This is a genomic window from Stenotrophomonas sp. STEN031, assembly GCF_056759975.1.
Map to the genome: position 1 here is coordinate 115,344 of NZ_JBRREA010000004.1, position 55,339 is coordinate 170,682.

At 64.6% G+C, this 55,339-nt stretch carries 54 protein-coding genes, 1 pseudogene and 1 riboswitch (2 of these 56 only partly in view); of the genes and pseudogenes, 24 read left to right on the top strand and 31 right to left on the bottom strand.

Going from position 1 to position 55,339, the window contains the following annotated elements:
- A protein-coding gene (pbpC, locus tag ACVOLQ_RS02960) for a penicillin-binding protein 1C (RefSeq protein ID WP_481527049.1) crosses the window boundary here: on the top strand, nt 1-333 show its 3' end. Its footprint begins 2,010 nt before the window's first position; only the last 333 of its 2,343 coding nucleotides appear in the window; its start codon lies off the left edge, out of view; it ends in the stop codon at nt 331-333.
- Nucleotides 334-586: 253 nt separating this feature from the next.
- Here the strand turns inward: pbpC and ACVOLQ_RS02965 are convergent, their stop codons facing one another.
- Both ACVOLQ_RS02965 and ACVOLQ_RS02970 read right to left on the bottom strand, forming a co-directional pair.
- A complete protein-coding gene (locus tag ACVOLQ_RS02965) occupies nt 587-1,162 on the bottom strand; it encodes a ferritin-like domain-containing protein (RefSeq protein ID WP_481527011.1) in 576 nt (191 codons plus the stop codon).
- Between the two features lie 26 nt (nt 1,163-1,188).
- Nucleotides 1,189-1,671 carry a peroxiredoxin gene (locus ACVOLQ_RS02970; RefSeq protein ID WP_313172953.1) on the bottom strand — a complete coding sequence of 161 codons (483 nt, stop codon included), beginning with the start codon at nt 1,669-1,671 and terminating at the stop codon, nt 1,189-1,191.
- Nucleotides 1,672-1,827: 156 nt separating this feature from the next.
- Here ACVOLQ_RS02970 and ACVOLQ_RS02975 point away from each other — a divergent pair, with 156 nt between their 5' ends.
- Nucleotides 1,828-2,265, top strand: a complete 438-nt coding sequence (locus tag ACVOLQ_RS02975) for an Hsp20/alpha crystallin family protein (RefSeq protein WP_481527012.1) — start codon at nt 1,828-1,830, stop codon at nt 2,263-2,265.
- A gap of 126 nt (nt 2,266-2,391) precedes the next feature.
- Nucleotides 2,392-3,291, top strand: a complete 900-nt coding sequence (locus ACVOLQ_RS02980; protein ID WP_312370804.1) for a DnaJ C-terminal domain-containing protein — start codon at nt 2,392-2,394, stop codon at nt 3,289-3,291.
- 298 nt (nt 3,292-3,589) lie between these two features.
- On the opposite strand, the gene pilH is transcribed toward ACVOLQ_RS02980, so the two are convergent.
- Both pilH and ACVOLQ_RS02990 read right to left on the bottom strand, forming a co-directional pair.
- A complete protein-coding gene (gene pilH / locus ACVOLQ_RS02985; RefSeq protein ID WP_481527013.1) occupies nt 3,590-3,973 on the bottom strand; it encodes a twitching motility response regulator PilH in 384 nt (127 codons plus the stop codon).
- Nucleotides 3,974-4,064: 91 nt separating this feature from the next.
- A complete protein-coding gene (locus tag ACVOLQ_RS02990; protein WP_313493635.1) occupies nt 4,065-5,060 on the bottom strand; it encodes a YhdH/YhfP family quinone oxidoreductase in 996 nt (331 codons plus the stop codon).
- Nucleotides 5,061-5,356: 296 nt separating this feature from the next.
- Between ACVOLQ_RS02990 and hflK the strand changes: the two genes are divergently transcribed.
- The 4 genes from hflK (at nt 5,357) to ACVOLQ_RS03010 (ending at nt 9,202) form a co-directional block, all read left to right on the top strand.
- Complete coding sequence (gene hflK, locus ACVOLQ_RS02995) at nt 5,357-6,463, top strand: FtsH protease activity modulator HflK (protein ID WP_481527014.1); 1,107 nt, start codon at nt 5,357-5,359, stop codon at nt 6,461-6,463.
- The gene (hflC, locus tag ACVOLQ_RS03000) at nt 6,460-7,323 is read left to right on the top strand and encodes a protease modulator HflC (protein WP_282265868.1); all 864 of its coding nucleotides are present in this window, start codon (nt 6,460-6,462) and stop codon (nt 7,321-7,323) included. The genes hflK and hflC overlap by 4 nt, the downstream gene beginning before the upstream one ends.
- Before the next feature lie 155 nt (nt 7,324-7,478).
- Entirely contained in the window at nt 7,479-7,664 is a 186-nt protein-coding gene (locus tag ACVOLQ_RS03005) for a DUF2065 domain-containing protein (protein ID WP_481527015.1), read from the top strand.
- Nucleotides 7,665-7,909: 245 nt separating this feature from the next.
- Nucleotides 7,910-9,202 carry an adenylosuccinate synthase gene (locus tag ACVOLQ_RS03010; RefSeq protein ID WP_312918213.1) on the top strand — a complete coding sequence of 431 codons (1,293 nt, stop codon included), beginning with the start codon at nt 7,910-7,912 and terminating at the stop codon, nt 9,200-9,202.
- A gap of 287 nt (nt 9,203-9,489) precedes the next feature.
- Here ACVOLQ_RS03010 and ACVOLQ_RS03015 read toward each other — a convergent pair whose 3' ends face one another.
- Nucleotides 9,490-9,900 (bottom strand): hypothetical protein, encoded by a 411-nt coding sequence (locus tag ACVOLQ_RS03015; protein ID WP_481527016.1) that lies wholly within the window; start codon nt 9,898-9,900, stop codon nt 9,490-9,492.
- A 169-nt stretch (nt 9,901-10,069) separates the two neighbouring features.
- Here ACVOLQ_RS03015 and ACVOLQ_RS03020 point away from each other — a divergent pair, with 169 nt between their 5' ends.
- Both ACVOLQ_RS03020 and ACVOLQ_RS03025 read left to right on the top strand, forming a co-directional pair.
- Nucleotides 10,070-10,801, top strand: coding sequence for an AraC family transcriptional regulator (locus tag ACVOLQ_RS03020; RefSeq protein ID WP_313493631.1), 732 nt, complete (start codon nt 10,070-10,072; stop codon nt 10,799-10,801).
- Between the two features lie 81 nt (nt 10,802-10,882).
- Nucleotides 10,883-13,546: a M1 family metallopeptidase gene (locus ACVOLQ_RS03025; RefSeq protein ID WP_481527017.1), complete on the top strand. Its 2,664-nt coding sequence runs from the start codon at nt 10,883-10,885 to the stop codon at nt 13,544-13,546.
- 368 nt (nt 13,547-13,914) lie between these two features.
- Here the strand turns inward: ACVOLQ_RS03025 and gcvP are convergent, their stop codons facing one another.
- Nucleotides 13,915-16,779, bottom strand: coding sequence for an aminomethyl-transferring glycine dehydrogenase (gcvP, locus tag ACVOLQ_RS03030; RefSeq protein ID WP_481527018.1), 2,865 nt, complete (start codon nt 16,777-16,779; stop codon nt 13,915-13,917).
- 112 nt (nt 16,780-16,891) lie between these two features.
- A riboswitch (glycine riboswitch) is annotated at nt 16,892-17,000 on the bottom strand.
- Between the two features lie 346 nt (nt 17,001-17,346).
- Here gcvP and ACVOLQ_RS03035 point away from each other — a divergent pair.
- The 6 genes from ACVOLQ_RS03035 to ACVOLQ_RS03060 all read left to right on the top strand — a co-directional run bounded on the left by ACVOLQ_RS03035 (nt 17,347) and on the right by ACVOLQ_RS03060 (nt 24,463).
- Nucleotides 17,347-18,567 (top strand): multidrug effflux MFS transporter, encoded by a 1,221-nt coding sequence (locus tag ACVOLQ_RS03035; protein ID WP_481527019.1) that lies wholly within the window; start codon nt 17,347-17,349, stop codon nt 18,565-18,567.
- Between the two features lie 79 nt (nt 18,568-18,646).
- Nucleotides 18,647-19,063, top strand: a complete 417-nt coding sequence (locus tag ACVOLQ_RS03040) for a hypothetical protein (protein ID WP_313172964.1) — start codon at nt 18,647-18,649, stop codon at nt 19,061-19,063.
- Nucleotides 19,064-19,703: 640 nt separating this feature from the next.
- Complete coding sequence (locus ACVOLQ_RS03045; protein WP_313172965.1) at nt 19,704-20,384, top strand: vWA domain-containing protein; 681 nt, start codon at nt 19,704-19,706, stop codon at nt 20,382-20,384.
- Between the two features lie 2 nt (nt 20,385-20,386).
- Nucleotides 20,387-21,142 (top strand): PP2C family serine/threonine-protein phosphatase, encoded by a 756-nt coding sequence (locus ACVOLQ_RS03050; RefSeq protein ID WP_481527050.1) that lies wholly within the window; start codon nt 20,387-20,389, stop codon nt 21,140-21,142.
- A gap of 4 nt (nt 21,143-21,146) precedes the next feature.
- Nucleotides 21,147-22,547: a hypothetical protein gene (locus ACVOLQ_RS03055; protein WP_481527020.1), complete on the top strand. Its 1,401-nt coding sequence runs from the start codon at nt 21,147-21,149 to the stop codon at nt 22,545-22,547.
- Nucleotides 22,544-24,463, top strand: a complete 1,920-nt coding sequence (locus ACVOLQ_RS03060; protein WP_481527021.1) for an energy transducer TonB family protein — start codon at nt 22,544-22,546, stop codon at nt 24,461-24,463. The genes ACVOLQ_RS03055 and ACVOLQ_RS03060 overlap by 4 nt, the downstream gene beginning before the upstream one ends.
- Nucleotides 24,464-24,582: 119 nt before the next feature.
- On the opposite strand, the gene ACVOLQ_RS03065 is transcribed toward ACVOLQ_RS03060, so the two are convergent.
- From ACVOLQ_RS03065 to ACVOLQ_RS03095, 7 genes are all read right to left on the bottom strand, one after another.
- Nucleotides 24,583-24,975: a hypothetical protein gene (locus ACVOLQ_RS03065; protein ID WP_481527022.1), complete on the bottom strand. Its 393-nt coding sequence runs from the start codon at nt 24,973-24,975 to the stop codon at nt 24,583-24,585.
- Nucleotides 24,976-25,032: 57 nt separating this feature from the next.
- Nucleotides 25,033-26,259: a hypothetical protein gene (locus ACVOLQ_RS03070; RefSeq protein WP_481527023.1), complete on the bottom strand. Its 1,227-nt coding sequence runs from the start codon at nt 26,257-26,259 to the stop codon at nt 25,033-25,035.
- Nucleotides 26,260-26,542: 283 nt separating this feature from the next.
- On the bottom strand, nt 26,543-28,558 hold the full coding sequence (locus tag ACVOLQ_RS03075; protein WP_481527024.1) for a M2 family metallopeptidase: 2,016 nt from the start codon (nt 28,556-28,558) through the stop codon (nt 26,543-26,545).
- A 68-nt stretch (nt 28,559-28,626) separates the two neighbouring features.
- The gene (locus ACVOLQ_RS03080) at nt 28,627-29,061 is read right to left on the bottom strand and encodes an EamA family transporter (protein ID WP_481527025.1); all 435 of its coding nucleotides are present in this window, start codon (nt 29,059-29,061) and stop codon (nt 28,627-28,629) included.
- Nucleotides 29,062-29,300: 239 nt separating this feature from the next.
- On the bottom strand, nt 29,301-30,956 hold the full coding sequence (locus tag ACVOLQ_RS03085) for a phosphoethanolamine transferase (protein WP_481527026.1): 1,656 nt from the start codon (nt 30,954-30,956) through the stop codon (nt 29,301-29,303).
- A complete protein-coding gene (locus ACVOLQ_RS03090) occupies nt 30,953-31,729 on the bottom strand; it encodes a phosphatase PAP2 family protein (RefSeq protein ID WP_481527027.1) in 777 nt (258 codons plus the stop codon). Before ACVOLQ_RS03090 ends, ACVOLQ_RS03085 begins: the two co-directional genes overlap by 4 nt.
- Nucleotides 31,730-31,945: 216 nt before the next feature.
- On the bottom strand, nt 31,946-33,676 hold the full coding sequence (locus ACVOLQ_RS03095; RefSeq protein WP_481527028.1) for an ArnT family glycosyltransferase: 1,731 nt from the start codon (nt 33,674-33,676) through the stop codon (nt 31,946-31,948).
- 167 nt (nt 33,677-33,843) lie between these two features.
- Between ACVOLQ_RS03095 and ACVOLQ_RS03100 the strand changes: the two genes are divergently transcribed.
- Both ACVOLQ_RS03100 and ACVOLQ_RS03105 read left to right on the top strand, forming a co-directional pair.
- Nucleotides 33,844-34,536 carry a response regulator transcription factor gene (locus ACVOLQ_RS03100; RefSeq protein WP_481527029.1) on the top strand — a complete coding sequence of 231 codons (693 nt, stop codon included), beginning with the start codon at nt 33,844-33,846 and terminating at the stop codon, nt 34,534-34,536.
- The gene (locus ACVOLQ_RS03105) at nt 34,533-35,813 is read left to right on the top strand and encodes a sensor histidine kinase (protein WP_481527030.1); all 1,281 of its coding nucleotides are present in this window, start codon (nt 34,533-34,535) and stop codon (nt 35,811-35,813) included. Before ACVOLQ_RS03100 ends, ACVOLQ_RS03105 begins: the two co-directional genes overlap by 4 nt.
- A gap of 86 nt (nt 35,814-35,899) precedes the next feature.
- On the opposite strand, the gene ACVOLQ_RS03110 is transcribed toward ACVOLQ_RS03105, so the two are convergent.
- Genes ACVOLQ_RS03110 through ACVOLQ_RS03130 form a run of 5 tightly spaced genes read right to left on the bottom strand, consistent with a single transcriptional unit; the run spans nt 35,900 to nt 38,902 of the window.
- A complete protein-coding gene (locus ACVOLQ_RS03110) occupies nt 35,900-36,388 on the bottom strand; it encodes a hypothetical protein (protein WP_481527031.1) in 489 nt (162 codons plus the stop codon).
- Nucleotides 36,389-36,428: 40 nt separating this feature from the next.
- Complete coding sequence (minE, locus tag ACVOLQ_RS03115; RefSeq protein WP_282271139.1) at nt 36,429-36,680, bottom strand: cell division topological specificity factor MinE; 252 nt, start codon at nt 36,678-36,680, stop codon at nt 36,429-36,431.
- Nucleotides 36,681-36,682: 2 nt separating this feature from the next.
- Entirely contained in the window at nt 36,683-37,492 is an 810-nt protein-coding gene (gene minD, locus ACVOLQ_RS03120; protein ID WP_313172976.1) for a septum site-determining protein MinD, read from the bottom strand.
- A 32-nt stretch (nt 37,493-37,524) separates the two neighbouring features.
- The gene (minC, locus tag ACVOLQ_RS03125) at nt 37,525-38,310 is read right to left on the bottom strand and encodes a septum site-determining protein MinC (protein ID WP_481527032.1); all 786 of its coding nucleotides are present in this window, start codon (nt 38,308-38,310) and stop codon (nt 37,525-37,527) included.
- A 1-nt stretch (nt 38,311) separates the two neighbouring features.
- A complete protein-coding gene (locus ACVOLQ_RS03130; protein ID WP_303747064.1) occupies nt 38,312-38,902 on the bottom strand; it encodes a GNAT family N-acetyltransferase in 591 nt (196 codons plus the stop codon).
- A 149-nt stretch (nt 38,903-39,051) separates the two neighbouring features.
- Between ACVOLQ_RS03130 and ACVOLQ_RS03135 the strand changes: the two genes are divergently transcribed.
- From ACVOLQ_RS03135 to ACVOLQ_RS03155, 5 genes are all read left to right on the top strand, one after another.
- The gene (locus ACVOLQ_RS03135; RefSeq protein ID WP_313172978.1) at nt 39,052-40,251 is read left to right on the top strand and encodes a sensor histidine kinase; all 1,200 of its coding nucleotides are present in this window, start codon (nt 39,052-39,054) and stop codon (nt 40,249-40,251) included.
- Complete coding sequence (locus tag ACVOLQ_RS03140; protein WP_313172979.1) at nt 40,251-40,892, top strand: response regulator; 642 nt, start codon at nt 40,251-40,253, stop codon at nt 40,890-40,892. Before ACVOLQ_RS03135 ends, ACVOLQ_RS03140 begins: the two co-directional genes overlap by 1 nt.
- A gap of 343 nt (nt 40,893-41,235) precedes the next feature.
- The gene (locus tag ACVOLQ_RS03145) at nt 41,236-42,387 is read left to right on the top strand and encodes a polyketide cyclase (protein WP_313493607.1); all 1,152 of its coding nucleotides are present in this window, start codon (nt 41,236-41,238) and stop codon (nt 42,385-42,387) included.
- Between the two features lie 99 nt (nt 42,388-42,486).
- Nucleotides 42,487-42,858 (top strand): DUF423 domain-containing protein, encoded by a 372-nt coding sequence (locus tag ACVOLQ_RS03150; protein WP_313172981.1) that lies wholly within the window; start codon nt 42,487-42,489, stop codon nt 42,856-42,858.
- A gap of 3 nt (nt 42,859-42,861) precedes the next feature.
- The gene (locus ACVOLQ_RS03155; RefSeq protein ID WP_313172982.1) at nt 42,862-43,536 is read left to right on the top strand and encodes a DNA-3-methyladenine glycosylase family protein; all 675 of its coding nucleotides are present in this window, start codon (nt 42,862-42,864) and stop codon (nt 43,534-43,536) included.
- Nucleotides 43,537-43,719: 183 nt separating this feature from the next.
- Here the strand turns inward: ACVOLQ_RS03155 and ACVOLQ_RS03160 are convergent, their stop codons facing one another.
- The 7 genes from ACVOLQ_RS03160 to ACVOLQ_RS03190 are packed head-to-tail and all read right to left on the bottom strand — an operon-like array spanning nt 43,720 to nt 47,955.
- On the bottom strand, nt 43,720-44,532 hold the full coding sequence (locus ACVOLQ_RS03160; RefSeq protein ID WP_481527033.1) for a M15 family metallopeptidase: 813 nt from the start codon (nt 44,530-44,532) through the stop codon (nt 43,720-43,722).
- 9 nt (nt 44,533-44,541) lie between these two features.
- Complete coding sequence (locus ACVOLQ_RS03165) at nt 44,542-45,117, bottom strand: PH domain-containing protein (RefSeq protein WP_481527034.1); 576 nt, start codon at nt 45,115-45,117, stop codon at nt 44,542-44,544.
- Nucleotides 45,114-46,412, bottom strand: coding sequence for an alpha/beta hydrolase (locus ACVOLQ_RS03170; protein ID WP_481527035.1), 1,299 nt, complete (start codon nt 46,410-46,412; stop codon nt 45,114-45,116). Before ACVOLQ_RS03170 ends, ACVOLQ_RS03165 begins: the two co-directional genes overlap by 4 nt.
- Nucleotides 46,412-46,594: a DUF4177 domain-containing protein gene (locus ACVOLQ_RS03175; protein ID WP_313172986.1), complete on the bottom strand. Its 183-nt coding sequence runs from the start codon at nt 46,592-46,594 to the stop codon at nt 46,412-46,414. Before ACVOLQ_RS03175 ends, ACVOLQ_RS03170 begins: the two co-directional genes overlap by 1 nt.
- A complete protein-coding gene (locus tag ACVOLQ_RS03180; protein ID WP_293711405.1) occupies nt 46,591-46,770 on the bottom strand; it encodes a type II toxin-antitoxin system antitoxin in 180 nt (59 codons plus the stop codon). Before ACVOLQ_RS03180 ends, ACVOLQ_RS03175 begins: the two co-directional genes overlap by 4 nt.
- A complete protein-coding gene (locus ACVOLQ_RS03185) occupies nt 46,767-47,051 on the bottom strand; it encodes a hypothetical protein (RefSeq protein WP_313172987.1) in 285 nt (94 codons plus the stop codon). Before ACVOLQ_RS03185 ends, ACVOLQ_RS03180 begins: the two co-directional genes overlap by 4 nt.
- A gap of 22 nt (nt 47,052-47,073) precedes the next feature.
- Nucleotides 47,074-47,955 (bottom strand): SPFH domain-containing protein, encoded by an 882-nt coding sequence (locus ACVOLQ_RS03190; RefSeq protein ID WP_313172988.1) that lies wholly within the window; start codon nt 47,953-47,955, stop codon nt 47,074-47,076.
- Between the two features lie 264 nt (nt 47,956-48,219).
- Between ACVOLQ_RS03190 and purT the strand changes: the two genes are divergently transcribed.
- A complete protein-coding gene (purT, locus tag ACVOLQ_RS03195; RefSeq protein ID WP_481527036.1) occupies nt 48,220-49,404 on the top strand; it encodes a formate-dependent phosphoribosylglycinamide formyltransferase in 1,185 nt (394 codons plus the stop codon).
- 251 nt (nt 49,405-49,655) lie between these two features.
- Here purT and ACVOLQ_RS03200 read toward each other — a convergent pair whose 3' ends face one another.
- The 3 genes from ACVOLQ_RS03200 to ACVOLQ_RS03210 all read right to left on the bottom strand — a co-directional run bounded on the left by ACVOLQ_RS03200 (nt 49,656) and on the right by ACVOLQ_RS03210 (nt 52,213).
- Entirely contained in the window at nt 49,656-50,828 is a 1,173-nt protein-coding gene (locus ACVOLQ_RS03200) for an endonuclease/exonuclease/phosphatase family protein (RefSeq protein WP_481527051.1), read from the bottom strand.
- 116 nt (nt 50,829-50,944) lie between these two features.
- A complete protein-coding gene (locus ACVOLQ_RS03205) occupies nt 50,945-51,331 on the bottom strand; it encodes a hypothetical protein (protein WP_313172991.1) in 387 nt (128 codons plus the stop codon).
- Nucleotides 51,332-51,451: 120 nt separating this feature from the next.
- A complete protein-coding gene (locus ACVOLQ_RS03210) occupies nt 51,452-52,213 on the bottom strand; it encodes an arginyltransferase (protein ID WP_481527037.1) in 762 nt (253 codons plus the stop codon).
- 150 nt (nt 52,214-52,363) lie between these two features.
- Here ACVOLQ_RS03210 and ACVOLQ_RS03215 point away from each other — a divergent pair, with 150 nt between their 5' ends.
- The gene (locus ACVOLQ_RS03215) at nt 52,364-52,948 is read left to right on the top strand and encodes an EF-hand domain-containing protein (RefSeq protein ID WP_481527038.1); all 585 of its coding nucleotides are present in this window, start codon (nt 52,364-52,366) and stop codon (nt 52,946-52,948) included.
- A gap of 64 nt (nt 52,949-53,012) precedes the next feature.
- Here the strand turns inward: ACVOLQ_RS03215 and ACVOLQ_RS03220 are convergent, their stop codons facing one another.
- The 3 genes and pseudogenes from ACVOLQ_RS03220 to tesB all read right to left on the bottom strand — a co-directional run.
- Complete coding sequence (locus ACVOLQ_RS03220; RefSeq protein ID WP_481527039.1) at nt 53,013-54,227, bottom strand: RNA polymerase sigma factor; 1,215 nt, start codon at nt 54,225-54,227, stop codon at nt 53,013-53,015.
- A gap of 145 nt (nt 54,228-54,372) precedes the next feature.
- Nucleotides 54,373-54,849: pseudogene (locus ACVOLQ_RS03225) on the bottom strand (pathogenicity-like protein); the annotation flags it as partial.
- Nucleotides 54,850-54,852: 3 nt separating this feature from the next.
- Nucleotides 54,853-55,339 carry the 3' portion of an acyl-CoA thioesterase II gene (gene tesB, locus ACVOLQ_RS03230; protein WP_282271430.1) on the bottom strand. Its footprint extends 410 nt past the window's final position, so only the last 487 of its 897 coding nucleotides appear in the window; its start codon lies off the right edge, out of view; it ends in the stop codon at nt 54,853-54,855.

Genomic DNA, 55,339 nt, shown 5'->3' on the forward strand with positions numbered 1-55,339 from the left:
AGCGTCGCCCAGCGGCAGGCACAGACGCTGCCGCCGTTGGCTGCGGACTGTGCCGACGATGGCCGGCAGTCGGACGGTGTGCTGCATATCGAAGGCCTCAATGACCTGGCCACGTTGGCCCGCCCGCCGGGCGCGCAGCACGGCCCGCGCCTGCAGTTGCGGGCGCTGGGCAGCGAGGCGACGATCGAATGGCTGCTGGATGGCCGCTGGATTGCCCAGACCCAGGGCACGCGCGGCTTCACCCGTGATTTCAACGACGCCGGCGAACACACGCTGACCGCGCTGGCCGCCGACGGTGCCTGGACCCGCGTGCGCTTCCGCGTGGTGAACTAGAAAACCGGTAGTGCCGAGCTATGCTCGGCAGAGGCTTTCCAGGCAATGCCCGTAGTGCCGAGCCATGCTCGGCAAGGGGCTTTCCAAACAATGCCTGCACGACCACCTAAGCCATGAAGCCGACACCTGCGAAACCCGCTGCGCATCTGCAATCGGATTGATTGTCAGCTTCGTGGCTCGCGCCGCTCCCATAAGGTTGGGATTGCCGGTAACGCCCGTGCCGAGCATGGCTCGGCACTACATGAGGGCGGGCTTACTCGCCTATCCAGCCTTCCAGCATGTCCGCGAAATCGTCGGCGTGGTCTTCTTCCTGCGCCAGGATCTGCTCGAGGATGCGCTTGGTGGTGGTGTCCTTGTCACCGACGAAGTTGATCATCTCGCGGTAACTGTCGATGGCGATGCGCTCGGCGATCAGGTTCTCGCGCACCATGTCGCGCAGGTTGCCGCCTTCCTTGTACTCGGCATGGGCGCGCGCGGTAAGGGTGTCCGGATTCAGATCCGGCTCGCCCCCCAGTTGCACGATGCGCTCGGACAACAGCGCCGCATGCGCCTGTTCCTGCTGCGCATGCTCCATGAACTCGGCCTTCACCGCATCGGCCAGCATGCCCTTGGCCATGTAGTAATGGCGGTAGTAGCGCAGCACGCATACCCACTCTGTGGCCAGCGCATCGTTGAGCAGCTTGATCACCGCCGTGCGGTTGGCGGTGTAGGTGGGCGTCACCGCACCGTCCTCGATGCTCTTGCGTGCGTTGGCACGCAAGGTCTTGCGATCGGTGATACCTGCCAACTGCGTGGTTTTTGCGGATTTGGCGGCGGGCTGCTTGCTCATGGCTGGCCTTTCCTTCTGTTGCGCCCCTATGCGGGCAGATGGGCGAGCACGTGCTCGGCCCCGGATACCTCGAATTGCCCCGGCTGTTCGATGTAGGCGGCACGCACCACGCCGTCTTCCACATACAGTGCGAAGCGTCGCGAACGCAGGCCCATGCCTGAACTGCTGGCGTCCATCTCCAGGCCCAGCGCGCGGGTGAAATCACCATTGCCGTCGGACAGCATCTGCAGCCCGTCCGGCACCGACTGGCTCTTGGCCCAGGCCTGCATCACGAACGGATCGTTCACCGCCATGCAGAACACCTCGATACCGCGCTTGCGGAAGTCCTCGAAGTGCTCCACGTAGCCGGGCAGATGCCGGGCCGAACAGGTCGGGGTGAAGGCGCCCGGCACGGCGAACAGCACGACCTTGCGGCCGTCGAACAGTGCATGGGTGTCGATCGTTTCCAGGCCTTCGCGTAGACGCTTGAGGGTTACTTCCGGAATGCGATCGCCGACGTTGATGGACATTGGGTGGGGCTCCTAGGCTGAATTTGAGTTTAAAGAGGCGGTGGAAGCACCGCGTCAACAGCTTGAAAAGACGGTCTTCACACAATACGTCCTTGGCATGGGAAAGGCAGTGCCATTCCGGCGTGCCAGTCCCTTCCTATCTTGCAGGAGGACATCATGAGCATCGTACGTTACCGCCAGTGGCCGACCCAGTCCGAGATTCATCAGTTGTTGTCGCCGCTGCTCGAAACCGTCACCAGCAACACCGCGTCGGCATGGCTGCCTGCCGTCGATATCCGCGAGGAAGCCAACCGTTTCGTGGTGATGGCCGATCTGCCCGGTGTTGATCCCGCCAGCATCGATGTGCAGATGGAAAAGGGCGTACTCACCATCAGTGGCCAGCGCAGCTCGCCTGAACTGGCCGAAGGCCAGCGCCTGACCCGCAGTGAGCGTGGCCAGGGCAGTTTCAACCGTCGCTTCGTGCTGCCGGACAGCGCCGATGCCGAGGGCATTGTCGCCAATAGCCACAACGGCGTGCTGGAGGTGCGTATACCCAAGCGCAGCGAGGCGGCTCCCCGCCGCATCCAGGTGGTGCAGGGCCAGCCCAGCGCCTGAGCGGCGTGAGCGAACTTCCACCTGCGCAGTGGCCGTGGCCCGGTAGAATGGGGCCACGGCGCCTGCCGATTGCACGATGGCCCGTTGCCGCAAGGTGTCGGGCCAGTTTTTTTCAGAGGTGTATGGATGGAATTCAAGGATTACTACGCCACGCTCGGGGTTGAGCCCAGCGCCGGTGATGCCGAAATCAAGACCGCTTACCGTCGGCTGGCGCGCAAGTACCATCCGGACGTAAGCAAGGAAGCCGGCGCCGAGGAGAAATTCAAGGCGGTCAACGAGGCCTATGAGGCGCTGCGCGATCCGCAGAAGCGCCAGGCGTATGACCAGCTGCGCGCGCAGGGCTACCGCCCCGGCGAGGAGTTCCACGCGCCGCCGAACTTTGGCGGCGGCCAGGGCTTCGATTTCGAAGAGGTGTTCGGCGGCGGTGGTGCCGGCGGCGGCTTCAGCGATTTCTTCGAAAGCCTGTTTGCGCGCCAGCGTGGCGGCGCCGGTGCCGGTGGTCGGCGACCGGGCCCGGGCTTTGGCGGCGCCGGCCCGCAGCCGATGCGTGACACCCGCGCCAAGCTGTCCGTGCCGCTGGAGGCTGCCTACAACGGCGACAGCCTGCGCATCACCGTGGATGGGCGCCAGCTCGACGTGCGCGTCCCCAAGGGGATCCGCCCCGGCCAGGTGATCCGCCTGGGCGGGCAGGGCAGCGGCGGCGGCAACCTGATGCTGGAGGTGGAATACGCCTCGCACCCGCAGTTCGAGGTGGACGGCCGCAATATCCTCTACACCTTGCAGGTCACCCCCTGGCAGGCGGCGCTGGGCACCAGCATCAGCGTGCCTACCCTGGGCGGTGCGGTGGAGTTGAAGGTGCCGGCCGACTCGGACAGTGGCCGCAAGCTGCGCCTGCGTGGCCGTGGCCTGCCGGGCAAGCCTGACGGCGACCAGATCGTGGAGTTGGAGGTGGTGGCGCCAGTAGCGGGCAACGAGGCCCAGCGCAAGGCGTACAAGGACCTGGCCAAGGCGTTTGGCGAGGACTGATTGCGGCTTTGTTTACGCTGCTGCTGTCGGAGAGAAGCGGGCTTTGCCCGCTTTTCTTTTTTCTTTGGTTTATATCTTTAGCTAGAAGCTTGCCCTCACCCCAACCCCTCTCCCGCGCGCGGGAAAGGGGCTAGTGCATTACGAGCGCAGGCAATCCGAGCCCCTCTCCCGCCTGCGGGAGAGGGGTTGGGGTGAGGGCAAGCTTCTAGCAAGCAAACCCAAAACAAACCCCAACCACCAAAAACAAGAAAGGCGGGCAAAGCCCGCCTTCCCAAACGCTTTCCCCAAGAAAGCAGCTTCACCCAACCGGCGGTGCCTCGGCACTGAACACCTGCGCGATCACCGCCGACAAGTCCTCCTCGGTGAACGGCTTGGTGATGTAAGCCTTGGCCCCCTGGCGCATGCCCCACAAGCGATCAGTGTCCTGATCCTTGGTGGTCACCAGGATCACCGGGATGTGCTGGGTGGTGGCCTCGCGCTTGAGCGTGCGGGTGGCCTGGAAACCGTTGAGGTTGGGCATCACCACGTCCATCAACACCAGGTCCGGCAGCACCTGCTTGGCAGCCTCTACCCCGGAGGCGCCATCAGTTGCGGTGAAGATTTCATGCCCCAGTTTTTCAACGATGCGTTGAATGCCCATCAACTGCGATGGTGAGTCATCGACAATCAGGATACGCGCCATGTTTTTCCCCAAGTAGTGCCGGCAGTGTAGTGCCGGCCTGCTCCCGGCGTGAAGCCGCGCGTTCCACGCCGGGGTTGTGCTGTGACTTGCGTCAATCAATTCTTACGACGGTGCGGCCGAAGGATTTGCCGTCCAGCATGGTCGAAAATACCCCCGGCAGTTCGTCCAGCGCCACTTCACGGGTACAGATGCGGTCCAGGTGACGCGGCTTCCAGTCGCTGCCCAGGCGCTGCCAGACCTGCTCGCGGATGTCGCGGGCGGTGCCGGCCGAGGCCACGCCCAGCAGCGATACGCCACGGATGATGAAGGGCATCACCGTCATGTCCAGCGCGCCGGACGCGGCCAGGCCGGCCGAAGCGACATTGCCATAGGGCGCGGTCTGCGCCAGCAGGCTGGTCAGCATGCTGCCGCCGACGTTGTCCAGGCCGCCGCCAAAGCGGGCCGATTCCATCGGCCGGGTGGTGGCCAGGGCATCGCGGCCCAGTACCTGGCTGGCGCCGATGGCGGTCAGGTAGTCCGCGGCCTCGGCCTTGCCGCTGATGGCATGCACCTCGAAACCGGCGCGGCTGAAGATGTCCACTGCCAGCGAGCCGACCCCGCCGGTGGCGCCGGTGACGGCGAGCGGTCCATGGGCTGGCGTTTGCCGGTTGTCGGTCATGCGCAGCAGCGCCAGCGCGGCGGTGAAGCCGGCCGTGCCCAGCACCATGGCCTCGCGCAGGCTCAATGCCGCCGGCAAAGGGATCACCCACTTGGACTCCAGCCGCACATACTGGCTGTAGCCACCGTCGCGGGTCTCGCTCAGGCCGCAGCCGGTGGTCAGTACCTGGTCGCCCTCGCGGAAGGCCGGGTCGGTCGAGGCCACCACCTCGCCGGCCACGTCGATGCCGCCCACCAGCGGGAAGCGGCGCAGAATCTTGCCCTTGCCGGTGCCGGCCAGCGCGTCCTTGTAGTTCACCGAGGACCAGCGGGCGCGGATGACCACCTCGCCGGGGCTGAGCTGGTCCAGGCCCAGCGACTCCAGCCCGCTGCGGTAGCCGGCGTCGTCGTTGTGGATGCGGAAGGCGGTGAACGGGGCGGTGTGGGACATCGGTAGGCCTGCGTCGGAACGGGGGAGTGCAACCATAACGGTTGTGAAAAGGCCGGTCTGCCCCTATTCCTAGTCTTGGCGGGCCCGTTCCGGGGTCGAATGGATATTGCGGGACCGGGCTTCGGCCAGGGGGGGGCCGGGGATCATCCACCTTGGGGGAAGATCGGCGGGCAAACCCTGTCGGTTCAGCTAGCCCCGAACCTGTTCAGAGTCTGCCTTGTTAGAATCGGGATTCGATAGATGGTCAGGTCCTCGGCGGGAGCCCCCGCAGCCTGGCCCTTACAGATGGAGCATGCATGGCCTGGAATACACCCGGCGGCAACAGCGGTGGTGGTGCGGACAACAACCGCGCGCCGCGTACGCCACGTGGCGGCAATGGCGGAGGTTGGGGTGGTGGACTGCCTGGACCGCTGCGCGACCTGTTTGATGGCGGTATCTGGCGCTGGGTGCTGGTCGCGTTGGCTCTGCTGTTGTTGTTCTCCAGCTTCCAGCTGATCGGTGAACAGCAGCGCGGTGTGGTCCTGCGTTTCGGCGAGTACTCGCGCATCCTGCAGCCGGGCCCCAACTTCAAGCTGCCGTGGCCGCTGGAGTCGGTGGTCAAGGTCAATGCGACCCAGATCAAGACCTTCAGCAGCAACGTGCCGGTGCTGACCCGTGACGAGAACATCGTCAACGTATCGGTCAACGTGCAGTACCGCGTGGACGACCCGCGCGAGTACCTGTTTGGTACGGTCGATGCCGACCAGATGCTGGAACAGTCCGCGCAGAGCGCCGTGCGTGAACAGGTTGGCCGCGCCGACCTGAATACCGTGCTGAACAACCGTGGTCCACTGGCCGTGGTTGCCGAGCAGCGCCTGCAGGCCTCGCTGAAGACCTACAAGACCGGTCTCAGCGTGACCGGCCTGACCCTGCCTGACGCGCGTCCGCCGGAAGAAGTGAAGCCGGCCTTCGACGAGGTCAACGGCGCCCAGCAGGTCAAGGAACGCCTGATCAACGAAGCCCAGGCTTACGCCGCCAAGGTGGTGCCGGAAGCGCGCGGCCAGGCCTCGCGTGCCCGTACCACCGCCGAAGGCTACAAGCAGGCCATCGTCGCCCGCGCCGAAGGTGACGCCCGTCGCTTCACCCTGTTGCAGGGCGAGTACAAGAACGCGCCGGAAGTCACCCGCAAGCGCCTGTGGCTGGAAACCGTGCAGGAAGTGCTGGCCGAGAACCGCAAGGTCATCGGTGGCGACGGCCGCCAGCTGATCTACGTGCCGATGCCGGCCGACGCCGGCAAGGCCTCGGCTGCCCCGCAGCTGACCCCGGAAATGGTGGCACCGGCCTTGCCGGCGGCGACCGACAGCATTCGCAACGCGGACCGTTCGGTCTCGCGCTCGGCATCGCGTGAGGAGGCCGGCCGATGAAAAACTCAGTCGTTATCGGCGTACTCGTCGCGGTGTTGCTGGGCCTGTTGGGCTCGGTCTATGTGGTGCGCGAAGACCAGACCGCCATGGTGCTCAACCTGGGCAAGGTGGTGCGTGCCGACATCAAGCCGGGCCTGCACTTCAAGGTGCCGCTGGTGGAAACCGTGCGCGTGTTCGACCGTCGCTTCCAGGTGCTGGACACCGCCCCGGCGCGTTATTTCACCGCCGAACAGAAGGACGTCAGCGTCGACTTCTTCGCCATTGGCAGGATCTCCGACGTTCGCGCCTACTACCGCGCCACCGGCGGCGACAGCAAGATCGTCAACGCCCGCCTTGCGCCGATCATCACCGACTCGCTGCGTAACCAGATCAACTCGCGCACCTTGCAGGCCTTGGTGTCCGGTGACCGTGGCGAGCTGATTGCCGGCCAGCTGAAGTCGATCAACGAGGCGATTGCTGCCTTGGGCATGGAGATCATCGACCTGCGCATCAAGCAGATCGACCTGCCGACCGACAGCCAGGTCATCGCCGACGTCTACGAGCGCATGCGCGCGCAGCGCAAGCAGGAGGCCGCCAAGCTGCGCGCCGAGGGCGAGGAGCAGTCGCTGACCATCCGTGCCCAGGCCGACCGCGAAAGCACCGTGATCGTGGCCGAAGCCGAGCGCGATGCGCAGCAGCTGCGCGGTGAGGGCGACGCCCAGGCCGCCTCGATCTACGGCAAGGCCGGCTCGGCCGACCCGTCGTTCTACGCCTTCTACCGCAGCCTGGAGGCCTACCGTGCCTCGATGACCGACGGCAACGGCGTGATCGTGCTCGACAAGAACGACCCGTTCCTGCAGTACATGAAGAGCGATCGCTGATCGCTTGACCTTTAGCCCCTCTCCCGCCGGGAGAGGGGTTGGGGTGAGGGTAAGGGGCGGGATGCCCCTGATGTCCCTCATTCGGTGGGTTCGCCCGCACCCTCATCCGCCCTACGGGCACCTTCTCCCGGGGGAGAAGGCAATGGCTATAGCGCATGCAAGACCTCTATTCCGCCCTCTGCCTCGTGGCCATCATCGAAGGCCTGTTCCTGTTCGTCGCGCCGCTGGCGTGGAAGCGGATGGCCGCACAGATGCTGGAGCAACCTGCTGCATCCCTGCGCGCAATGGGCGCAGCGGCGCTGTTCGTTGGCCTGGCCGTCCTCTGGTGGGTCCGCCACTGAACCAAACCCCGACGGCCATACCATCCTGAAGCCGTGGGGGTGGTAGCTGCCATGCAAAACCCGGATAATCCAGAAAAGCCGGTCGGGCGAGCTCCTTCAAGAGCATCCCCGTTCGGCTTTTTCCGTGTATGACCCTGGTGTTTGCCGGAGGCTCCCCGATGGGGTTTCCACCAAGGCTGACCATGGGCGGTACACGGCCCCGTCCGCGGCCCCGATGGCCGCAGCAAACTCAGGAGTTACCCGTCATGGGTCAATCAGTTGTCGTTCTCGGCGCCCAGTGGGGCGATGAAGGCAAGGGCAAGATCGTCGATCTGCTGACCGAGGAAATCGGCGCAGTGGTTCGTTTCCAGGGTGGTCACAACGCCGGCCATACCCTGGTCATCAACGGCAAGAAGACCGTCCTGCACCTGATTCCGTCCGGCATCCTGCGCGATGACGCGCTGTGCCTGATCGGCAATGGCGTGGTGATTTCCCCGGCCGCGCTGCGCAAGGAAATCGAAGAGCTGGAAACGGCTGGCGTGGAAGTGCGTTCACGCCTGAAGATCTCGCCGGCTGCGCCGCTGATCATGCCGTACCACATCGCCCTGGATCAGGCGCGTGAGAAGGCTGCTGGCGGCAAGGCCATCGGCACCACCGGTCGCGGCATCGGCCCGGCCTATGAAGACAAGGTGGCACGTCGCGGCATCCGCATCGCCGACTTGCATTACCCGGAACAGCTGGCTGAAAAGCTGCGTGCCGCGCTGGATTACCACAACTTCGTGCTGACCAAGTACCTGGGCGTGGAGCCGGTGGATTTCGACACCGTGTACCAGGAAGCACTGGCCTTCGGCGAATACGTCGAGCCGATGAAGTCCGACGTCGCCGGCATCTGCCATGACCTGCGCAAGCAGGGCAAGCGCGTGCTGTTCGAAGGCGCCCAGGGCGCGCTGCTGGACATCGACCACGGCACCTACCCGTACGTCACCAGTTCCAACACCACCGTCGGTGGTGCACTGGCCGGTACCGGCGTGGGCGCTGACTCGATCGATTACGTGCTGGGCATTGCCAAGGCCTATGCCACCCGCGTTGGTGGCGGCCCGTTCCCGACCGAACTGGACGACGAAATCGGCCAGGGCATCCGTGACCGTGGCGCCGAGTACGGCGCATCGACCGGCCGCCCGCGCCGCTGCGGCTGGATGGATATCGTCGCGCTCAAGCGCGCCGTGGCCATCAACGGCATCTCCGGCCTGTGCATCACCAAGCTCGACGTGCTCGACGGCATGGAAAAGCTGAAGGTCTGCATTGCCTATGAATACCGTGGCAAGCGTTCGGAATACGCACCGCTGGATGCGCAGGGCTGGGAAGAGTGCACCCCGGTGTACCTGGAGTTCCCGGGCTGGAGCGAGAACACCCACGGCATCACCGAGTGGGACCAGCTGCCGCCGGCCGCACGCGCCTACCTGCGTTCGCTGGAAGAACTGGCTGGCTGCCCGATCTCGATCGTCTCGACCGGTCCGGACCGTGACCACACCATGATCCTGCAGGATCCGTGGGGCTGATAGCGGCACCGTGATGCAACAGGCAACGCCCCGCGAAAGCGGGGCGTTGTCGTTCTGGGCTCGGAGACCCGCTTCAGCGTAGTGCCGACCCATGGTCGGCAACGAGGGGCACCGGGAATGCCCCAGCCGAGCATGGCTCGGCACTACCCTCCGGCTTTGCGATGGTTGGTAGCAGGTCGGCTTCACTGTAGTGCCGACCCATGGTCGGCAGCGAGCGGTAGCGGGAAGGCCCCGGCCGAGCATGGCTCGGCACTACAAAGGCCTTGGCAGCGTCGGAAAGCCCGCCGTCAGGGCTGATCGAGCGGGATGCCGTTGAGCTGCCGTTCGACGATCTCCAGGATGGTCGCAATGCTGACGCCGAACGAGCCCGCGTTGCCGGCACCAAAGGCCTCGCGCCATTGCCCATAGCCCTGCAGGTACGCCGGATCCGGGTCGCGTCGGCCGATCAGCTGCAGTTGACTGCGGGCCAGGGTCTGCTCGGTCACCGGGGCATGCGCCAGCTGGGTCATGAGGCCCTCGGCCAAGCGGGGGTTCCGGATCTGCAGCGCGTCCAGGGTGACATGGTAGATATTGCCGCCGCCCAAGGGATGCTGGTCAATGCGGTTGATCAGCAGGGTGGGGCGCTCGCCGTCATGACGGCCCTGGCAGGCCCACAGCTGGCCAACTGCATACTGATTGGGGGGAATGACTTGGCTCATCGGGGCAGGATCCGGGTGCAGGTGTGCCCGATGATGCAGGCAATGCAAACCCGGGACTTTTCTTCATTTGGCGGAAGCGTTCTTGGCCAGGTACTTATGGCCAGCGCTGTAGCCCCCACGGCTGGCTAGAATGGCTGGGCACGCCCCCGCTGCCCGCCTGACTGATCCGATGCGTATTGATCCCGCCGAAATCGAAGCCCTGTTCGACGCCATTCCCAGCGTGCTGTTCTTCGCCAAGGACAGCGAAGGGCGCTATACCCACGTCAACATGACCATGATGCAGCGGCTGGGCATGAAGTCGCGCAACGATGCGATCGGCAAGCGGGCCGACGAGCTGTACCCGGTGGGCATGAGCGAGGCCTATACCGAGCAGGACGCGCGGGTGCTGGCTGGCGAGGTCATAGAGAACGTGATGGAACTGCAGCTGTTCCCCAACCAGCAGCCGGGCTGGTGCCTGACCTGCAAGCGCCCCATTGTCGAGAACGGCAAGGTGGTCGGTTTGATCGGCATCTCGCGTGACCTCGGCCAGCGCGGTGGGTTGGAGTCGCAGTACGAGCCGCTGCGCTTGGCGCTGGATTACCTCAACACGCACTACGCCGAGAACGTGCGCATGCAGACGCTGCTGGATATCACCGGCTTCTCGCTGTCCAAACTGGAGCGCTCGTTCCGCAAGGTATTCCAGATGACGCCGCAGCAGGTGTTGACCCGCCTGCGCATCCAGATCGCGCTGCACCTGCTGCATGGCGAGGACAGTGTGGCCAGCATCGGCCAGGCCTGCGGCTTCAGCGATCAAAGCGCGTTCACCCGCAAATTCAAGGCCGAGGTCGGCATGGCACCACGCCAGTATCGGGCGATGATCGCCGAGCGGGCATTACAGGAAACAGCGCGCGCAGGGATATGACTTCCGGGAGTGTTGGGCGGCGGCGGTCGGGCAGATGATGGGATCTGCTGGGCATCCAGCCCATGTCCGTCAGGAGCTTCGATGCGCCGTTCCCTTGTTGTCGCGATCAGTCTTGCCCTTTGCTGTGCAGCCACGCCGGCCGTGTTTGCTGCCGAACCTGTTGCGGCAGGAGTGAGCCAGAGTGAAATCACCACGCAGCTGCCACGCACCGCACGGCCTGAGCACTACCGGGTGCAGATCACCCCGCATGCAGCGCAGATGCGTTTCGATGGCAAGGTGAGCATCGACCTGGAAGTGCTGCAGCCAACCTCAAGCATCGTGCTGCAGGCGGCGGGCATGCGCTTTGGCAAGAGCCATCTGCAGCCCGCTGGCGGCGGCAAGACGCTGCCGACCACGGTCGGTGTCGATGAGGCCAACCAGACCGCAAGCTTCACCGTTGCCGCTCCCTTGGTGCCCGGACGCTACACACTGGCCATCGATTACAGCGGCACCATCAACACCCAGGCCAATGGTCTGTTCGCCCTGGACTACCCGGTGGCCGATGGCAGCAAGAAGCGCGCACTGTTCACCCAGTTCGAGAATTCCGATGCGCGGCGCTTCATTCCCTCCTGGGATGAGCCCGGCTTCAAGGCAACGTTCGACCTGAGCGTCAACGTGCCGGAAGCGGAAATGGCGATCAGCAACATGCCGGTGGCCAGCAGCAGGACGCTGGGCAAGGGGCTCAAGCAGGTGGTGTTCCAGACCACTCCGAAGATGTCGACGTATCTGTTGTTCTTCTCCAGCGGCGAGTTCGAACGCGCCACCGTAGAGGAAGGCGACACCGAGATCGGCGTCATTGCGCAGACCGGCAAGGTCGAGCAGGCGCGCTTCGCGCTGGAAGGCAGCGCCGAGGTGCTGCGTGAGTACAACGATTACTTCGGAGTGAAGTATCCGCTGCCCAAGCTCGACAACATCGCAGCGCCGGGTGGCAGCCAGTTCTTCAGCGCGATGGAGAACTGGGGCGCGATCTTCACCTTCGAGTATGCGTTGCTGCTGGATCCGGCGGTCTCCAGTGTGTCGGACAAGAAGGCGGTGTTCTCGATTGCCGCCCACGAGATCGCGCACCAGTGGTTCGGCAATCTGGTGACGATGGCGTGGTGGGACGACTTGTGGCTCAACGAAGGCTTCGCCTCGTGGATGGAAGGCCGCACCACCCGTAAGCTGCATCCGGAGTGGGATATCAACAATGTCGATGCCGCGCACACCAGCCGCGGCGCGATGGGCCGCGATGCCTATGTCACCACCCATCCCATCGTGCAGCATGTGGCCACGGTGGAGCAGGCCAGCCAGGCCTTCGATGGCATCACCTATGGCAAGGGCGCGGCGGTGATCTCGATGTTCGAGGATTACGTGGGCGCCGATGCCTGGCGTGATGGTGTGCGTCGTTACATCGCAGCCCATGCCTACGGCAACGCAGTCACCGATGATCTCTGGGCCGAGATCGACAAGGCCGCACCGGGCAAGCGTTTCATCGAGGTGGCACATGATTTCACCTTGCAGCCGGGTGTGCCGCTGATCCGCGCCAGCAGCGGCTGCGTGGCCGGCAATACCCAGGTGAAACTGAGCCAGGGCGAGTACACCATCGACCGCAAGGACAAGCAGCCGCTGCATTGGCGCGTGCCGGTAAGCCTGCGCGTGGGCAACGGCGAGGTGGTGCACACGCTGGTCGACGGCGATACCAACGTGCAGCTGCCGGGCTGCAGTGGTCCGCTGCTGGTCAATGCCGGGCAGAAGGGCTATTACCGCACCTTGTATGCGCCGACGCAGTTCAAGACACTGAGCGCAGGCTTCGACAAGCTGCCGGTGGTCGACCAGCTGGGTGTGATGATGGATACCAGCGCGCTGGCCGCAGCGGGCCTGCAGCCCGATGCAGACCTGCTGGATTTGATCGCGAAGATCAGCGCCGACGCGCCCATCGATCTCTGGGATATGGCCTCCGGCACACTGAGCGGCATCGACGGGATGTTCGATGGCGATACCGTGCGGCAGGCCGCTTTCCGCAGTTACGCACGTTCGCGTTTGTCGCCAGTGCTGCAGTCACTGGGTTGGGACGGCAAGGACAGCGACTCGGCACAGACCAAGGAGTTGCGCAGTGGATTGATCGATACCTTGGCGGATCTGGATGACGCGGAGGTGATAGCAGAAGCGCAGCGCCGTTTTGATTCCTTCCTGGCCAAGCCTGATTCGCTGTCACCGGACCTGCGCAGCAGTGTGCTGGGTGTGGTGGCGCACAATGCCGACGCGGCAACCTGGGACAAGCTGCACACGCTGGCCAAGCAGGAAACCTCGGCAATGGTGCGTGACCAGTACTACGCGCTGCTGGCGGTGGCCAAGGACAAGGCGCTGGCGCAGCGTGCACTGGACATGGCGTTGACCGATGAGCCGGGTGCGACCAACAGCGCGGGCATGATTGGCGGTGTATCGCGCGAGCATGCGGATCTGGCGTTCGACTTTGCCGTTGCCCATCGCGAGAAGGTGGACACCCTGGTCGACAGCACGTCGCGTGCGCGTTATTACCCGGGCCTGGGCCGCAGCGCCGACAACCTGCAGATGGTGGACAAGATCAAGGCATTTGCGCAGGCGCATATCGCGCCGACCTCGCGGCGTGATGCCGAGACGGTGATTGCCGGTATCCAGACCAAGCTGCGGCTGCGCGCGGAGCGCAAGCCGCAGGTGGATGCGTGGTTGAAGCAGAAGGGATATTGAAAGCTGCAGCTGTTTGCTTGAAGCCCCTCTCCCGTTTACGGGAGAGGGGTTGGGGTGAGGGGAAGCTTCTAGCTAAGCAAGGTCAAAATCCCCCTCATCCGCCCTTCGGGCACCTTCTCCCGTAAACGGGAGAAGGGAGAGCGGAAGCCAAAACCAAAGCCAAAACCAAAACCAAAACCAAAACCAAAGCAGAGGCCAAAGCAGAAGCCAAAGCAGAAGCCAAAGCAGAAGCCAAAGCAGAAGCCTTCCACACTTGCTGTTGGCACCGCTCCAGGAAAACCCGGCGCTCCAGCTCCCCAATCGACACAGAAAAAGCAGCCGGCTTTCGCCGGCTGTTTTCATTTACGCATCAGGCATTCAAGCCCCGATCACGCCTCGACATCTTCCTTGTACGCATCCACCGGGATGCAGGCGCACATGATGTTCTTGTCGCCGTAGACATTGTCCACGCGTGCCACCGGCGGCCAGTACTTCTGCAGCTTCAGCGACGGCAGCGGGAAGGCAGCAAGCTCACGCGGATACGCATGGGTCCACTCGCTGGCCGACACTGCACCGGCAGTGTGCGGGGCGTGCTTGAGCGGGTTGTCCTCGCGGTCGAGCTTGCCATCTTCGATGGCCTGGATTTCCTCGCGGATCTGGATCATCGCGTCGATGAAACGGTCCAGCTCGTGCTGCGATTCGCTCTCGGTCGGCTCGACCATCAGCGTGCCGGCAACCGGGAAGCTCAGGGTCGGGGCGTGGAAACCGAAGTCGATCAGGCGCTTGGCCACGTCCTCGGCACCGATGCCGGAGGTCTTCTCCAGCGGACGCACGTCGAGGATGCACTCATGCGCCACCAGGCCGTTGCGGCCGGTGTACAGCGTGGCGTAGTGCGGGGCCAGGCGCTTGGCGATGTAGTTGGCGTTGAGCAGCGCAACCTGGGTTGCCTTGCGCAGGCCGGCGGTGCCCATCAGGGTGATGTACATCCAGCTGATCGGCAGGATCGAGGCGCTGCCGAAGCTGGCGGCGCTGACCATGCCGACCGGGCCGTTGTCGCCGAGCTTGCCCGGCAGGAACGGGGCCAGGTGTGACTTCACCGCACATGGGCCAACGCCCGGTCCGCCGCCGCCGTGCGGGATGCAGAAGGTCTTGTGCAGGTTCAGGTGCGACACGTCCGAGCCCCACTTGCCGGGCTTGGCCACGCCGACCAGGGCGTTCATGTTGGCGCCGTCGGTGTACACCTGGCCGCCGTGCTTGTGGATGATCTCGCAGATCTCGACCACTTCTTCCTCGAACACGCCGTGCGTGGACGGGTAGGTCATCATGATCGCGGCCAGGCGGTCGCTGTACTTCTCGGCGTTGCGGCGGATATCTTCGACATCGACGTTGCCGTTGCTGTCGGTCTTGGTCACAACTACGGTCATGCCGCACATCTGTGCCGAGGCCGGGTTGGTGCCGTGCGCCGAGTCCGGGATCAGGCAGATGTCGCGATGGCCTTCGTTGCGCGAGCGGTGGTAGGCGCGGATCGCCAGCAGGCCGGCGTACTCGCCCTGCGCGCCGGAGTTCGGCTGCAGGCTCACTGCGTCATAGCCGGTGCACTCGACCAGCATCGCTTCCAGGCCGTCGATCAGTTCCTTGTAGCCCTGCGCCTGGTCGGCCGGTGCCAGCGGATGGATGTTGGCGAATTCCGGCCAGGTCACCGGGATCATCTCGGCGGTGGCGTTGAGCTTCATGGTGCAGCTGCCCAGCGGGATCATGGTGCGATCCATCGCCAGGTCCTTGTCGGCCAGCGAACGCAGGTAGCGCAGCATTTCGTGCTCGCTGTGGTGCGTGTTGAACACCGGGTGGGTCAGGAACTCGCTGCTGCGCAGCAGGGCCTTCGGCAGCGCGTCGGCGGTGCTGGCATCCAGTGCGTCGACATCGACGCTGGCGTCGAACAGTTGGCCCAGTGCGATGACGTCGGCGCGGGTGGCGGTTTCGTCCAGGCTGATGCCGACCGAACCGACATCGATGATGCGCAGGTTGATGCCGGCGGCTTCGGACTTGGCCTTCAATGCGGCCGAATCAACGCCGGTGATGTGCAGGGTGTCGAAGAAGTCGTTGCCGACCGCCACGCCCTTGCCACGCAATGCGGCGGCGAGGATCGCGGCCAGGCGGTGGGTACGGCGGGCAATGCGCTGCAGGCCTTCCGGGCCGTGGTAGACGGCGTACATCGAGGCCATCACCGCCAGCAGCACCTGCGCGGTACAGATGTTGGAAGTGGCCTTCTCGCGGCGGATGTGCTGCTCGCGGGTCTGCAGGGTCAGGCGGTAAGCGGCCTTGCCTTCGGCATCGACCGAGACGCCGATCAGGCGGCCCGGCATCGAGCGCTTGTAGGCATCACGGCAGGCCATGAAGGCGGCGTGCGGGCCGCCGAAACCGAACGGCACGCCGAAACGCTGGCTGTTGCCGATGGCGATGTCAGCGCCCCATTCGCCGGGAGCGGCGATCAGGGTCAGTGCCAGCAGGTCGGTGGCGACGGCGACCAGGCCCTGGCGGGCGTGCACGGCCTCGACCAGCGCCTTGTAGTCGCCAATGTTGCCCAGGCTGTCCGGGTACTGCAGCAGCACGCCGAAGGTATCAGCGCTCAGCGCCTCGGCCGGCTTGCCGATCAGCAGCTCGATGCCCATCGGCTCGGCGCGGGTGCGCAGCAGCTCCAGCGTCTGCGGGTGCACGCTGTCCTGCACGAAGAAGACCTTGGACTTGGACTTGGCCGAACGCTTGGCCAGGGTCATCGCTTCAGCCGCGGCGGTGGCTTCGTCCAGCAGCGAGGCGTTGGCGATCTCCATGCCGGTCAGGTCGGCGACCATGGTCTGGAAGTTGATCAGTGCTTCCATGCGGCCCTGCGAGATCTCTGCCTGGTACGGCGTGTACGCCGTGTACCACGCCGGGTTCTCGAGGATGTTGCGCAGGATCACGTTCGGCGTATGGGTGCCGTAATAGCCCTGGCCGATGAAGCTGCGCAGGACCTTGTTCTTGTCAGCGATGGCGCGGATCTTGGCCAGCGCGTCGACTTCGGTCAGCGACTCGGGCAGCGCCAGCGGCGCCGGCGACTTGATCGAACCCGGCACGATGGCGTCGGTGAGTGCTTCGAGCGAATCATGGCCAACGGTGCGCAGCATCTGCGCGATTTCAGCGTCGTTGGGGCCGATGTGGCGGTCGACGAACGCGGAGTGGTGTTCGAGTTCGCGCAGCGAAGAGGTGTTCTGGGTCATGGCTGACGTCCGGAGAAGGCATGCAGGGCAGGGGCGGTGAGCCAGGCTTACCCTGCTGCCGTCCGGGTGCCGCGCACGCGCGCCACCACAGTCGGCAAGCCAAAGGCTTGCCTCGCGCCCCTCTGTCCTTTTGCCTGAGAGTTTGGAAGCGACGCGACGAGGATCGTGCGCTTCGTGCACCTTCGGCGCCGGATTGAACCGGTCTCTCCAGAGTTTTGATGCAGGTGGTATCGGGCCTGAGCGATTACGGGCGTTTGCGCCTTCGGCAGCGGGGTCAACCGCTTCTCCCACCGTGTTCGTACAGCCCGCCGATTATAGCCCGGTATGGCCCGGTAAAGGTCCGGGGCAGACCCGCGCGGCGGCTTGGATTACCATCTACCTCCCGGTTCCGGGATCGCGCCTTGCGGGCGTTGGCCTGGCGACTCCAAAGTCGCTGGTCAATCCGGCTAAATGTCCGGACAATAAGTCTTCCGGTCGCGCGGCACAGCCTTGGGCCTTGGCCCTGTTCATTCTGAATTCCCACCCCGCACCGGACATTGCCGGTGCCGTTGCTGGTCGTTGAAACTGATGGAAGCAAGCAAGCAGGTCTCGCTGCGTCGGATTGCCATACTGGTCGGCGGACTCTCGATGTTCGGTCCGTTCGCGATCGACGCGGTATTCCCCGCATTTCCCCATATCGGCGCCGATCTGGGCGCCGACAAACTGGCCATGCAGCAGGTGATCAGTGTCTATCTGCTGGCCTATGCGCTGATGAGCCTGGTGCACGGTGCGCTGTCCGATGCGCTGGGACGCAAGCGGGTGATCCTGGGCGGGCTGGCGGTGTTCATCGCCGCCTCGGTCGGCTGTGCACTGGCCACCGACATGACGACCTTGCTGTTCTTCCGTGCGCTGCAGGGGTTGTCGGCCGGCGTGGGTTACATCATCGGCCGCGCCGTCATCCGCGATCTCTATGATGGCGATGATGCGCAGCGCCTGATGAGCCAGGTTTCGATGATCTTCTCCATCGCCCCGGCCATCGCCCCGATCATCGGCGGTTGGCTGCTGGGCTGGAGCAACTGGCAGGGGATCTTCTGGTTCCTGGTGGCGTTCTCCACGGCCTTGTTGCTGATCACCATGACCTGGTTGCCGGAAACCCATCCGCCGCATGCGCGGCTGTCCCTGCATCCGGCACGCCTGCTGCGCGATTACATCAGCATCGCCCGCAATCCACGCTTCCTGCGGTTGGCGGCGGCGGGCTCGTTTGGCTTTGGCGGCTTGTTCCTGTACATCGCCTCGGCACCGGCCTTCATCCTGGATCTGTTGCAGCTGAACGAGCGCCAGTTCGCCTGGCTGTTCATCCCCACCATTGGCGGCATGGCCCTGGGTGCCTATGCCTCGGGGCGTGCGGCCGGGCGCATGGACGGCGCGCGCGCGGTGCGCATCGGCTACGGCTGTATTGCCGTGGCGACGTTGTACAACATCGGCTACAACGCGCTGGCACCGCAGATGAGCGTGCCATGGGCGGTGCTGTCACTGCCATTGAGTTCGTTCGGGGTGGCGCTGATCTTCCCGATCCTCAGCCTGGCGATCCTGGATATGTACCCGCGCCAGCGCGGTACAGCCTCCTCCATGCAGGCCTTCAGCACCTTGCTGACCAATTCCATCATCGCTGGACTGTTGTCGCCGCTGCTCAGCCGTAGCGGGCTGTGGTTGGCGATCGGCGCAGGCCTGTTTGCCGTAGCCAGCGCAGCGGCCTGGAAATGGGAACGCAACAGCCTGCGCGCCCAGCGTGCGGCGGCCGAACCCTGAGTCCACCACCGCGTCATCACCTCCATAAGCGACAATAGCGTCGCCGCCATCACCGGCGACCGTTCACGAGTACTCAACGATGTCGATCCAATCCAAGGGCCGCCGCGAGGCGAAGAAGAAGCTGGCCGAGCGCGAGCGCAACCAGGCCGAGGCCAACCCGCCGGCAAAGGCGAAGGTTGAACCACATGCCGAGCTGCGTGACCAGCACCGTGCGCTGTTGGCCGGCATCGTCCGCCGCGATGGTGAATGGGTGCTGGGCATGGACGGCAAGATTGCCGGCGAGACCACCAGTGCCGCACGCGTACTTGCGCTGATCATGCAGGCCGCCGAATGGCATGAGAACAACGACACCCCGGTACGGCTGATGTATTCGGATGCACTCAAGGACGCCGCGCACGCGGAAGCGGCCGAGCAGGGCATCGACTTCGATACCTACAAGCGCAATCTGGCCGGTGAGCTGGGTGTGACCGGCAAGGCGGCGGCAGGTACGCATTGAGGCTGCGCGCAAGCTTGAAACCGACAAGGGCGCCGTTGGCGCCCTTGTCGTCTGCAAACGGCACAATCTGCGCTATCCATTGTGGGAGCGGCGTAGGCCGCGACACACGTACAGAGCCCCCACCGCAGCGGGGCTTGGCCTTTGCTGAAACTGTTGCCAAGGCTGGTTCGAGGTCCTGCTTTATTCCATCGGTGAAGCCTGCCGAGCACGGCTCGGCACTACGGGGAATACGCGCGGGCAAGCGGCGTGCACTGCGGAATTCGGCAGAGGGCAACGCCTTGGCCGCAGCATCGTCGGATATCAAGGCTTCCCTGATCTGTCGCACCAGTGGGTGATGGCGATTGGGTTCTGCCTTTCCCTGGCAAGCGCGCAGTTCTCCCTGATGGCGGCGGCATCCGCAGGCGACGGGCTACCAGCAGGTGTGGAACTGCATGCCATCAGGACCAGCAGTATTGGCATTGCGCACGGCAGGCGGGTGAGAAGCGTCATCGACTTGCTTGTTCCTTGAACGTGGGAGCCGTCTGGAGACTCCGCGGCAGCCGCAGGCCTGTGCGGGCTCGGTAGTGGGGCGTAAAAAGTCGCAGGCGCCGTTGTGGCTATAATCCTGCCACGACGTCCCCTGAGCATGGAGGCACACCCGATGTCTGTTGCAGCTATTCCCGATGTCTCGCTGGTTGATAACAGCGAGCAGCGTACCCCCTTGATTCTGGTGCTGGACTGTTCCGGCAGCATGAGCGGGGCGCCCATTGCGCAGCTGAATGCCGGGCTGAAGCTGCTGGAGCAGGAGCTCAAAGGCGATGTGATCGCCGCCAAGCGCGTGCGCGTGCTGCTGATCGAGTACGGCGACATGGACCACGCGGCGGTCACCGGCGACTGGTGCGATGCGATGGATTTCAGCGCGCCGGAGCTTTCCGCCAATGGCACCACGCCGACCGGTGCGGCGGTGGAACTGGCGCTGCAGGAGATCGAAGACGAAAAAGCCCGCTTCCGCCAGGCCGGCGTGGCCTATACACGGCCATGGCTGTTCCTGATGTCCGATGGTAATCCCACTGACGCCTGGGAGGCGGTGGCAGAACGTTGCCGCGATGCCGAACAGGCGAACAAGGTGGCGGTGTTTCCGATTGGGGTAGGCAACGCCGACATCGGCGTGCTCGGTCAGTTCAGCCGCAACGGCGAGCGCGGCGTGAAGCGGCTGCAGGGGCTGCAGTTCAAGGAACTTTTCATGTGGCTCAGTGCCAGCATGCGGGTGGTGTCCAACTCGACCCCCGGTGGCCAGGTACAGCTGCCGTCGACGGACAGCTGGTCGCACGTGTCGGTTTGAACATGCGCTGGCGGGTGATGGCCGCATCGGCCACGGGGCGCTCCCATCTTGATCGTGGGCAGCCCTGCCAGGATGCCTATGCATCCTCCTGTGTCGGCGGCGTACTGGTTGCTGCTGTCTGCGACGGCGCGGGCTCGGCCTCGCATAGTGATGCGGGGGCTGGGCTGGTGTCTTCGGCGGTGGTGGCCGCGGTAGCCGCGCACCGTCAGCTGGGCAGTCATCCTGCCGGGCTGGAAGTCGATGCGGTCAGGACGATCATCGAGGCGGCACTCGTCGTGGCGCGTGAGCAGCTGGCCGCCATGGCGGCGGCACGTCAGTTGACGCTCGCCGACCACGCCTGCACCTTGGTAGGTGTGGTGGCGGACGCGCGCGGTGGCTGGTTTTTCCATGTGGGTGATGGCGTCGCGGCCTGTGAGTTCGCGCCGCCGCAGCCGGCGGCGGTGTCGTTGCCAGCCAATGGCGAGTATGCCAACGAGACCTGGTTCGTCACCGGCGGCAACTGGCGCGAGCAGTTGCGTCTGACACGGTTTGCCGGCAGCGTGCAGGCCATTGTGCTGATGTCCGATGGCGTGCAGCCGTTTGCGATGACGCGCGATGGCAGCGGTTTGTTCCAACCCTTCATCGCACCGGTGCTGCGCTACCTGGGCGGCGTGGATGCCACGCATGGCAGCCAGGCCTTGCAGGCGACGCTGGCCGATCCACGTACCGATCACATCACCGGCGACGACAAGACGTTGCTGGTGGCGTTGCCGGCCTAGGCGCATGGCTGCGCAAGCCGGCGACCTCATCTACGACGAGCAGCGTACGGCGCTGACCCTGGGCCGGCTGCTGAAGAGCGGTGGAGCGGGCAGTGTGTTCCTGATCAAGGAACGCCCGCTGGAGGTTGCCAAGCTCTACCATTCCAACAAGGGCGGTCAGGTCTACGAACGCAAAGTGCGGGCGATGCTGGAGCTGCGCCCGGACCTGCCCGATGTCGAGGACAAGGGCGTGCGCCAGGTGCAGATTGCCTGGCCTACCGGCTTGCTGCGCGACAAGGCGGGCGGCTTCCTGGGCTTCACCATGCCGGTGCTGGATGTGGCAGCCACCAGCGACCTGGAACATGTGCTGCAGGAGCGGCAGGCGCGCGAAGAAGGGCTGCCTACCGCGTTGGGCCCGAAGATGACCCTGGCCGCCAATCTGGCGGTGATGCTGGCAGCGCTGCACGAACGCCAGCACTACGTGGTGGACCTGAAGCCGCTCAATGTGCGCTTCTATCGCAAGTCCCTGTTCATCGCGATGCTGGATTGCGATGGCTTCAGCATCCAGGGCAAGGGCGAACGTTTTCTTTCCGAACAGGTCACTACCGATTACCTGGCTGCCGAATTCCAACAGCGCGGCGTTGTCGCCGGCGAGGAAGAGGCACAGGACCGATTTGCGCTGGCGGTGATGGTGTTCCAACTGCTCAACTCGGGCCTGCACCCCTATAGCGGCCGGCCCAACGGGGCGACATTGCCCAGTGATCTGCCTGGGCGGATTGCGGCCCATCTCTATCCCTATGCACAGGGCAAGGGCGAGACGCGAATACTGCCTTCGCCGGTCAGTGGCCATGCGGCGTTCCCGGCCGAGCTGCGTGACATGTTCGATCGTGCGTTCGCCAGCCAGGCACGGCGGCGCCCGGCTGCGGCGGAATGGTCATCGTTGTTGCTGCGCTATGCACGTCGCAGCAACGGCTTGTTGGTGAAATGTGCGAAGGACGGCGCGCATCAACATTTCAGCGGCCTGCCGTGTGCAGGCTGTGCGCGTGCCGAGTTGCTGGCAAGCAGCGCGCGTGCCGCGCAGTCGCGGGCAAGGCAGGCGACTGCCACCGGCACGAAAGCTGCGCGTGTACCACGCCGTACCCGCGCCGCCACCCCCAATGTGGCGGCGGCCCTGACCGCGGCAACACCGGCACCGGCGACGCAGCCGGTTGGGCTGGGTATGCGGGTGTTTTTTGCGGTCATTGGGCCGGTGCTGTTGGGCTGGGCAACCACCTGGGGAATGGCGGCCTATCGTGACTACCTGTCGGACAAGGATCCGGGCTGGTGGTTGACGCTGGGGCTGGGCTTCCAGAGCGGCCTGCTGTTGGCGGCGGTGCTGCTGTTCATCGTGTGCGTGCCCGTGCTGATTCTGAGCAAGCGTCCATGAAAGTTGCCATCGGCATATTCGTCGCGCTGCTGATGCTGCTGATGGTGACGGTGTTTGCTGGCTGGGTGGGCGTTTACATCTATGGCGGCGTCGAGTGGATCGGGCATCTGTTCGCCACGGGCATATTGCCGGATGGGAGGGCTGCGTTCCGTGCCGGCGTGCTGGTGGGTAGCCTGGTTTCGGTAGGTTCGCTGCTGCGTGTGGCAATCAAGGACAAGTCCCATGCGTATGCCGGCGCGGCGCTGGTCGTGGGGCTTGGGTTTGCCTTCATGCTGTTTGCCACCCGCTTGTCTCCCTACGTCAGGGTTGCGGAGGGCGCGGCGCAGAGCGTGGATGTGGCAACCGCTTCATCTGCAGCCAGGCGCAGCGAGATGCCCGAATGGTATTCGCGCAGCAGCTACGAGCGCGACGCGGCTGGAAAGGTGCATGCATTGGCCAGGGCTGCTGCACGCCAGGATCAGTTGGGGGTAGATGCGGGACTGGAAGAGCTGCAGCGATGGGCGCGCACCGGAGTGCGTATTGGCGGCGACCGCGAGGCGTTCAACGCCGCGCGGGACAGGTTCAATGCCACCTTCGACATACCGGAGGGCCGTGAAACAAAAGGAAAGCTCAGCCGGGAGCGGCATGCAGCGCTGAGGGCGATGTGGCAGGCGGTACCCGAGGTGGATATCGCCGGACGGCGGGTGCTCGTGCAGGAGATGACGGTGCTTGCGTTTGCGTTGCGGCTGAAGGCCGAGCGTGGCACCGCTCAGGATGCAACGGCGGACGACGACGGGGTGCTGGATGAAAAACTCATCGAGCTGATTCGGCTGCAGGAGGCCATCCTTGGCTATGCACCGAGGTCTGCCGAGTTCTGGTCCAGTTATGCGGCTACCATCGTGGATGCCGACGAAGAGGTGGCGTTGGGAGCGTTGCTGATTGCCGATCAACTGCGGCGTTCGGCCGCATCCGGTCGCTCTGCGATGCGCATGTCGATCAGCGATGAGATGCTGTTTCAATCGGATATGCGGATAGGCACCAGCCTGTTGCCACGGGCCTCGGTCGCGCGTCTGAGCGTTCTTGAAGCGCGTGCTGCGGCAATCAACGGTACGACCGCGCCGGTAGATGGCGATACCCCGACTGAAGCGGGAGAGACGGCATCTGCAGAGCAGGCGCTGCCCGCACCGCAGTTCGTGCACACCGGCAAGGGCTTGTTGCCTTCGCCGCGACCAACGCCTCCCGGGGGGCTGCCTGCGCACGCTACGGAGGCGTTGGTGCGGGTTGACCTGCCGTCCGCCGGGTTTGAACAGCAGCAGCGGCCGGTCGTGCTGCCGCCATCGGGTCTAAGCAGTGGTGGCAGCGTGCTGGTGGCGGTTGATGTACTGGCCGATGGCAGCATCAGCTCGGTCCTGGTCGAGCGCAGCAGCGGCGACCCGGCGTTGGATGACGCGGTGCGGTGGTCGGCGCGGCGCTGGAAAGCGCTGACGCCTATCGCCGCGAAGGGCGAGCGGCGGCGGGTCCAGTTGCGCTTCGAATCGCCGGTGCCGGTCGAGGAGATCCCTGGCTGGCCGCCACCGCCCATGGTGCCGGGCAGGGAGCCGGTGGCGGCAGCGGACACGGTGCCGACACCACGCCCGGTTTCGCCGTTCGCCGTGCAGCACTTGCAGGAGCTGTTGGCACGCCAGGCGCGTTTCAATCCGGCGCGCTATCCCGCCGCCGCCTGGAAGGAAAAAGCGGGTGGCAGGGTGGTGTTGGCAATCCGGCTGGCAGGTTCCGGTGAGGTTCGCGGTGTCAGCATCGCCCAGAGCAGCGGCAATGCACTGCTGGATAGTGCCGCCCGCGAAGCTGCCTTGGGCTGGCGTGTCTCCCCTGGGGAAGCGGCAGCCGATGTGGATGAAGTGACGCTGCATCTGCCGGTGGTATTCAGGGCGGAGTAGGGCCGTTGATCAAGATTCGCTCGGTTCCCCGCTACAGCGCATCGTGTGGCCAAGGCCCGGCGAAATCGAAGAAGTGTGGTGTCGCTGCAAGAACGGCGGGGAGCCGTGCTTGCGGACCGTTACAGTCCGTGGCGTTCGAAGAGCGCGCGGTAGATGTTCGGCTCTTGCCCGTTGGCTGAGAACATGGGGTGTCGAGGATCGCGCTGCCACACTTCCAGCATGTTTGCGATTCTCCGTAGCTCGGCTATGAACGCCTGCTGCCGTGATGCCTTGGTGCTCTTAGTCGTTGCAGCATGTTCGGCAATGCTCGTGCATTCTTCGTAGAAATCACGGGAGATATTGTCCCGTCGTATGCCAAGCTTTGACAGTTCGTCCGCGAGAATCCTGGGGCCGGACCATTCGATGGGATTGCGGGAAGTCGGGAGGCAGATGGTGATCACCGCCACAATGAAAGCCATTACAAGGATGAGAAGCGGTATCAATTCTTGGCTCCAGTTGCGTGCATGTTCCAAGCCGTTTCAATGCATCAAGAGAGGAAGGGGCGAGATGGCTGCTGTCCGCAGTCCTGCTCAATAGTCACGCGCTGCATCGAACCATTGCTGTGCAAGATCATCGTTCACGCCCAGGCGCAGGGCATGCTCGGAACGGCCGAGCTGCCAGATCGCCTCGCCGAGGTCGTCGCGTTCGGAGGTTTCGATGCCCTTGAGCGTATTGAAGTGTATGGTGAAACGGGTAAGGGCAGCTTCCCCTTCGGCAAGAGTTTGTGCAGCTCTCAATGCCGCCAAAGCTGCATCGAACGCTTCATTGGCCTGCTTCGCCAAGCGCTTTGGCCACGCCGAAAAGGGGCGGCCGAATTCGCTTTCCCACCAACTGGCTTCGCGAAGCTGCGAGACCGACGCATGTCCGGTCCACGGGCGCTGTTGGGCGCGTGCCTTCAGTTGCTGACGCAGGCGCTTGCCTGCAGCTTCTTCGACATTGAAGGCAATCAAACCATCCAGCGCGGGCCAGCAGCTCAGTGCTGGCAGGCCTGCCAATGACGGCATGTAGCGCAGCTGCAGGCTCTGTAGCTGCGGCTGTGCTGCAAGCGCTTCAAGATCGACGAAATTGCCATACAGGCTCAGCGACTTCAGATGCATGAAGCGCGACAGGCATTTCAGCGAGATCGGGCGTGCCATCGGCGTGTTGATCAGCATCAGGTCGTGGACGTCATGCAGTTCGCCCATGTCCGGCAGTTCGAAAACAGTGGCTTGCCTGCGTGAACCCGTATCCGGGGCAAGCGACAGGGAGCGGGGCAGTTGCCCCAGGGTCGAGAAGCGACTGATATCGCCGGAGACACTGAGGTGGAGATTTGCCGCGATTTCCTGCCCTGGCAGGAGCAGCTGCAGGCTGGCTTCAGCGTGGTCCAGTTGAATCGCCAAGGTGCGGATGTTGGATTGGGCAGCATCGACTACGGTGTCCGTATCGAGTACAGGCACCCAGGTCAGCTGCTCGATGGGACGCTGGCGGGCCCATTCGAAGATGCTCTGATCCGCGCCTGTGTAATGGATCACCCGTGGCCAGGGGGACCCAGCGGGCGTGGCGAACGGATTGAAGACTGCCCAGTTGATCCGGAGATCAGGGGCAACCTGAAGATCGGATTTGCCTGCAGCTGCGGCAGGTGCAATCACCAGGCTGCCTACGCCAAGCGTACGCACCAAGGTGTGGCTGCCTGCGCCGGTGAGGTCCAGCGGATAGCTGCCTGGCCCGGTGAGTGTGGCATCAATGCGGTTGTCTGTTGCGGTGTTTCTGCTGCCCATGTTCATCCTTGGCGTGGCCGCCGCTCATCCATGTGGTTCTGGCGTTGCTGCGTGTGCTGGTGCCAGCGCAACAAAACCTGCGGGGAATTGTATTTCTGTTTCCCCGAAGTGCGTGGATAACCATGCCATGGCATGCCAATGTGTCAAGGCGCGGATGCTGGACCGTGGCGTCCTTTGCGTTCGCGCGCGGCTCTGGTCGTTGCTGCTGTTTTGTATGTCTGCAGGGCCGACAGGCAAAGGGCGCCATCATGGCGCCCTTTGCTTGCATGACCCGCGGGTCTGCTTACGGTGCCGAAGGCTGTGCCGGTGCAGCGGCAGGTGCAGCCGCCGGTGCCGCTGCCTGCCAGCCACACATCTGGCCTTCGTTCTGCTGCTTCAGCCATTCCTGCAGCGGTGCGAAGTATTCCAGCATCGGGCCGGCGTCGAGCTTCTCGGTGCCGGTCAGTTCCTTCAACGTGGCCTGCCACGGCTGGCTGGAGCCCTTGCTCAGCATGGCCCAGAACTTCTGCCCGGCTTCCTTGTTGCCGTAGAAGCTGCACTCGTTGAGCGGGCCGGTGTAGCCGGACGCGTCGCACAGGCCCTTGTAGAACTGGTACTGCAGGATGCGCGCCAGGAAGTAACGCAGGTACGGGGTGTTGCCCGGCACGTGGTACTTGGCACCGGCGTCGAAGAACTCCTCGCCGCGTGCGCTGGCCGGGGCCACGCCCTGGTACTGCGCCTTCAGTTCCCACCACTTCTGGTTGTACTGGTCCGGCTTGATCGAGCCGTCGAACACGCCCCAGCGCCAGCGGTCGATCATCAGCCCGAACGGCAGGAACGACACGCCCGACATCGCCATGCGCATCTGCGCATTGATGGTGGCTTCGCGGCTTTCCTGCTGCGCGCCGACCAGGCCGATCGAGTTGAGGTACTTCGGCGTCATCGCCAGCACGATGGTGTCGCCGATGGCTTCGTGGAAGCCGTCGTTGGCACCGCCCTGGAACAACGGCGGCAGCGGGTTGTAGGCCAGGTCGTAATAGATGTGGCCGAGCTCGTGGTAGATGGTGGTGAAGTTTTCTTCGTTCGGGGTGATGCACATCTTGGTGCGCACGTCCGGGCCAACATCCTTGCCGTCGCCGCCCATGTTCATGTCCCAAGCGCTGGCGTGGCAGACCACGTTGCGGTCCAGCGGCTTGATGAACTGGGTGTTCTGCCAGTAGCTCTCCGGCAGCTTGGGCATGCCCAGCGAGACGTAGAAGTCCTGCGCGCGCTCGGTCATCTGCCGGGCGGTGACCAGCTCGGCCTCACGCTGTGCCTTGAAGCGGCTTGCCGGATCGCTGCCGCCAGCCTTGGCCAGCGCAGCGCTGAGGTTGGTCTGGTACTGCTTTTCCAGCGCGGCGGTGATGTCCAGGCTGCCCGCGTTCGGGTACGGCGCGGTCATGTCCCACAGGTTGCTCCAATCCTGCTGCCACATGTTGCCGGTCAGGTGCGCGGCAATCATGCCGCCGCCCACTTCGGCCTTGTCCTTGCCGTATTCCTTGTCCAGCTTGGCGCGGGTATAGCAATGCACCTGCTCGTACAGCGGCTTGACCTGCTCCCACAGGCGGTCGGTTTCCGGGCCAACCTGGTCGGCCGGCATGTCGTAGCCGCTGCGCCACATCTGGCCGGCGTCGGTATAGCCCAGTTCGCGGGCACCTTCGTTGACCAGTTCGACGAAGCGCTGGTAATTGGCGCGCGACGGCACGGCGGTGGACTGCCAGCCCTGCCAGGCATCGAGCTGCTTGTCGTAGTCGCGCGAGGTGGCCAGCACCTTCTCAAGGTCGCCCAGCTGGCGGCAGTTCTTGTTGTCGCCTTCGCCCACGCAGTAGGTGCCGGCGCCGTAATCGCCTTCCAGCTTGGTGGCGATGCCGGCCAGTTCGGCCAGCTTCTGCGGGTCGCGCGGGGCGGGCATCGAGGTCATCAGCTTGAGCAGGCTGATGGCGCGCTTGGTGTCGGCGCTCATCGGCTGGCCGTCGTACTTGTTGGCCTGCTCGATCCAGCCATTGAGCACGGTCAGCCAGCGCTCGTTGGCCTTGGCCGCGACGCGTGCGGAATCGTCATTGATATAGGTGGAGGACAGCCACTGCGCCGAGGTCATCTCCGGGTACATGGCCTTGTACTCGGCATTGACGCGGGCGATGAACTGGTCGGCGCTTTCGACCGGTGCGGCCTGGGTGGTGGCCGGCTTGGCGGTTTCGGTGGCGGCGTCCTTTTTACAGGCAGCCAGCGAGAGCACGGCCACGCCAATGGCGGCGGCCAGGACCAAATGACGATTCTTCACAGCAGACCCCAAGATGTTAGTACGGCGAAGGCTAGTGGGGCGGCGGCCGGGCCGCAAGTGGGGAAAGCTCAGCGCTTGAGGGCCATCAGCACCACGCCGCCACCGATCATGGCCAGTCCCAGCCATTCGCGCCATGCCAGGCGCTCGTGCAGGAAGGCGACGGCGAACACCGCCACCAGCACCACGCTGAGTTTGTCCACCGGCGCCACCTGCGCGGCCGGGCCGCGTTGCAGGGCGCGGAAATAGCAGACCCAGGAGGCGCCGGTGGCCAGTGCCGACAGCACCAGCCAGGCAACGGTGGGACCGGGCAGCTGCAGCGGATTGCTCCACTTGCCGGTGGCGGCGACAAACATCGCCAGCACCACGCTGATGATCAGCGTGCGCAGCAGCATGGCCATGTCCGAGTCGATGTTCTGCAGGCCGAGCTTGGCAAAGATCGCGGTCAGCGCCGCGAAGACTGCGGAGAGTAGTGCCCAGGGAAGCCATTGCGGGAAGGTGGCCATGGAAGCTCCTCGTTGGGGGCAACACGCTATTTGTGGGAGCGGCTTGTTTGTAGGAGCGGCGTAAGCCGCGAAGCTGACGGATCATGACAGCAACGTAAAGCAAGCAACTGCAACAGCTCCCCCCATCCGCCCCCCGCCTTCGCGGGGGCAGGCTCTTCGGGCATCCCCGCCTTCGCGGGGACAGGCTCTTCCCCCGCAAGCGGGAGAAGGAGGACTGCCAAATCCCTCAAATCAATCCATCACCCCGCACACCCGGCGAATACATCCCGGGATCGGTCATACACCGACGTCTGCACCTGCATCAGTCCAAGCACCGAGGGGAACAGGTTGTCCTGGTCGCTGCGCTGCGCAGCGCGATGACGCACGCAGCTCATGTCCAGACCGCGGTCGGCGGCGAAGCCCGGCGAGAACCACATCACCATCGGGACGCGGGTCTGCTCTTCCGGTGCAATCGCGTACGGCACGCCGTGCAGGTACAGCCCCTTTTCGCCGAGCGATTCGCCGTGGTCGGACAGGTAGATCATTGCCGTGTCGTAGTCGTCCATGCCGCGCAGGGTGGCAATGGTGCGGGTCAGGAAATGATCGGTGTAACGGATCGCATTGTCGTAGCTGTTGACGATGTCCTCGCGGCTGCACTTGCCCAGGTCCGCCGTGTCACAGGTGGGTGCGAACTGGCGGAACTGCGCCGGATAGCGTTGGAAGTAGCTCGGGCCGTGATTGCCCAGCTGGTGCAGGACAAGTACGCGATCGCCGGGCTTGGCACGGACCTGCGTGGCGAGATTTTCCAGAAGAATTTCATCCATGCAGCGGCCATCGGCGCACAGGCCCGGTGTGGTCGCATCGTCCAGGCGCTGGATGTCCAGCCCCTCGCAGACGCCCTTGCAGCCGGACTGATTATCGCGCCACAGCGTGGCGATGCCAGCGTGCTCCAGCACGTGCAGCAGGGACTGGTGGGCGCGGATCTTCTTCTCGTCGTAATCGTGGCGGCCAAACGGCGAGAACATGCACGGCAGTGAAACTTCGGTGCTGGTGCCACAGGAGTGCATGTCCGGGAAGTTGATCACGCCGGTCTGGGCCAGTTCCGGGGTGGTCTGGCGGGCGTAGCCGTTCAAGCCCCAGTTCTGTGCGCGCACGGTTTCGCCGACCACCAGCACCAGCAGGCGTGGCTTGCTGCCCGCAGCGCGAGGAAGGGCCTTGGCGTCGGTGCCCAGCGGCAGTTTGGGCTGCTTCTGCATCGGGCTGGCACTGGCGAGGTTCTGCTTCAGCGCGATCAGGTAATTGACCGGCGTGGCCAGGTAACGCACCTCGCGGTGGTTGCGCATCAATGCGGAGATATTCTGGAACGAAAGCATCGTTCCGGCACCGCCTGCCACGATGACGCCAAGCAGGAAGGCAATACGCCACAGCAATGTGCGCGACCAGCTGCGCTTGCGCAGCCGCACGCGCCACAGCAACAGGGTCGGCAGCAGGCCGTAGCCGAGCAGTGGCAGCAGCAATGCCGGCGTCATCAGCTCGCGTGATTCCTTGTGGTCGGTGGCCAGTACATTGCGCAGCATGTCCGCGTCCAGATAGACGTTGTAGCTGTTCATGTAATGGGTGGCGAAGGCGGTGGTGATGAACAACACCGTCAGCACGACCTTGGCATTCCAGCGCCAGACCAGCAGGCCGAAGAGGATTGCGTGCACGCTCACCAGCAACGCAAACAGCGACACCGCGAACAGGATGCTGCTCGGGTTGGTGGCGATCGCGCTGCGCCAGAACAGGGTGTTGCAGACCAGTGCGAAAAACACACTGGCCAACAGGATCAGGGCCTCGGTGCTGATCTCGGGGCGCCAGTTGCGCAGGCGCGACCAGGAGAACTGCACTCTGGCAGGGCGGGGGACAGCGACGCTCATGCGTTCTCTCCAAGGGTGCCAGGAACGGCGGGCGACAGGGATGTGGTTGATGCAGATGCCGGGAACAGCCACAGATAGAGGGCAGTGGCGACCAGCCAACTGATCGTCAGGGACCACAGGTCATGCGAGGCAAAGTGGGCGCCACGCAGTTGCTGGGCCAGGCCGAACACCATGCCGACCAGCAGGGCAACGCTCAGTGCCGGCCAACGCCATTGCGGGCGCACCTGCAACATGAAGAAGAACAGCGCCACCCAGGCGTAGCCCGAACCGGCATGGCCGGCCGGGAAGCAGGCGGCATGGCCCAGTGCCACCGGGCGTTGCTCGAACAGGCCGATGAAGGGGCGCAGGCCGCCATAGCGTTCCAGGTCCCAGGGGCAGTCCATGTGGGTCCAGGACTTGAGCAGCGCGATGATGCTGGTGGATAGCGCCACCGAGGACAGCAGGAAGCCCAGCGGCCGCCGCAGCGGCCGCCAGCGCACGTCGACGCAGCTGCGGATCAGCGCGAGCATGACCAGCAGCGCGACAAACCAGGTCAGGTTGCGGCCGCCCTTATGGATCAGGTGGCTGGTCCACCATGCGTTCTTGTACAGCCATTCGCCGCCCTGCCAGCGGAACAGCTGGTCAGCCAGCCATTGATCGCCATTGCCGGCCATCAGCAGCAAGCTGCCGAGGGCGGCGAACAGCAGCGGCAACAACACCGTACGTGCGACAAAGCTCAGGCGGCCGCGCTCGGCAACGGGTTGCAGGGTGGTGGTCGTGGGCGGTTGCAACATGGAGCAGGGGCACCATCAGGCTGGGTGCGGCCATGCTGTGCCGGCTTGTGTCGGAGACCGGTCGGAACGTTGTCGTTATTTTGTCAGTGCTTCAGTTTCGTCGCGGGCATGGTTACGACGCCTTGATCGTAAGAGCGGCCATGCCAAAGAGGCATGGCCACGCCTGTGCAGGCTTCGGTGCGCCGGTGTCAGCAAACCTGCCTCGATGGGCTGGCGTCAATCGCCGTCGCTTTCCAGTGCATCCTCGCCACCGGCGACAACACCATGGGTCCTGGCAACGCAGTCCGCACGCAGGGCGGTGCCGGGCAGCAGCTGCCAGTTGTTGCGATTGGCACTGCCGATGTCGATGATCTGGCTGCGATCGGCACAGGGCGACATGGCCTTGTCCAGCACGAACAGCCAGCGCCGCTGCGGATCTTCACTTACCCATCGCGCCGCGTCCTCCCATTGCTGGGCGAGCGGGCGTTTGAAGCCGAAATCGGTGGCCTGGGGGTCGGTCTGCAGCAGGTTCTGTTCGCGCCAGGCCACCATGCCAAGTTGTGCATCCGGGCCGATGCGCTCGCGCACCTTGCCCATCACCAGCGATGCCGAACTGTAAGGATCAAGTGCGGGCATCGCGCCCAGGCCGTACATGGCCCAGAGCAGCACCGTGCACAGCACCACCGCCAGCCCCGCGCGGCGCAGGCGCAATGTCACTACCAGCAGCAGCGAGGCGGTACCGAAGCCAATCAGCCACCAGCCGACCTGCGGCAAGACCCACGGATCGATCGCACGCTTGACCGCGTTGCGCTGGGCCCAGCCATCGCCATGGACGGCGCCATAGCCGACCACCAGGGTGGTCATGGCCAGCAGCAGCACGTACAGCAACAGCAGCCAGCGCACGCCGGTGCGTCGCAACAGGCCTGGTAGCAATGGGGCGGCAGCTACCGCCAGGGCTGGCAGCATCGGCAGGATGTAGACCTCGCGCTTGCCCGGGCTGGCACTGAAGAAGAGCAGTACCAGCAGTGCCCAGCCCAGCAGCAGGAGGTAGCGTGGATCGGCACGGCGGCAACGGCGCCACCAGGCTGGCAGGAGCCACGGTGCCAGCAGGCTGCCCGGCAGCCACAACGTCGCCATCACCTGCAGGTAGTACCAGAACGGTTGGTGATGGTGCCAGGCGTTGGCGTAGCGGGTGCCGGTCTGCTTGAACAGCAGTTCTTTGGCATAAGACTGCAGGTGCGGCTCGGGGTTCTGCAACAAGGCAATGGCCAGCGGCCCGAGCCAGATCGCTGTGCCCGCCAGAAAGGCGGGCAGCAGCAGCCACCAGCCCCAGCTGCGACCCGGGCCTGGGGCCTGCGGGTGACGCCAGCGCCAGGCCATCCACGGCAGCAGCATCAGCAAGGGCAGGAAACCTACGCCCTTGGTCACGGTGCCGGCGCCGGCTGCGAAGGCTGCCAAGGCCAGCGCCCACCAGTTCGGGCCGAGCAGCAGATGCCGCACCAGCCCCCATAGCGCCAGCGTGGTCATGCCGACCAGCACCATGTCGATCTGCGCACGTTTGGCCATCAGCCCGAGCTGGATGCAGACGAACAGCCCGATGACCGCATAGCGGGCGATCTGGCGGTTCCAAAGCCGCCGGCTCATGTCCCAGGTCAGCCACAGGGTGAGCAGGGCGGCGAGCAACGAGGGCACCAGGAAGGACAGGTTCCAATCGCCGATGAGCTTGTAGGTGGCGGCCTGGATCCACATGAAGGTGGCCGGCTTTTCCGCGTAGAGCTCGCTGCCGCGGTGCGGCAACAGCCATTGCCCGGTCTCGACCATATGCCGTGCGGCGAGCACGAAGCGAGGCTCGTCCGGAGGTTGCGGCGAACGCATGCCGAGCCCGGCGAACAGGCTGGCGATGACCAGCGCGATCAGGATGGCGAACCACAGTCTGTTGGACGAAGAGCGGGGCGGATTCGGGCGCACGGAGGGCTCGGTAGCGGAGACTGGCGGGATGATGCCGCAATTGGCGTTGGAAACACGTCGAAACCGGAATGGCGAGTGGTTGCAGCGCGTTCCGACGACAATTCGACGGCAGCGGCGCTAGGATACGTCGGTAATGCCTCGGCCCGGGGCAGCAAGGTCATGCCCGCATGCGGCTGCTGGTCATCGAAGACAATCGCAATCTGATCGCCAACCTGTTCGATTATTTCGAAGCGCGTGGGCATACCCTCGATGTGGCCCCGGACGGCATCACCGGCCTGCACCTGGCCGGTACCCAGAACTACGATGCCATCCTGCTGGACTGGATGCTGCCACGTATGGAAGGGCCGGAGGTGCTGCGCAAACTTCGCGAGGACTTCCGTTCCGAAGTGCCGGTGATCATGCTCACTGCCCGCGACGAGCTGCCAGACAAGATCACAGGCTTCCGCGCCGGCGCCGATGATTACCTGACCAAGCCGTTCGCGCTGCCGGAGCTGGAAGTGCGCTTGGAAGCGGTGCTGGCACGCACGCACGGGCGCAATCCGCGCAAGCTGCTGGAAGTGCACGATCTGCAGCTGGACCTGGCCACGTTCGAGGCGCAGCGTGGTGGACAGGTGCTGCACCTGTATCCGGCCTGCCGCAAATTGCTGGAAGTGCTGATGCGGGCCAGCCCGGCGGCGGTGACCCGGGACCAGCTGGAATATGCGCTATGGGGCGACGAACCACCGGATGGCGACATGCTCAGGTCGCATATCTATGAGCTGCGGCGTGCGGTCGATGGCCCGTTCGAGCAGAAGCTGCTGCAGACCCTGCCGCGTGTCGGCTACCGCTTGTCCGCGCCCGCAGCGGCCGTGCCGTCATGAAGCGGCGCACACTGCGCCGCAAGCTGCTCGGCTGGCTGGCCGCGTATGTCGCGCTGGTGACGTTGGCGGTGTTCAGCGCGGCCAACTATGTGCACGAACATGCCGAGCACGCGGTGTGGCGCTCGCTGCTCAATACCGAACTGGACAGCATCATCGGCCAGATGCGCATCGACCCCAGCTACCATTGGCAGGATTCGGACACGTTGCGTTTTTACGCGGCACAGCAGCCAGCAGGCATCCCGGAAAGCCTGGCCGGGCTCAAGCCGGGCTTGCATGATGGTGCATTGCTCGATGGCAAGGACACGGCGGTAATGATCCGTGATACCAGCGATTTCGGTCGGGTGGTATTGGCCTTGGATATCTCCGACTTCGGCGAACTTGAACACTTCGTCACGCGTTGGGCATTGCTTGCAGGCGTGGCCTTGTTGCTGGTGACCCTGCTGATGGCCTGGGTGGGCATGAACCGCCTGGTGCGGCCCTTGTCAGTGCTCGCACAGGACATCGCCATGCTGAGTCCCGAGCGTCGCCGGCAACAGGTGCGGGTGGACAAGCGTGGTAGCACCGAACTGGAGGTGATCGCCGGTGCCTTGAACGATTACCTGCAGCGCAACGAACATTTCGTCGAACGCGAGCGCGCGTTCATCAGTACCGCCAGCCATGAGCTGCGTACGCCGATCGCGGTGATCACCGGTGCCGCCGAGCTGGCGCTGGAGCAGCCGGGGTTGCCGGAGAGGGCGCGCCAGCAGTTGCTGCGCGTGCGCAATACATCGACCGGCATGGAACAGTTGATCCAGTTGCTGCTGGTGCTTGCGCGTGACCCGGCCAAACTGGCCGCGATGAGTGAACTGGTAGCCCTGGATGAACTGTTGCCGGAAATCATCGAAGACCATCGCTACCTGGCCAAGGGCAAGGAGCTGGAACTGGTGCTGCTGGAACGTGCTCCGTGCCAGCTGCTCGCGCCGCTGGCGGTGGTGCAGGCGGCGGTTGGCAACCTGCTGCGCAATGCCATCGAGAACAGTGATCGTGGCGTGGTAAGACTCGGCATATCCGCCAATGCCGTGTTGACCATCGATGATCCCGGCCATGGCATGAGTCCGGAAGAAGTTGCGCAGGTGTATGCGCGGATGACCAAGGGCGAGCGCAACCCTGGCGCTGGAATTGGCCTGGACCTGATCGCGCGCTTGTGTGATCACCTGGGCTGGAAGCTGGAGATCCATTCGCAGCCGGAGCGGGGCACGCGGGTCACCCTGGATATGGGGAGTTCCAGGCCGCGCTAGGAGCGCATTATCTGTAGAGCGCAGCCATGCTGCGCTGGGGCTTTACCGGGGAAGGCTCCTGCCGAGCATGGCTCGGCACTACAGGCTCACGGTGGCAATAGCTCGCGCTCGATCAGCCAGCGCTTTGCATCGTCGGCGTCCTGCTCGAACCAGGCCTGGGTCGAACCCAGGCGGTAGGTGTAGCCCCAGCTGTCCATGTCGGCCATCAGTCGCGCGCTGCCTACGCCCGGCAGTTGCCCGGCCAGCACGATCTGCAGGTAGCAGGTGGCGTCTTCCTCGGGGACCGAGTCGGTGGCATCGGTATGCACCTGCGCGCGCCGCTCGGGTGGCAGCACGATCAGGTGGCAGGATTCGTGCAGCATCGAATGCACCGGCGTGTCATCGCGTACATAGACGTCGCAGGCGATGATGCCGGCCTCGGGCTCGCCCCAGTAACTGCCGGGAATCTTCCCGCCTGCGGCAACATGGTTCAGGCGCAGGCCGTGGCGTGCGAGCAGGTCCGCAGCGTCGGTCCAGCGGATATCGCCAACGCACAGCACGGGCTGGGTTGGTTCGTTGGCAGGGCTTTCGTTCACGGGCACTGGAGTCCCGGCGGCCGTAGCCGCCGGAATCTGATCACTTGTCGTCGGGCAGGGCCACGGAAATGTCGAGCACGTCATTGGCGCCATCCTTGACCAGGTCGACCTTGACCGCATCGGCGTCGATGTTGACGTACTTCTTGATCACTTCCAGCAGCTCACGCTGCAGCAGCGGCAGGTAATCCGGACCGCCGCGGGTGCTGCGTTCCTGCGCGATGATGATCTGCAGGCGGTTCTTCGCGGTTTCGGCGGTGGTCTTCTTCTGTCTCAGGAAGTCGAGCAGTCCCATGCTTATCCTCCAAACAACTTGCTGAAGAAGCCCTTCTTCTCCACGGTGGTGAAGCGCATCGGGCGCTCTTCACCGAGGATGCGGCCGACGGCGTCCTCGTAGGCCTGGCCGGCCGGCGACTCGGCATCCAGGATGACCGGTTCGCCCTTGTTGGAGGCGTTGAGCACGTCGCCGGATTCGGGGATGACGCCGATGGCCTTCAGTCCCAGTACTTCTTCCACGTCGGTGATGCTCAGCATCTCGCCGCTTTCAACACGCGAGGGGCTGTAGCGGGTCAGCAGCAGGTAGGCCGGCACGGCCTTGCCGGCTTCGGCGTTGGCGGTCTTGGAGTCGAGCAGGCCGATGATGCGGTCCGAGTCACGCACCGAGGACACTTCCGGGTTGACCACGACAACGGCGCGATCGGCGAAATACATCGCCAGGAACGCACCCTTCTCGATGCCGGCCGGGGAGTCGCAGATGATGAAGTCGAAGCCGTCGGCGGCCAGGTCCTTGAGGACCTTCTCCACGCCTTCCTTGTTCAATGCGTCCTTGTCGCGGGTCTGCGAGGCGGCCAGCACGTACAGGTTGTCGAAGCGCTTGTCCTTGATCAGCGCCTGCTTCAGCGTGGCTTCGCCGTGCACGACATTGACGAAGTCATATACCACGCGACGCTCGCAGCCCATGATCAGGTCAAGGTTGCGCAGGCCGACGTCGAAGTCGATGACGGCGACCTTCTTGCCGCGGCGGGCGAGGCCACAGGCGATGCTGGCGCTTGAGGTGGTCTTGCCGACGCCGCCCTTGCCGGAGGTGACTACGATGATTTCAGCCAAAGGATCTCTCCTGAATGTCGTTGTGAGCTGCGTCAATCCAGCGCAGCAATCATGATCTGGTCCTGTTCCAGCCACACCTGCACGGCCTTGCCGCGCAGGTTGTCCGGAATATCGTCCAGTACCTTATACCGTCCTGCAATCGCGACCAGTTCAGCGTGGAAGTCGCGACAGAAAATGCGTGCGCTGGTGTTGCCCTGGGCACCGGCCAATGCGCGGCCACGCAGCGTACCGTAGATATGTATGCTGCCGTCGGCGATGACCTCGGCACCGGCACCCACCGTTGAGAGTACGGTCAGGTCGCAGTTCTCGGCGTAGAGCTGTTGCCCCGAGCGCACCGTGGTCAACTGCATGCGGCCCGGCTGCGGTGCGGCGTCGGCGCTGGGCGACGCGGCCGGGGGCGCCGCCGCGGCAGTGGTGCGCTTGCTCTGCTTGGGAGCGGCGGCGGCGGCTGGCGCGGGCGCCGGTTCGGCTTCCAGCGGTTCGTACTGGGCGCGGAACTTGGCCAGTACCGGCAGGCCCAACTGCTGGGACAGGGTTTCTGTCTCGCTGGTGCCGTAGGCCAGCGCCACCGGCAGTACGCCCGCTTCGCGCAGGCCGTTGACCAGCTGCTGCGCGGTGGCGAGGTCCGGGAGTTGGCTCAAGCCGCCGAAATCCAGGATCACCGCCGCGCGGCCGAATAATTTGGGTGCACGTGCCACGCGCTCGCGCATTTCCTGGGCCAGGCGCTCCACGTCGAGGGTGCGGATGCGCAGGTTGGCAATGCCCACCTGCCCGATTTTCAGTTCACCAGCCTGTTCGTAATCCAAATTAACTGCCATCTCAGGTTCCGGTCGGCCGCTGTTGCAGCAGCCGGCGTGTGTTGCCTACCCACGGAAGGTCGGGCAGGTTGTCGCCATAGGTTTCTTTTACCCACTCGTAGCTGCACAGATCCTTGAGCAGCATGCTGGCCCGCACATCCACCGAGGGCATGGTGTTCTGGCCGACTTCGCGGAAACCGAAGCTGCCATGGAACAGCAATGCGGCGTCGGCGCCGTGGTCGAGGAATACCTCGCAGGCCATCTGCGGGTAGCGCAGCTCGGCGTAGCTCTGGGCATCGGCATAGAACGCACGGCCGACACCGCCGCCGCGGCGGCGGCTGGCCACCACGATGCGGTCGATATAGAAGAAGCTGGGGTAGCGCTGCTGGAACCAGGCGAAATTGCAGCTGTCATGGGCACTGTTGCTGCCGTAGCCGACCAGGAACCCCGCCATGTTGCCGTCGCGTTCGGCAACCCGGAAGTATTCGGCGGTTTCGTAGAAACGGCGGAGCTTGGCTGCATCCAGCGGGAGAATCGCAAGACCAGCATTGTTGTTCAGTGCCAGGACGGAATCGAGCTCGTGCTCGCGCACGTCGCGGATAACAATCGACATTGTGACTCCGTGGGGTATCGCGGTCGGCCCAGAGGGCTGTGGCGCGATTATCGCATGGGTGGCACGAGCCGGGCGAGCCACGCGCCACGGTTGCCATGCATGACTTCCGAGGGAGGGCGCCGGGGCGGCCGGGTCCTTACCATGCACGGATGTTGGGATACCTCAGCCATACCCGCGTCCTCCGCCTGGCCGGCCTGTTTACCTGGGCCCTGGTCAGCCTGCCCCTGGTCTACACCCAGTACGCACCGGAGGAGGGCGTGCTGCAACCGGCCGCCGGCGAGGCGGTCTGGCTGTTCGTGGCCTACCTGACGTTCGGTGGCTGCTACTTCTGGCTGACCCGCGGGCTCAATGCCGCCGGCCACACCAGCTGGTACGACCGCCTGGCACTGCTGCTGCTGACGGTGTCGGCGCTGGTGGTCAGCTACCTGTCCGCCACTGGCCTGGGCAGCATCCTGATGATGGTCGCGGCCGGGGTGATCCCGTGGCTGCTGAGCCGCTGGGTGGGTGTTGTCTGGCTGGTCCTGAGCCAGCTGGCGGTACTGCCGGTCTACAACCTGATCCTGGGCCTGCCGCTGTTCGAGGCCTTGCTGCAGTCGCTGTTGTACGGCGGTTTCTCGATGTTCATCTTTGTCACGAGCCTGGTGGCAAGGCAGCAGACCCAGGCGCGGGAGGAGCAGCGGCGCTTGAATGCTGAACTGCGCGCTACCCGCTTGTTGCTGGCCGAGAGCGCCCGGGTCAATGAGCGCACGCGTATTTCCCGTGAATTGCACGACCTGCTCGGCCATCACCTGACCGCGTTGAGCCTGAACCTGGAAGTGGCCGGGCACATCACCGAGGGCCAGGCGCAGGAGCATGTGCGGCAGGCACATACCTTGGCCAAGCTGCTGTTGACCGACGTGCGCGAGGCGGTCAGCCAGCTGCGCGAGAGCGGCGCGATCGACCTTGCGGCGGCGCTGCGGCCCTTGACCGAGCGGGTGCCATCGCTGGATATCCACCTGCAGATCGAGGATCCGTTCAGTGTCGAGGATCCCGAGCGCGCCCATGTACTGCTGCGCTGCACGCAGGAGATCATCACCAATGCGGTACGCCATGCCGGTGCCCGCAATCTATGGATCAAGGTGGAGCGGGACGCGGCCCAGGTGGTCATCAGTGCGCATGATGACGGCATCGGCGGCGATTTCGAGGAAATAATGCCAGGCAATGGCTTGCGCGGCATGCGCGAGCGGCTGGCGCAGTATGGGGGCGTGCTGGATGTGTCGGCACGAAGCGGTGAGGGTTTCCGTCTTCGCGCCAGCCTGCCGCTGGTTACCAATATGATGTTGGCCTCAGGGCCGCAAGGAGTGCATTGATGATCCGTGTCTGTCTGGTCGACGACCAAACCCTGGTGCGGCAGGGCATCCGTTCGTTGCTGGCGCTGGACGACGGCATCGAGGTGGTCGCCGAGGCCACCGACGGGCGCCAGGCGGTGGAGATGATTCCGCAGGTGCAGCCCGATGTGGTGCTGATGGACATGCGCATGCCGGTGATGTCGGGGCTGGAGGCGCTGCAGACGCTGAGCCGGGCCGGTACGTTGCCACCATCGATCATCCTGACCACCTTCGATGATGATCAGCTGGTGCTGGCCGGGCTCAAGGCCGGTGCCAAGGGCTATCTGCTGAAGGATGTGACCCTGGAGCAGCTGGTCGGCGCCATCCGTACCGTGGCCAATGGCGGCTCGCTGGTGCAGCCGGCGGTGACCCAGCGCCTGCTGTCGGGGCTGGAGCACATGCGCAATGAGTTCGTCAGCCTGGACCGGCCGGATCCGCTGACCGATCGCGAGACCGAGATCCTGCGGCTGATGGCCAGCGGTTTTTCCAACAAGGAGATCGCCAACTCATTGGGTGTGGCCGAGGGCACGATCAAGAACCACGTGTCCAATATTCTTTCCAAGTTGGGCGTCCGCGACCGTACCCGTGCCGTACTCAAGGCCTTTGAACTGCAACTGGTGTGAGCCACAGGCCGCACGGTGGCTGTCCGGCCCGCATGAATGCGCCACCGGGGTTCGCCGCGGGGCGGGCAGGCGGTGATCGGGGAAAAGTTGCCTGCAGTACTGGTGCTGGACACCTCGGACGGTGGAAAATAGCGCGGCTAAGGCGTTATACAGCCCCAGCTATCGGGTGAAGGCGCGTAGGGTTGGTGGTTGATACGCTACCCTGCGGCCTATCGATGAGATAGCGCATTCTGGTAATGGAAACCGGCATGCCAAATGTGGTGAACAACCTGCGAAAAGCCTGATAGGATGGGGGCTTCGCTTCAATCAACCCGGCCGTGGGATCGGCCCCGGAGACTCCTGAATGACCCGTATTATCGAGTTCCTGATCGCTTTGGGGATCGTAGCTGGCCTGTTTGTCCTCATTGGCGTGTGTCTGCCGGGCGAACGCCACATTACCGAAAGCATCGAAACCAATCGCAAGATGACGATCGTGTATGACACGGTCAACAGCCTGCGCCGCTTCAAGGATTGGAATCCGCTGGTGCTGCGCGACAAGGCCGTGGAGCTGAAGTTCAGCGGTCCGGACGCCGGCAAGGGCGCACGCATGGACTATTCCTCCAAGGACCTGGGCCAGGGCAGCTGGCAGATCACCGATAGCGAGAAGAACAAGCGCGTCGTGATTGCCATTGAAGACCCGACCCGCGGTACCGACAAGGTGACCTCGTTCACCCTGGAGCCGACTGGCAAGAACGACCGCAACGTCAAGATCACCCAGGACTACAGCGTCAAGTACGGCTTCGACCTGTTCGGTCGCTACGCCGGCCTGTACGTCAGCCGCCACATCGGTGACGACCTGAAGCTGGGCCTGTCGCGCATGGCCAACATGCTGGCCTCGGTGCCGAACGTTGACTACGCCGCTGCCGAAGCCCCGCTGACCGATCTGAAGGTTGTCCAGGTGCCGGCCGAGAACCTGCTGGTGGTCAACGCCGGCAACATCGACCGCAACAACGACGCCATCCAGAAGTCGATCGACGACAACATGGAGTGGATCAAGCGTGCGATGGATGCCAATGGCCTGGTTGCAGCGGGTCCGGTGCGCATCGTCACCACCGATTTCGGTGCTGAAAAGTACGCCTTCGACGTGGCTCTGCCGGTTCGCAAGGGCAGCGCTGCTGCACCGGCTGCCGACAAGGCCGCTGACAAGAAGGACGGCGAAGCTGCTGCCCCGGCCGTCGCTGCCACCCCGGCTGCTGCCGGTGATGCTGCCGAGCTGAGCGTCAAGATCCCCGCGGGCAACCCGGTGACCTACGTGCACGCACCGGCCCACCGTTCGGCATTTGCTTCCTACACCGGCCACATGGCTGGCCTGGACCTGGCCCGTAACGGCCTGCGTGCCTGGGCTACCACCACCGGCAACGAAGTTGTTGATCGTCCGTATGAGTCGTGGAAGGGTGGTGTGGCCAAGGCCTTCACCGTCGATGGTTCCTACGACCTCTACTGGGCGGTCAAGTAATCATCGGGTTGTTGTCGATGATCTGATCGAGAAAACGCGCCGCTTCCAGCGGCGCGTTTTTTTTGTGCAAAGCGTTTGCAGGATTGATGGGAGAGCGAGATGTTGGGAGTGGAACGGCGTGCGCGTAAGCCCTCGTTTCTTGCGTTCTGTGGTGGCTTGTTGGCGGCGGCGGCGATTGGTTTGTCGGCCTACGCCTCACATGGCGTGAGCGAGCCGCTGGCACAGTCACATCTGAATACTGCGTCCTTGTATGCATTCGGCCACGGGGTGGTGCTGGTGGGCCTGGGTGCTTCTTCGGTGAACCAGTTGGGCCGGGGGGCCCTGTATGTATTGCTGCTGGGGACGTTGTTGTTCTCCGGCAGCCTGGTGGGCAATGTGCTGATGCATTGGCCCACCCGGTTGGCGCCAGCCGGTGGCATTACCTTGATGGGCGGCTGGCTGCTGCTCGCACTCAGTGCCTTGCGTCGCTGAGCCATGCCCCGCTACCGGCGCGGTTTCGATATCGATGAGGCGCAGGCGCACCTGCAGCGGGTGGACAAGCGTCTGGCCAGCTGGGTGCGCCGCGTTGGACCGTTGCCGGCGCCGCAAGGCTGGGCGCGTTCGTTCGACCCGGTAGATGCGTTGGCGCGGGCTATCCTGTTCCAGCAACTCAGTGGCAAGGCTGCCTCGACGATAGTTGGACGGGTGGAAGCGGCGATTGGCAGCAAACGACTGCACGCTGCAAGTCTTGAACTGATTGATGACCCGGGGTTGCGTGCATGTGGTGTATCCGGCAACAAGGCCTTGGCGCTGCGTGACCTGGCCCGGCGCGAGCGCGCGGGCGAACTGCCGAGCTTGCGGCAGATGTCGGTGATGGATCACCAGTCCATCGTCGACGCCTTGGTGGCAGTACGTGGCATCGGCCGCTGGACAGTGGAGATGATGCTGATGTTCCGGCTCGGCCGGCCTGACATTCTGCCGGTCGATGACCTCGGCATCCGCAAGGGCGCGCAGCGTGTGGACGGTGGCGAGACCATGCTGACGCCCAAGGCCTTGGCCGAGCGCGGCGAGCGTTGGGGCCCGTACCGCACCTGGGCCAGCCTGTACCTGTGGCGTATCGCCGACTTCAGCACCGATCCGAAGCAGAAGACCAATCGTTCGCAGGATTGAGCAGCACGGCAGTGCGCGTGGCTGCTTTTTGCAGGAGCGGCGTAAGCCGCGAAGCCAGTAGAGCGTCAGCACCGAGTTTCTGCCTACCAGGTCGCATCCGCCTCAGCGTCGAGCCGGGTGCTCATCTTGGTTGCGATTTTGCCCGGCAGCCCGGTTGCGTCAGCTTCGCGGCTTACGCCGCTCCTACAAGTCCGAAGCGCTGCGATAGCACCAGTGCCAGGGTTCGTAGACGATGCCGTGCGGGTTGTCGCGCGGGTAGCTCATGTGGAAACCGAAGCGCGCGGCGTGCTGCTGCAACCAGGCGAAGCCTGCGGTGTGTTCGAAGGATTCCTCGGCCGGCGGTTCGCCAGGCGCGCTGATATCCAGCGCGTTGCCACCGTGGTGTTCGCTGTAGCCAGGCGCGGCATTGACGGTGAGGATCTCGTCTACGCTCAGGCCGCGTGCCAGCTTGCGCTCGAAGATGCCGAGCTGATAGTCGTGACTGCGATAGCCGGAGATCGCGTCCAGGGCCACGCCATCAAGGGCTGCTGCCTGCTGCATGCGCTGCCAGCCGCGCGCTGCAGCACCGGTCAGCCACAGTGGACGACGGTAACGATCGAAGCCCGCCAAGCGCAGATGCGCCGGTTCGGCGACCAGCGGTAAGCCGGTCTGCGCCGCATAGGCATCGGCATCCAGGTTCAATTGCTGCAGGTGCAGATGCAGCTGATGTAACGGCAGGCTGCCGCTCGGCGGTGGAATGCGGGAGGACTGCGTGCGCAGGGCTTGCAGTGCGGTCAACGCAAAGTCGATGCCGGGGTCGTCCGCCAACCTGGCCACCAGGGGCATCAGTCCACCGCGCAGCTGCGCAGCCAGATAGCGCCCATCGCGCTTGCGGCGCAGTACGTGTGTTGCCCGGGACAGCACCCGGGCGTCGTCGCTGCTGCGCGCGCGCAACAGGCCACCGGGCCATATCTCGATGTCCGGTGTGTTGATCAGGATGTGGGGAGCATTGCGCATGCGCGCAGCTTAGGCCCGTGCGCCGTCGGCGGCCAGTCGCTTGAGTTCATCCAGCAACGCGCGCGGCTGCTCGGGGCTTACCAGCACGCAGTTGCCATCGCGCAACGGGATCACCAGTACGCGGCTGTCGTCGGTGATCAGGCAGAAGCCCTTGCCGCCATCCTTCATGTGGAAGTGCCCGGCGCGAAAACCGGGAAACTGGAAGCCGTTGGATTTCATGCCCGGTTTGAAGTCCGGGTTTTCGGCGAAGTTGACGATGCGTGCGCGGTCCAGGCGCATCGAACTCAGCGGTACGCGCCGGGTGTACAGGGTGCTGGCAATGGTCAGTTGCTGGGCATCCAGGCGCAGCTCGCGGCGACGGTAGGCCAGCGTCAATGCGGCCCCAACCAAGGGCAGCACCAGCCAGCCGCCCCAGGAGTTGAACGACGTGGTGAACGGCAGCTTGCCGGCGAACAGGCGGATCAAGGGATCAATGCTCAGCACCAGCAGCATTGGCGCCCATAGCCAGAACAACAGCGAGCTGGTGGGTTTGGCTACCCTCAAGGCTGCATCGAACGCTGCGGCACGGGGCGCGGTGGTGCTCATGGCTGCGCCTTCAGCCAGTGCGCGATGTCGTTGATCATCGTGGCATCGACATGCCCCGGTCGCGCGTATTCCTCCAGCGAGCCCTTGCCGTCACCGGCGATGCCCAGGTGATTGAGGGCGGGGTAGTGATGGAAGCGGTAGCGATCGCCAGCCAGTCCCTGTTTCCAGCGTTGCCAATCGGCATCCACCACCTGGAAGTCGCGTCCGCCCTGCAGCAGCAATGCCGGCAGTTGGCTGTCGCGCACATCGGCGATCGGGTCGACCTGCTCCAGCTGCTGCCAGAAACGGCCGGGGGTATCCATCAGGCGTGCATCCGGGTTGCTGCGTACCGCCGCGATGGCCGCATCCAGTGCCTGCAGGTGGGCCTGTTCTTCGGTGGTGATGTTGCCATCCAGGCCGACCATGTAGCGGTTCTGTTCGGCCAGCAGGTCCAGCAGGGGCCGCGCGGGCGCCGCAAACAATACCAATCCTGCGAACTTCCCCTTGCTGGCCTTGGCAATGCGTCCGGCCAGCAGGCCGCCCTGGCTGTGACCGAGCAGATAGATACGGCGTGGATCAATGCTGGCAGTGCTGGCCAAGGCGGTGACCGCGGCGACGGCATCGTCGGTAGTTTCATCGTCGATGCTGAAGCTGCCCTGGAAATCCTGCGGCCTTGCGTGGGTGCGCTTGTCATAGCGCAGCACGGCGATGCCCTGCGCGGCGAGTCCGCGGGCGATGTCCAGGAACGGGCGATTGGGGCCGCTGCTCTCGTCCCGGTCCTGCGGACCGGAGCCATGCACCAACACCACGGCCGGGAACGGGCCTTTGCCCTTGGGCAGGGCAAGGGTGCCGGGCAGGCCTGCCTTGCCGGGTGCGCTGCCAGGTACGGTGAACGGCTGCTCGTTGAAGTTGGCATCGCTGGCGGGTGCGGCTGCCGGCGCGGCGGCTGCTGGCTGCAGCAGGAAGCCAGCAATCTTGTCGTTCTGGTCCAGGGCCACGCGCGCCTGCAGCTGCCCGTTGGCATAGTTCAAGGGAATGACGACGATGCGATGGCCGTCGGCTTCGCTGGTATGGGCCTGGCCACGCTGGCCTGCCGCGCCCATCTGCGCGGGCAGTGATTCCCATACCGCCTTGAGCTTGTCCGCGGGTACCGCGGCCTTCATCTGCGTGGAAAAACTGGCCTCCGCTTCGCTGTAGTGACCCGCGTCAAGCTGATCGAGCAGGCGCGTGGCCAGCGCTGCGGGTGTTTCCGCCGCCATGCCGGGCGCGGTGATGAGCAGTAGGGCGGTAGCGATCCCGGCGAGCCGCGCCTTCATCACTGTTCCTTCTTGAAGATGAGCATGGCCGGTGACAGCTGGCCGTAGTGCACCATGTTGACCAGTTCCCAGCCGAGGTTGCCTTGTTTGGTCAGCTCCGCCTGGATCTTCTCGGCGGTAGGGCCACCCTTGAGCATCGAGGCAGACAGTTCGATGGTGAGGTATTGCCAACGCTTGCTCATTGTTCTTCCTTGTCATCAGCTTTGGGTTTGGGAAGACGCCCGGCCTTGCGCAGGGCATCGCGGATCACATACTCGATCTGCGCGTTGAGGCTGCGCAGTTCGTCATCGGCCCAGCGCTGGGCAGCCGCCAGAACTTCAGCGTTGATGCGCAGCGGATAGGCCTTCTTCTCGCTCACCGGCGGGGTGCTCCGTTGTTGCCGCGACGCAGGTGCAGCACCAGCGAAATGCCCAATGCGTTGACCGCGACCACCAGCGCGATGATCACGCCGTAGGCGATGTTGCGGTTGTCGCCGGCCAGATAGACGCCGGTGGCGGCCACGAACATGCACAGCGCGATCAAGGCCCAGCGCAGCCCCATGCCGCGTGCGTGCGCGGTGCCAGGGCGTCCGCTCCATACCGCGAAGCAAAGAGCGGGGATGCCGGTGGCGGCGATGATCAGGGGGGCATAGACATTCACTACGGTTACCTCGTTACGTTGTTCAGTACAGCGAGCCAGCGTTGACGATGGGCTGGGTGCCACGGTCCGAGCACAGCACGGTCAACAGGTTGCTGACCATGTGTGCCTTGCGCTCCTCGTCGAGGGTGACGACGGCGTTCTTCTGCAGTTCCAGCAGCGCCATCTCGACCATGCCGACGGCACCGGCGACGATCTGCGTGCGTGCGGCGATCACCGCGCTGGCCTGCTGGCGCTGCAGCATGGCCTGGGCGATCTCCGGGGCATAGGCCAGGTGGCTGATGCGTGCATCCAGCACCTGCACGCCGGCATCGGCGAGGCGTTCGGCCAGTTCGTCCTTCAGGTGCTGGGAGATCTCGGTGGCGTGGCTGCGCAGGGCCAGCTGGCCTTCGGTGTGCTGGTCATAGGGATAGCTGGTCGCCATCGCGCGCAGCGCCGATTCGGACTGGATGTGCACGAAGCTCTCGTAGTCGTCGACGTTGTAGACCGCCTCGGAAGCGTCGACCACCTGCCAGACGATGACTGCGGCGATTTCGATCGGCGAGCCGTCCAGCTCGTTGACCTTGAGCTTGCCGCTTTCGAAGTTGCGCACGCGCTGGCTGACCTTGCGCTTGGTGTAGAAGGGGTTGTTCCAGCGCAGGCCGTTGTCCTTGACCGTGCCGACGTACTTGCCGAACAGGCTGATCACCGCCGCCTGGTTGGGCTGGACCATGTACAGGCCGGCGCTGAGGAAGATGCCCACGGTGATCAGCACGATGCCGGCCAGCACCAGCAATCCGCCGCCGCCGATGCCGTTGTTGGTGACGAACACCGCGCCGATGATGGACGCTGCGCCAGCCAGCATCAGCACGATGGTGCCGAGCAGGGTGGAGATGCCGGGGAGGGAACCGAGGGACTTCTCTTTCATGGCACATCTTCCGTGGTGGTTGGGTTGAAAGATATCAAATTGATATCAACATGCAAGCGTTTCTGGAGCGGCCCTCCCGCCGGGCCAGGAACCCGTAGCCCGGGCAAGCGCCAGCGCACCCGGGGAGTAGGCTGGCCCGCGATCGCCACGCTCGTTCCGCTCATTTCCCCGGGTGCGCTGGCGCTTACCCGGGCTACGATGTCCCCTCGCTGGGCGGCGTTGCCTAGAATAGGCACCCTCTTTAGCGTCTCCCGGACCTGCCTGATGATCACCCTCGGTACCCCGCTGTCCCCCTCTGCCACCCGCGTGCTGCTGCTTGGTTCGGGCGAACTGGGCAAGGAAGTGGCCATCGAACTGCAGCGCTTCGGGGTGGAAGTGATTGCCGCCGATCGCTATGCCAATGCCCCGGCCATGCAGGTGGCGCACCGCAGCCACGTGTTGGACATGCTCGACCCGGCCGCGCTGAAGGCGCTGATCGCGCAGGAGCAACCGCATCTGGTGGTGCCGGAGATCGAGGCCATCCACACCGAAACTCTGGTGCAGCTGGAAGCCGAGCAGGGCCTGCGGGTGATCCCGACCGCGCGCGCGGCGCGCCTGACCATGGACCGCGAAGGCATTCGTCGCCTGGCCGCGGAGACCCTGGGGCTGCCGACCTCGCCGTATCGCTTCGTCGATACCGAAGCCGAATACCACGAAGCCGTCGCCGCCATCGGCCTGCCATGTGTGGTCAAGCCGGTGATGTCGTCCTCCGGCAAGGGCCAGAGCACGCTGCGCAGCGACGCCGACATCGGCCCGGCCTGGGAGTACGCACAGACCGGCGGCCGCGCTGGTGCTGGCCGTTGCATCGTCGAAGGCTTCATCGATTTTGATTACGAGATCACCCTGTTGACCGTGCGCCATGCCGGTGGCACCGCGTTCTGCGACCCGGTCGGCCACCTGCAGAAGGACGGTGACTACCGTGAAAGCTGGCAGCCGCAGGTGATGTCGGCCAAGGCGCTGGAAGGCGCGCAGCAGATTGCCCGCGCCATCACCGATGACCTTGGCGGCTGGGGACTGTTCGGTGTGGAGTTGTTCGTGAAGGGCGACGCGGTGTGGTTCAGCGAAGTTTCGCCGCGTCCGCATGACACCGGCCTGGTCACCCTGGTATCGCAGGAGCTGAGCGAGTTCGCCCTGCACGCACGCGCCATCCTTGGTCTGCCGATCCCGAACATTCGCCACAACGGCGCTTCGGCATCGTGCGCGATGCTGGCGCAGGGCAATGGCGTGCCGTTCTTCAGCAACGTCGCTGAAGCATTGATCCATCCGGACTCGGCGCTGCGCCTGTTCGGCAAGCCGATGGTGCAGGGTCAGCGTCGCGTTGGCGTGACCCTGGCACGTGCCGCCGATGTGGAGCAGGCGCGTGCGATTGCACGCGATGCGGCAGCGGCAATCGGGATAGAGTTGCGCTGAGCGCTGAGCGCTGAGCTCCCTCCCTTTGCCGAAGGCAAGGGGAGGGTTGGGCAGGGGTAAAGCTTTGCTGCTCTGATGCAGCTCCCGCACCAGCCGTCGCCCGCGCGCTTGTGGGAACGGTGTAAGCCGCGAAGCTGGCAATGCTGCAGCAGCGGGATGTATCGTCATCTGATGATGTACGCGCTTCGCGGCTTACGCCGCTCCCACAAAAAACAGAAGCCAAAAAAAACGCCGGCTAAGCCGGCGTTTTTTTACTTCACATCCACCCAGACAAGGTGGTGATCGCTGCCATCGGCGATCTTCGCCTCCGGGCTGTCATTGGCGGGCCAGAACACGCCGCTGCCGATATAGCTCAGGCCAGTGGAAGGCAGCACATAGTCCAGGCGCATCGTGCCCGAGCGCGGGCCGAAATCGCCGGTTGCATGTTGCGGTGCGCCGCGGCGGACGATGCCTTTCTCTGCGTAGGCCAGACTGGTCTGTTCGGCGCCGACGCTGGTCGGGGTCGGGTAGCGCAACACGCGCGGGTGCTCGAGCAATTCGAGGATGGCGTCGTGACGGCCATCACCGTCGGCCGGATCGTTGTTCAGATCGCCGACGATGACGAAGCGCGCATCGGCGGCCAAGCCACCACAGCTGCCCTTGTCATCGCACAGCCACGGCTTGTCGCCGCCATCGAGGTATTCCTTCCACAGTCGCAGTTCGTCGTGGTTGCGGGCGGCGTTGCGCTTCTCCTTGCCATCAAACACCGGCGGGGTGGGGTGGGAAGCCAATACGTGGATGGTGCCCAGCGGGGTGCTCACCGGCACATCCCAGTGAGATTTGGAGGACAGTCGCAGCTGTGACCACACCGCATCCGGCCAGAACGACTTGCCGGTGCTGGGGTCGGTCGGGCGCAGTGCGCCAGGCATCGTGCTCCACTTCAGTAGCTGGAAGCTACGTACCGCCGCCTCATCGATCGGATACCTGGACAACACCAGCATGCCGTACTGGCCAGGGTGCAGGCCGTAGCCCCAGGCGTCGTTGCCGCGTTCGCGGCCCTTGCCGCCGACGCTGCCGTTGTTGTCCAGGTCCAGGCCGCTGGGTACGCCGGTATTGACCGGGGCCAGGTAACGATACGGGTACTTCAGGGCTGCGCCGCCGCCCGCCTGGGCGACTTCGAGATAGCGTTGCTGGAACAGGTCGGCGGCGCGGTGGGCGTCGTCGAAATCGAATTCGTTGAGCAGGACCAGATCCGGTCGCGTCTGCTGCAGCACGGCAGCAATCTTGCGCGCGTGCGCACTGTCGCCCTGCAGTTCACGGATCAGGCCGCCTTCTTCATCGGAATACAGCGAGGTGTTGTAGGTCGCCAGCCGCAACTGGGCGGGCGCGCCGGTGTCGGCACTGCCGCTGGGTGAGGTGGAACAGGCTGCCAACAGCAGGGTCATCGGGGCGAGTAGGGTTGAGATGCGCATCTGGCGATTTTCTCACGTCGCCATGACGATAGGGCGAAAACACGGACGCCCCGCAAGCGGGGCGTCCACGGACAGCGCCGCAACGTTGCTTAGAACGTGCAGCCCATCGCGCCGAAGCTGGTCTTGGCCTGTTCCAGTGCGGTCTTGCACTGGTTGGCCAGCTCGGTCTTGTCGGTTACGCCGGCCCAGGCGCTACGCGACTGCTCGATGCCCTGCTTCATCATGTCGCGCTGGGCTTCGGGAACCTTGTCGCTGATGCATGCGTAGACCTTTTCCAGGTACTGGTCGCATTCCGGAACGCCGGTGCCGGCCTTGACGGTGTCGGTGGATGGTGCCGGGGTGACTTCGGCTGCCGGTGCTGCCGGAGCAGCGGCCGGGGTGGCTGCCGGTGCGTCGGTGGCCGGGGTTTCGGCCTTCTTGCAGCCGGCGAGGGCCAGGGTGCCAATGGCAGCCAGAATCAGTAGTTGGGTCTTCACGCATTACTCCTGTTGAATGGATACTTCCTTGCGCCATCACGGTGCGCGATGACATTCCTATTCTGCATAAATCCCGGTTAAATATGTATCAAGGCCGCTTGAAATTGAGCTGCGTCTCAATCAGGGCAGGGTACTGCCAAGGTCCTGTTCGCCCTGCCCCCAACGCTTGCCGTCGAAATACTCCAGCGGATGGAAGCGGCGCTTGTAGTCCATCTTGCGGTGGCCGTCGATCCAATAGCCCAGGTACAAATGCGGCAAGCCGTTGCGCTGCGCCCAGGCGATCTGCTGGAGGATGCCGAAGGTGCCCAGACTGCGTTTTTCCTGTTCGGGGTCAAAGAACGTATAGACCGCCGACAAACCCAGGTCGGTGACGTCGGTGACCGCGACGGCCAGTAGTTGCCCGCGCTTGCCGGCCACGCCCGGGGTGCGGATTTCCATGAAACGGCCATGTGACCAGCTGCCGATCAGGAACTGGTCGAACTCATGCGGGCCGTGTTCGTCCATGCCGCCCTTGGCATGGCGATGGGTCAGGTAGCGTTGATAGAGCGCGAACTGCTCGTCCGTGCGTTCGGCCGGCAGGATCCGGCACTGCAGGTCGGCGTTATGTGCCAGGCAGCGGCGCTGGCTGCGATCCGGATTGAAACGGTCGACCGGAATGCGCACCGGTACACAGGCGCGGCAGCCTTCGCAGTGTGGCCGGTAGACCAGATCGCCGGAGCGGCGGAAACCCCAGGTCAACGCCATCGGGTAGAGCGCACCCAGACGCTGGTCCTGGGGATCCAGGACAAGATCGCGGGCCTGCCGTTCCGGCCAGTAGCCACAGGGGTGCTCGCCGGTCTGGAACAGGCGCAGTTCGTCGTTGTTTTCACCGTGGGCTGCCATGTGCACAGCATAGCCGTGGCGCGTCGCAAAACCTGCGCCTGTCTGCGCGATGAATATCGCCGGCCCGCCGGTCAACCGCTGCGGTGGCCCGCGCGTTGACCGTAGCGAGGACGCAATGCCGCGTCCGCTGTCTCACCACGGAGTCACACCATGACCAAGACCCACCGCAAACCCTTCCTCCTGCTGGCGATGCTGCTGGCCACCTCGGCGACCGGCTTGGTGTTCGCGGCTGCGCCGACCGGCCCGAACCCGGCGCCACAGCGTCTGGATGCCAACAATGATGGCGTGGTCGATCGTCAGGAAGCGGCGGCGCGTCCGCGCCTGGCGCAGCGTTTCGACGAGCTGGACAAGAACAAGGATGGCAAGCTGTCGCGCGAGGAAATGGCGCAGATGCGCCATGACGGCCGTCACGGCGGTGATCGCCATGGCGGCCATCGCGGCCACCGCGATGGCGGCTTCATGCGTGGCATGGATACCGATAACGATGGCCGCATCAGCGCCGCCGAGTACCAGGCCAACTTCACCCGCCTGGACGTCAACAAGGACGGCTATATCGACCAGGCCGATCGCCAGGCCCGTGCCGAACAGCGCCGTGCCGAGTGGTTTGCCAAGGCCGATACCAACAAGGATGGCAAGTTGAGCCCGGCCGAACTGGAGGCCGCGCGCAAGGACGGCCACCGCGAGCACCGTGGCCCGCGCGGCCCGATGCCGCCGCAGGCTCCCGCTGCGAAGTAAGTGCTACAAAGGCGCCGATCGACAACACACCCGCTGGCAGCAGCGGGTGTGTTTTTTTGTTTGCTCAAGTGCGCAACAGGGAGAAAGCCACTGCGGCAACGACCAGCAACGAGGAACTGATGACCGCGCCACGCCCGAACAGGCTGCGATACACCCAACTGGGACCGGCGCGGCCATGCTGCGCTGCGTCGCGCGCCAGCATCAAGGCCATGGTGCGGGGCAGGGTGACCAGGTACTGGTAGTTCAGCGCAATCATGCCAACTGCCAGCAGGAGCAGCCCGGCAGTGGTGCCTAGCCGAAGCACGATGCCACTCAGCGCGCTGATGCAGAACAACAGGGCAGTGAGGGTATGCAGGCGCATGAAGCGCAGTACCTGGCTACGTTCTGTTTGGGTATGTGCGAAATGCAGCAGATAGAGGCTGGAGAAGAACGCAGCCAAGGTGCCGAACACCATGGCACCCAGTACTACCCACATGTCGAAGGGATTGGGGAATACGGTGTTCAGGGTTGCGCCCAGCCCTCCCGCCGCGGCACCGCCGAATACGGTATTGGTGCCCAGTCCGCCAAGGCCGACTTTGCCGGCGCTACTGCCTGCCACGCCAAGCGAAGTTGAGAGAATGACCGCACTGGCGGTGCCTGGTGCGGCCAGCATCAAGGTTGAACTGACCAGTGCCGCGAATGCGCTACCTGGCGCGGTATTGCGGGCAAACTCACCGAAGCGCCTGAGCATTTCCTCGCGCACGCTGGCACGGGCGCGTGACAGGCGCTTGCGCACAGCCGCGTCGCTCAAGCCCAGCAGCATGGCCACCTGCTGTGAGCTTTGGCCTTCGCGGTAGTACAGCAGCAGGGTTTCGCGGCTGTCCTCGGGCAGGGCCGAGATGATTTCCTCGGCGACCAGTTCTTCCTCCACCCGCGCCATCGCGTCGACACCGTTGGGCGAGGGATCGGCGGCCATGCCGATGGCGATTTCCGCAGCCTCACCGCTGAGCGGACGGTTGCGGTTGGCGCGCAGCCAGTCGCGGGCCAGGTTGCGGGTGATCTGCCGCAGCCAGGGTAGGAAGCTGGAGCTGTTGTTGAGCTGGGTGAGCTGCTGCCAGGCCTTGATGAAGGCTTCCTGGGCGATGTCCTCGCTGGCCTGTACATCGCGGGTGATGGCCAGGGCGATCGCGGTCACCGTGTTCTGGCAGGCCACCACGATGCGCCCATAGGACTGCGTGCAACCCTGGCGGGCGGCAGGCAGCTCGTTCTGCAGCAGGATCTCCAGCGTTTCGGTGCTCATCGGACAGGCCTTTTCGACGGTACTGCCAAACAGGACGGGCACCGAAGCCCGATGTGACCGATTATTTTTCGGGTGCGGGTGCGGGTGCGGGTGCGGGTGCGGGTGCCGGTGCCGGTGCCGCCGGCGGGGTGTCGGGCTGGGACTGGATGCGTACGCGGAACTCGTCTTCGCCCGGTTGCGGCTGGGCCGGCTGTGCCTGCGCGGCGGGGGCAGCCGGAGCAGCGGTCGGCGCAGTGCGATGGCGCATCATGATCACCAATGCCACGCCGGCAATCACCACCAGCAGCGCGATGCGGATCCGCCACGCCCAGCTGCGGCCATTGCCGGCCTCTGCGGGCGCTTCGCGGAAGGCGTATTCGGCGGTGGGATGGTCGCGGCGGGTGGTGTCGAGCAGGCGCTTGTCGCGCAGGATCTCACGCGCCCGCGGCTGGTCATTGGCATGCACCACCCAGACCGAAGGCAGGTTCTCGTTGTTGACCTTGTCGGTATAGCTGAACTGGCCGCGGCGCTTGCTGTGGTACGAGCGGCCGTTGGTGACGCGGACCTCGATGCCTGCATCACGCAGGATCTCCGCCACACCTTCGGCGTTCTCGACGCGCTGGCTGCTGAAAATCTTGCGCATGGTTCAGCCCTTGCTCGCTTCGTTGTCGTCGGGGGTCACGCGGATCAGGCCTTCCTGCGCGGTGCTGGCCACCAGCACGCCATCGCGGGTATAGAACTGGCCACGCGCCAGCCCGCGCGAATCCTGCGCACTGGGGCTGTCCAGCGAGTACAGCAGCCAGTCGTCGGCGCGGAACGGGCGGTGGAACCAGATCGCATGGTCGAGCGAGGCCATCTGCACATGCGGCTGGTAGTAGCTGATGCCGTGCGGGAAGGTGGCCGTGCCGAGCAGATGGAAGTCGGAAGCATAGGCCAGCAGCGCCTGGTGCAGCTCCGGCGCATCGCCGATCTTCTCGTTCAAGCGCAGCCACACCTGGTGATAGGGCGGGCGCTTGGGCGGGTTCAGTTCGTCGCGCGGATAGACGTGGCGGAATTCGAACGGACCGCCGCGCGAAAGCCAGCGCTGCACCTTCACCGGCAAGCGCTCCAGCACATCGGCCGGCAGTGGACGG

Coding starts and splice junctions, on each gene's coding strand:
- ACVOLQ_RS03140 (WP_313172979.1), top strand. CDS start 40,251: ATGATCCGTGTCTGTCTGGTCGACGACCAAACCCTGGTGCGGCAGGGC.
- ACVOLQ_RS03045 (WP_313172965.1), top strand. CDS start 19,704: ATGTCTGTTGCAGCTATTCCCGATGTCTCGCTGGTTGATAACAGCGAG.
- ACVOLQ_RS03040 (WP_313172964.1), top strand. CDS start 18,647: ATGTCGATCCAATCCAAGGGCCGCCGCGAGGCGAAGAAGAAGCTGGCC.
- ACVOLQ_RS03015 (WP_481527016.1), bottom strand. CDS start 9,900: ATGAGCCAAGTCATTCCCCCCAATCAGTATGCAGTTGGCCAGCTGTGG.
- ACVOLQ_RS03050 (WP_481527050.1), top strand. CDS start 20,387: ATGCGCTGGCGGGTGATGGCCGCATCGGCCACGGGGCGCTCCCATCTT.
- ACVOLQ_RS03160 (WP_481527033.1), bottom strand. CDS start 44,532: ATGCGCAATGCTCCCCACATCCTGATCAACACACCGGACATCGAGATA.
- ACVOLQ_RS03080 (WP_481527025.1), bottom strand. CDS start 29,061: ATGGCCACCTTCCCGCAATGGCTTCCCTGGGCACTACTCTCCGCAGTC.
- ACVOLQ_RS03210 (WP_481527037.1), bottom strand. CDS start 52,213: ATGGCAGCCCACGGTGAAAACAACGACGAACTGCGCCTGTTCCAGACC.
- ACVOLQ_RS02975 (WP_481527012.1), top strand. CDS start 1,828: ATGAGCATCGTACGTTACCGCCAGTGGCCGACCCAGTCCGAGATTCAT.
- ACVOLQ_RS03010 (WP_312918213.1), top strand. CDS start 7,910: ATGGGTCAATCAGTTGTCGTTCTCGGCGCCCAGTGGGGCGATGAAGGC.
- ACVOLQ_RS03135 (WP_313172978.1), top strand. CDS start 39,052: ATGTTGGGATACCTCAGCCATACCCGCGTCCTCCGCCTGGCCGGCCTG.
- minC (WP_481527032.1), bottom strand. CDS start 38,310: ATGGCAGTTAATTTGGATTACGAACAGGCTGGTGAACTGAAAATCGGG.
- ACVOLQ_RS03105 (WP_481527030.1), top strand. CDS start 34,533: ATGAAGCGGCGCACACTGCGCCGCAAGCTGCTCGGCTGGCTGGCCGCG.
- purT (WP_481527036.1), top strand. CDS start 48,220: ATGATCACCCTCGGTACCCCGCTGTCCCCCTCTGCCACCCGCGTGCTG.
- ACVOLQ_RS03170 (WP_481527035.1), bottom strand. CDS start 46,412: ATGAAGGCGCGGCTCGCCGGGATCGCTACCGCCCTACTGCTCATCACC.
- ACVOLQ_RS03165 (WP_481527034.1), bottom strand. CDS start 45,117: ATGAGCACCACCGCGCCCCGTGCCGCAGCGTTCGATGCAGCCTTGAGG.
- ACVOLQ_RS03055 (WP_481527020.1), top strand. CDS start 21,147: ATGGCTGCGCAAGCCGGCGACCTCATCTACGACGAGCAGCGTACGGCG.
- gcvP (WP_481527018.1), bottom strand. CDS start 16,779: ATGACCCAGAACACCTCTTCGCTGCGCGAACTCGAACACCACTCCGCG.
- ACVOLQ_RS03025 (WP_481527017.1), top strand. CDS start 10,883: ATGCGCCGTTCCCTTGTTGTCGCGATCAGTCTTGCCCTTTGCTGTGCA.
- hflC (WP_282265868.1), top strand. CDS start 6,460: ATGAAAAACTCAGTCGTTATCGGCGTACTCGTCGCGGTGTTGCTGGGC.
- ACVOLQ_RS02980 (WP_312370804.1), top strand. CDS start 2,392: ATGGAATTCAAGGATTACTACGCCACGCTCGGGGTTGAGCCCAGCGCC.
- ACVOLQ_RS02965 (WP_481527011.1), bottom strand. CDS start 1,162: ATGAGCAAGCAGCCCGCCGCCAAATCCGCAAAAACCACGCAGTTGGCA.
- ACVOLQ_RS03020 (WP_313493631.1), top strand. CDS start 10,070: ATGCGTATTGATCCCGCCGAAATCGAAGCCCTGTTCGACGCCATTCCC.
- ACVOLQ_RS02970 (WP_313172953.1), bottom strand. CDS start 1,671: ATGTCCATCAACGTCGGCGATCGCATTCCGGAAGTAACCCTCAAGCGT.
- ACVOLQ_RS03190 (WP_313172988.1), bottom strand. CDS start 47,955: ATGAAAGAGAAGTCCCTCGGTTCCCTCCCCGGCATCTCCACCCTGCTC.
- ACVOLQ_RS03215 (WP_481527038.1), top strand. CDS start 52,364: ATGACCAAGACCCACCGCAAACCCTTCCTCCTGCTGGCGATGCTGCTG.
- ACVOLQ_RS03175 (WP_313172986.1), bottom strand. CDS start 46,594: ATGAGCAAGCGTTGGCAATACCTCACCATCGAACTGTCTGCCTCGATG.
- ACVOLQ_RS03130 (WP_303747064.1), bottom strand. CDS start 38,902: ATGTCGATTGTTATCCGCGACGTGCGCGAGCACGAGCTCGATTCCGTC.
- ACVOLQ_RS03200 (WP_481527051.1), bottom strand. CDS start 50,828: ATGACCCTGCTGTTGGCAGCCTGTTCCACCTCACCCAGCGGCAGTGCC.
- ACVOLQ_RS03005 (WP_481527015.1), top strand. CDS start 7,479: ATGCAAGACCTCTATTCCGCCCTCTGCCTCGTGGCCATCATCGAAGGC.
- minE (WP_282271139.1), bottom strand. CDS start 36,680: ATGGGACTGCTCGACTTCCTGAGACAGAAGAAGACCACCGCCGAAACC.
- ACVOLQ_RS03060 (WP_481527021.1), top strand. CDS start 22,544: ATGAAAGTTGCCATCGGCATATTCGTCGCGCTGCTGATGCTGCTGATG.
- ACVOLQ_RS03070 (WP_481527023.1), bottom strand. CDS start 26,259: ATGGGCAGCAGAAACACCGCAACAGACAACCGCATTGATGCCACACTC.
- ACVOLQ_RS03145 (WP_313493607.1), top strand. CDS start 41,236: ATGACCCGTATTATCGAGTTCCTGATCGCTTTGGGGATCGTAGCTGGC.
- ACVOLQ_RS03035 (WP_481527019.1), top strand. CDS start 17,347: ATGGAAGCAAGCAAGCAGGTCTCGCTGCGTCGGATTGCCATACTGGTC.
- ACVOLQ_RS03100 (WP_481527029.1), top strand. CDS start 33,844: ATGCGGCTGCTGGTCATCGAAGACAATCGCAATCTGATCGCCAACCTG.
- ACVOLQ_RS03085 (WP_481527026.1), bottom strand. CDS start 30,956: ATGAGCGTCGCTGTCCCCCGCCCTGCCAGAGTGCAGTTCTCCTGGTCG.
- ACVOLQ_RS03150 (WP_313172981.1), top strand. CDS start 42,487: ATGTTGGGAGTGGAACGGCGTGCGCGTAAGCCCTCGTTTCTTGCGTTC.
- ACVOLQ_RS03155 (WP_313172982.1), top strand. CDS start 42,862: ATGCCCCGCTACCGGCGCGGTTTCGATATCGATGAGGCGCAGGCGCAC.
- ACVOLQ_RS03220 (WP_481527039.1), bottom strand. CDS start 54,227: ATGAGCACCGAAACGCTGGAGATCCTGCTGCAGAACGAGCTGCCTGCC.
- ACVOLQ_RS03090 (WP_481527027.1), bottom strand. CDS start 31,729: ATGTTGCAACCGCCCACGACCACCACCCTGCAACCCGTTGCCGAGCGC.
- pilH (WP_481527013.1), bottom strand. CDS start 3,973: ATGGCGCGTATCCTGATTGTCGATGACTCACCATCGCAGTTGATGGGC.
- hflK (WP_481527014.1), top strand. CDS start 5,357: ATGGCCTGGAATACACCCGGCGGCAACAGCGGTGGTGGTGCGGACAAC.
- ACVOLQ_RS02990 (WP_313493635.1), bottom strand. CDS start 5,060: ATGTCCCACACCGCCCCGTTCACCGCCTTCCGCATCCACAACGACGAC.